General features: G+C 61.7%; 60 protein-coding genes (2 of these 60 running past the window's edge). 25 read left to right on the plus strand and 35 right to left on the minus strand.

Annotation, left to right across the window (positions count from 1 at the left end):
• Nucleotides 1-884 carry the 5' portion of an amidase gene (locus NH195_RS06120; protein ID WP_066704607.1) on the minus strand. It extends 445 nt beyond the left edge of the window, so the window shows 884 of its 1329 coding nt (coding positions 1-884); it begins with the start codon at nucleotides 882-884; the stop codon falls past the left edge of the window.
• A 94-nt stretch (nucleotides 885-978) separates the two neighbouring features.
• Between NH195_RS06120 and NH195_RS06125 the strand changes: the two genes are divergently transcribed.
• A complete protein-coding gene (locus NH195_RS06125) occupies nucleotides 979-2214 on the plus strand; it encodes an FAD-dependent monooxygenase (protein ID WP_066704609.1) in 1236 nt (411 codons plus the stop codon).
• Nucleotides 2215-2250: 36 nt separating this feature from the next.
• Here NH195_RS06125 and NH195_RS06130 read toward each other — a convergent pair whose 3' ends face one another.
• The 5 genes from NH195_RS06130 to NH195_RS06150 all read right to left on the minus strand — a co-directional run bounded on the left by NH195_RS06130 (nucleotide 2251) and on the right by NH195_RS06150 (nucleotide 5748).
• Nucleotides 2251-2436, minus strand: a complete 186-nt coding sequence (locus NH195_RS06130; RefSeq protein ID WP_066704610.1) for a Trm112 family protein — start codon at nucleotides 2434-2436, stop codon at nucleotides 2251-2253.
• Nucleotides 2436-3071: an LON peptidase substrate-binding domain-containing protein gene (locus NH195_RS06135; RefSeq protein WP_066704612.1), complete on the minus strand. Its 636-nt coding sequence runs from the start codon at nucleotides 3069-3071 to the stop codon at nucleotides 2436-2438. Before NH195_RS06135 ends, NH195_RS06130 begins: the two co-directional genes overlap by 1 nt.
• Before the next feature lie 26 nt (nucleotides 3072-3097).
• Nucleotides 3098-4000: a thioredoxin family protein gene (locus NH195_RS06140; RefSeq protein WP_066704616.1), complete on the minus strand. Its 903-nt coding sequence runs from the start codon at nucleotides 3998-4000 to the stop codon at nucleotides 3098-3100.
• A 54-nt stretch (nucleotides 4001-4054) separates the two neighbouring features.
• Entirely contained in the window at nucleotides 4055-4843 is a 789-nt protein-coding gene (locus NH195_RS06145) for an exodeoxyribonuclease III (RefSeq protein WP_066704618.1), read from the minus strand.
• 218 nt (nucleotides 4844-5061) lie between these two features.
• A complete protein-coding gene (locus NH195_RS06150) occupies nucleotides 5062-5748 on the minus strand; it encodes a response regulator transcription factor (protein WP_066704619.1) in 687 nt (228 codons plus the stop codon).
• Nucleotides 5749-5917: 169 nt separating this feature from the next.
• Here NH195_RS06150 and ribA point away from each other — a divergent pair, with 169 nt between their 5' ends.
• Both ribA and NH195_RS06160 read left to right on the plus strand, forming a co-directional pair.
• Complete coding sequence (gene ribA / locus NH195_RS06155; protein WP_066704621.1) at nucleotides 5918-7006, plus strand: GTP cyclohydrolase II; 1089 nt, start codon at nucleotides 5918-5920, stop codon at nucleotides 7004-7006.
• 11 nt (nucleotides 7007-7017) lie between these two features.
• Complete coding sequence (locus NH195_RS06160; RefSeq protein ID WP_066704774.1) at nucleotides 7018-7509, plus strand: L,D-transpeptidase family protein; 492 nt, start codon at nucleotides 7018-7020, stop codon at nucleotides 7507-7509.
• A gap of 65 nt (nucleotides 7510-7574) precedes the next feature.
• Here NH195_RS06160 and NH195_RS06165 read toward each other — a convergent pair whose 3' ends face one another.
• Nucleotides 7575-8228 (minus strand): YggS family pyridoxal phosphate-dependent enzyme, encoded by a 654-nt coding sequence (locus NH195_RS06165; RefSeq protein WP_066704623.1) that lies wholly within the window; start codon nucleotides 8226-8228, stop codon nucleotides 7575-7577.
• 184 nt (nucleotides 8229-8412) lie between these two features.
• Between NH195_RS06165 and NH195_RS06170 the strand changes: the two genes are divergently transcribed.
• The 6 genes from NH195_RS06170 to NH195_RS06195 all read left to right on the plus strand — a co-directional run bounded on the left by NH195_RS06170 (nucleotide 8413) and on the right by NH195_RS06195 (nucleotide 15673).
• Nucleotides 8413-9639: a porin gene (locus NH195_RS06170; RefSeq protein ID WP_081423801.1), complete on the plus strand. Its 1227-nt coding sequence runs from the start codon at nucleotides 8413-8415 to the stop codon at nucleotides 9637-9639.
• Nucleotides 9640-9784: 145 nt separating this feature from the next.
• Nucleotides 9785-10354 (plus strand): DUF3576 domain-containing protein, encoded by a 570-nt coding sequence (locus NH195_RS20760; RefSeq protein ID WP_238379705.1) that lies wholly within the window; start codon nucleotides 9785-9787, stop codon nucleotides 10352-10354.
• Between the two features lie 99 nt (nucleotides 10355-10453).
• Nucleotides 10454-13114 carry a leucine--tRNA ligase gene (gene leuS / locus NH195_RS06180; protein ID WP_066704626.1) on the plus strand — a complete coding sequence of 887 codons (2661 nt, stop codon included), beginning with the start codon at nucleotides 10454-10456 and terminating at the stop codon, nucleotides 13112-13114.
• Nucleotides 13101-13592: an LPS assembly lipoprotein LptE gene (gene lptE / locus NH195_RS06185; RefSeq protein ID WP_066704632.1), complete on the plus strand. Its 492-nt coding sequence runs from the start codon at nucleotides 13101-13103 to the stop codon at nucleotides 13590-13592. Before leuS ends, lptE begins: the two co-directional genes overlap by 14 nt.
• Complete coding sequence (holA, locus tag NH195_RS06190) at nucleotides 13589-14614, plus strand: DNA polymerase III subunit delta (RefSeq protein ID WP_066704634.1); 1026 nt, start codon at nucleotides 13589-13591, stop codon at nucleotides 14612-14614. The genes lptE and holA overlap by 4 nt, the downstream gene beginning before the upstream one ends.
• A gap of 60 nt (nucleotides 14615-14674) precedes the next feature.
• Complete coding sequence (locus tag NH195_RS06195; protein ID WP_202906485.1) at nucleotides 14675-15673, plus strand: LLM class flavin-dependent oxidoreductase; 999 nt, start codon at nucleotides 14675-14677, stop codon at nucleotides 15671-15673.
• On the opposite strand, the gene NH195_RS06200 is transcribed toward NH195_RS06195, so the two are convergent.
• The 3 genes from NH195_RS06200 to NH195_RS06210 are packed head-to-tail and all read right to left on the minus strand — an operon-like array spanning nucleotide 15657 to nucleotide 18198.
• The gene (locus NH195_RS06200; protein ID WP_066704636.1) at nucleotides 15657-16835 is read right to left on the minus strand and encodes a TIGR03862 family flavoprotein; all 1179 of its coding nucleotides are present in this window, start codon (nucleotides 16833-16835) and stop codon (nucleotides 15657-15659) included. The genes NH195_RS06195 and NH195_RS06200 overlap by 17 nt on opposite strands.
• Complete coding sequence (locus NH195_RS06205; RefSeq protein ID WP_066704638.1) at nucleotides 16832-17446, minus strand: enoyl-CoA hydratase/isomerase family protein; 615 nt, start codon at nucleotides 17444-17446, stop codon at nucleotides 16832-16834. The genes NH195_RS06200 and NH195_RS06205 overlap by 4 nt, the downstream gene beginning before the upstream one ends.
• The gene (locus NH195_RS06210) at nucleotides 17443-18198 is read right to left on the minus strand and encodes an SDR family oxidoreductase (protein ID WP_066704640.1); all 756 of its coding nucleotides are present in this window, start codon (nucleotides 18196-18198) and stop codon (nucleotides 17443-17445) included. Before NH195_RS06210 ends, NH195_RS06205 begins: the two co-directional genes overlap by 4 nt.
• Before the next feature lie 114 nt (nucleotides 18199-18312).
• On the opposite strand from NH195_RS06210, the gene NH195_RS06215 reads away from it, so the two are divergent.
• From NH195_RS06215 to NH195_RS06225, 3 genes are all read left to right on the plus strand, one after another.
• A complete protein-coding gene (locus tag NH195_RS06215) occupies nucleotides 18313-19857 on the plus strand; it encodes a hypothetical protein (RefSeq protein ID WP_066704642.1) in 1545 nt (514 codons plus the stop codon).
• A 95-nt stretch (nucleotides 19858-19952) separates the two neighbouring features.
• Nucleotides 19953-21296: a TldD/PmbA family protein gene (locus NH195_RS06220; RefSeq protein ID WP_066704644.1), complete on the plus strand. Its 1344-nt coding sequence runs from the start codon at nucleotides 19953-19955 to the stop codon at nucleotides 21294-21296.
• Complete coding sequence (locus NH195_RS06225) at nucleotides 21283-22074, plus strand: 3'(2'),5'-bisphosphate nucleotidase CysQ (RefSeq protein WP_066704779.1); 792 nt, start codon at nucleotides 21283-21285, stop codon at nucleotides 22072-22074. Before NH195_RS06220 ends, NH195_RS06225 begins: the two co-directional genes overlap by 14 nt.
• A gap of 114 nt (nucleotides 22075-22188) precedes the next feature.
• On the opposite strand, the gene NH195_RS06230 is transcribed toward NH195_RS06225, so the two are convergent.
• Nucleotides 22189-23409, minus strand: a complete 1221-nt coding sequence (locus NH195_RS06230) for a glycosyltransferase family protein (RefSeq protein WP_066704645.1) — start codon at nucleotides 23407-23409, stop codon at nucleotides 22189-22191.
• Nucleotides 23410-23412: 3 nt separating this feature from the next.
• Complete coding sequence (locus tag NH195_RS06235) at nucleotides 23413-24216, minus strand: HAD-IIB family hydrolase (RefSeq protein ID WP_066704647.1); 804 nt, start codon at nucleotides 24214-24216, stop codon at nucleotides 23413-23415.
• A 161-nt stretch (nucleotides 24217-24377) separates the two neighbouring features.
• Between NH195_RS06235 and NH195_RS06240 the strand changes: the two genes are divergently transcribed.
• The 3 genes from NH195_RS06240 to lpxK are packed head-to-tail and all read left to right on the plus strand — an operon-like array spanning nucleotide 24378 to nucleotide 26920.
• Nucleotides 24378-24623, plus strand: a complete 246-nt coding sequence (locus NH195_RS06240) for a DUF4170 domain-containing protein (protein ID WP_066704649.1) — start codon at nucleotides 24378-24380, stop codon at nucleotides 24621-24623.
• A 12-nt stretch (nucleotides 24624-24635) separates the two neighbouring features.
• The gene (locus NH195_RS06245) at nucleotides 24636-25931 is read left to right on the plus strand and encodes a 3-deoxy-D-manno-octulosonic acid transferase (protein WP_066704651.1); all 1296 of its coding nucleotides are present in this window, start codon (nucleotides 24636-24638) and stop codon (nucleotides 25929-25931) included.
• Complete coding sequence (gene lpxK, locus NH195_RS06250) at nucleotides 25928-26920, plus strand: tetraacyldisaccharide 4'-kinase (RefSeq protein ID WP_066704652.1); 993 nt, start codon at nucleotides 25928-25930, stop codon at nucleotides 26918-26920. The genes NH195_RS06245 and lpxK overlap by 4 nt, the downstream gene beginning before the upstream one ends.
• A 4-nt stretch (nucleotides 26921-26924) precedes the next feature.
• Here lpxK and NH195_RS06255 read toward each other — a convergent pair whose 3' ends face one another.
• Nucleotides 26925-27575: a DsbA family protein gene (locus NH195_RS06255; protein WP_066704654.1), complete on the minus strand. Its 651-nt coding sequence runs from the start codon at nucleotides 27573-27575 to the stop codon at nucleotides 26925-26927.
• Entirely contained in the window at nucleotides 27572-28108 is a 537-nt protein-coding gene (locus NH195_RS06260; RefSeq protein WP_066704656.1) for a DUF721 domain-containing protein, read from the minus strand. Before NH195_RS06260 ends, NH195_RS06255 begins: the two co-directional genes overlap by 4 nt.
• A 114-nt stretch (nucleotides 28109-28222) precedes the next feature.
• Here NH195_RS06260 and mutY point away from each other — a divergent pair, with 114 nt between their 5' ends.
• Together mutY and NH195_RS06270 are read left to right on the plus strand one after the other, a co-directional pair.
• Nucleotides 28223-29272, plus strand: coding sequence for an A/G-specific adenine glycosylase (gene mutY / locus NH195_RS06265; RefSeq protein ID WP_066704658.1), 1050 nt, complete (start codon nucleotides 28223-28225; stop codon nucleotides 29270-29272).
• A 27-nt stretch (nucleotides 29273-29299) separates the two neighbouring features.
• Entirely contained in the window at nucleotides 29300-30433 is a 1134-nt protein-coding gene (locus NH195_RS06270; protein WP_066704663.1) for an alkane 1-monooxygenase, read from the plus strand.
• A gap of 163 nt (nucleotides 30434-30596) precedes the next feature.
• Here the strand turns inward: NH195_RS06270 and NH195_RS06275 are convergent, their stop codons facing one another.
• The 3 genes from NH195_RS06275 to NH195_RS06285 all read right to left on the minus strand — a co-directional run bounded on the left by NH195_RS06275 (nucleotide 30597) and on the right by NH195_RS06285 (nucleotide 33063).
• Nucleotides 30597-31709, minus strand: a complete 1113-nt coding sequence (locus NH195_RS06275; RefSeq protein ID WP_420795661.1) for a site-specific DNA-methyltransferase — start codon at nucleotides 31707-31709, stop codon at nucleotides 30597-30599.
• A 101-nt stretch (nucleotides 31710-31810) separates the two neighbouring features.
• Nucleotides 31811-32449: a ribonuclease HII gene (locus NH195_RS06280; RefSeq protein WP_066704667.1), complete on the minus strand. Its 639-nt coding sequence runs from the start codon at nucleotides 32447-32449 to the stop codon at nucleotides 31811-31813.
• 119 nt (nucleotides 32450-32568) lie between these two features.
• Nucleotides 32569-33063, minus strand: coding sequence for a hypothetical protein (locus NH195_RS06285; protein WP_066704669.1), 495 nt, complete (start codon nucleotides 33061-33063; stop codon nucleotides 32569-32571).
• 171 nt (nucleotides 33064-33234) lie between these two features.
• On the opposite strand from NH195_RS06285, the gene NH195_RS06290 reads away from it, so the two are divergent.
• Nucleotides 33235-33522: a hypothetical protein gene (locus NH195_RS06290; RefSeq protein ID WP_066704671.1), complete on the plus strand. Its 288-nt coding sequence runs from the start codon at nucleotides 33235-33237 to the stop codon at nucleotides 33520-33522.
• On the plus strand, nucleotides 33494-34192 hold the full coding sequence (locus NH195_RS06295; protein ID WP_066704674.1) for a winged helix-turn-helix domain-containing protein: 699 nt from the start codon (nucleotides 33494-33496) through the stop codon (nucleotides 34190-34192). The genes NH195_RS06290 and NH195_RS06295 overlap by 29 nt, the downstream gene beginning before the upstream one ends.
• A gap of 15 nt (nucleotides 34193-34207) precedes the next feature.
• On the opposite strand, the gene NH195_RS06300 is transcribed toward NH195_RS06295, so the two are convergent.
• From NH195_RS06300 to NH195_RS06325, 6 genes are read right to left on the minus strand one after another with little or no spacing between them, the layout of a single operon-like run.
• Nucleotides 34208-34663: a c-type cytochrome gene (locus NH195_RS06300; protein WP_066704676.1), complete on the minus strand. Its 456-nt coding sequence runs from the start codon at nucleotides 34661-34663 to the stop codon at nucleotides 34208-34210.
• A gap of 24 nt (nucleotides 34664-34687) precedes the next feature.
• Entirely contained in the window at nucleotides 34688-35095 is a 408-nt protein-coding gene (locus tag NH195_RS06305) for a c-type cytochrome (RefSeq protein WP_066704679.1), read from the minus strand.
• 49 nt (nucleotides 35096-35144) lie between these two features.
• The gene (locus tag NH195_RS06310; protein WP_066704681.1) at nucleotides 35145-35666 is read right to left on the minus strand and encodes a methylamine dehydrogenase light chain; all 522 of its coding nucleotides are present in this window, start codon (nucleotides 35664-35666) and stop codon (nucleotides 35145-35147) included.
• A gap of 2 nt (nucleotides 35667-35668) precedes the next feature.
• A complete protein-coding gene (locus NH195_RS06315; protein WP_066704683.1) occupies nucleotides 35669-36286 on the minus strand; it encodes a redoxin family protein in 618 nt (205 codons plus the stop codon).
• Nucleotides 36287-36302: 16 nt separating this feature from the next.
• Complete coding sequence (locus NH195_RS06320) at nucleotides 36303-36830, minus strand: MauE/DoxX family redox-associated membrane protein (protein WP_066704684.1); 528 nt, start codon at nucleotides 36828-36830, stop codon at nucleotides 36303-36305.
• The gene (locus NH195_RS06325; RefSeq protein ID WP_066704685.1) at nucleotides 36830-37969 is read right to left on the minus strand and encodes an amine dehydrogenase large subunit; all 1140 of its coding nucleotides are present in this window, start codon (nucleotides 37967-37969) and stop codon (nucleotides 36830-36832) included. The genes NH195_RS06320 and NH195_RS06325 overlap by 1 nt, the downstream gene beginning before the upstream one ends.
• 192 nt (nucleotides 37970-38161) lie before the next feature.
• Here NH195_RS06325 and NH195_RS06330 point away from each other — a divergent pair, with 192 nt between their 5' ends.
• Nucleotides 38162-39085, plus strand: a complete 924-nt coding sequence (locus NH195_RS06330) for a helix-turn-helix domain-containing protein (protein ID WP_066704687.1) — start codon at nucleotides 38162-38164, stop codon at nucleotides 39083-39085.
• A gap of 24 nt (nucleotides 39086-39109) precedes the next feature.
• Here NH195_RS06330 and NH195_RS06335 read toward each other — a convergent pair whose 3' ends face one another.
• Nucleotides 39110-39856 (minus strand): IclR family transcriptional regulator, encoded by a 747-nt coding sequence (locus NH195_RS06335; RefSeq protein ID WP_066704689.1) that lies wholly within the window; start codon nucleotides 39854-39856, stop codon nucleotides 39110-39112.
• A 138-nt stretch (nucleotides 39857-39994) separates the two neighbouring features.
• Here NH195_RS06335 and NH195_RS06340 point away from each other — a divergent pair, with 138 nt between their 5' ends.
• The 3 genes from NH195_RS06340 to NH195_RS06350 all read left to right on the plus strand — a co-directional run bounded on the left by NH195_RS06340 (nucleotide 39995) and on the right by NH195_RS06350 (nucleotide 42704).
• Entirely contained in the window at nucleotides 39995-41548 is a 1554-nt protein-coding gene (locus NH195_RS06340) for a 4-hydroxyphenylacetate 3-hydroxylase N-terminal domain-containing protein (protein WP_066704691.1), read from the plus strand.
• A 63-nt stretch (nucleotides 41549-41611) separates the two neighbouring features.
• Entirely contained in the window at nucleotides 41612-42241 is a 630-nt protein-coding gene (locus NH195_RS06345; RefSeq protein WP_155846088.1) for an FAD synthetase, read from the plus strand.
• Nucleotides 42225-42704, plus strand: coding sequence for a flavin reductase family protein (locus NH195_RS06350; RefSeq protein WP_202906486.1), 480 nt, complete (start codon nucleotides 42225-42227; stop codon nucleotides 42702-42704). The genes NH195_RS06345 and NH195_RS06350 overlap by 17 nt, the downstream gene beginning before the upstream one ends.
• A gap of 115 nt (nucleotides 42705-42819) precedes the next feature.
• Here the strand turns inward: NH195_RS06350 and NH195_RS06355 are convergent, their stop codons facing one another.
• The 10 genes from NH195_RS06355 to hmgA form a co-directional block, all read right to left on the minus strand.
• A complete protein-coding gene (locus tag NH195_RS06355; RefSeq protein ID WP_066704693.1) occupies nucleotides 42820-43290 on the minus strand; it encodes a MarR family transcriptional regulator in 471 nt (156 codons plus the stop codon).
• A gap of 68 nt (nucleotides 43291-43358) precedes the next feature.
• On the minus strand, nucleotides 43359-44666 hold the full coding sequence (locus NH195_RS06360; RefSeq protein WP_066704695.1) for a TRAP transporter large permease: 1308 nt from the start codon (nucleotides 44664-44666) through the stop codon (nucleotides 43359-43361).
• Complete coding sequence (locus tag NH195_RS06365; RefSeq protein WP_066704697.1) at nucleotides 44663-45115, minus strand: TRAP transporter small permease; 453 nt, start codon at nucleotides 45113-45115, stop codon at nucleotides 44663-44665. Before NH195_RS06365 ends, NH195_RS06360 begins: the two co-directional genes overlap by 4 nt.
• On the minus strand, nucleotides 45112-46137 hold the full coding sequence (locus NH195_RS06370) for a TRAP transporter substrate-binding protein (protein ID WP_066704699.1): 1026 nt from the start codon (nucleotides 46135-46137) through the stop codon (nucleotides 45112-45114). The genes NH195_RS06365 and NH195_RS06370 overlap by 4 nt, the downstream gene beginning before the upstream one ends.
• 80 nt (nucleotides 46138-46217) lie before the next feature.
• Nucleotides 46218-46859, minus strand: coding sequence for a maleylacetoacetate isomerase (maiA, locus tag NH195_RS06375; RefSeq protein ID WP_066704702.1), 642 nt, complete (start codon nucleotides 46857-46859; stop codon nucleotides 46218-46220).
• Nucleotides 46860-46869: 10 nt separating this feature from the next.
• A complete protein-coding gene (locus NH195_RS06380; RefSeq protein WP_066704704.1) occupies nucleotides 46870-47067 on the minus strand; it encodes a DUF2783 domain-containing protein in 198 nt (65 codons plus the stop codon).
• Nucleotides 47064-48689, minus strand: coding sequence for an FAD-dependent oxidoreductase (locus NH195_RS06385; RefSeq protein WP_066704706.1), 1626 nt, complete (start codon nucleotides 48687-48689; stop codon nucleotides 47064-47066). Before NH195_RS06385 ends, NH195_RS06380 begins: the two co-directional genes overlap by 4 nt.
• Before the next feature lie 27 nt (nucleotides 48690-48716).
• Nucleotides 48717-49667, minus strand: coding sequence for an MBL fold metallo-hydrolase (locus NH195_RS06390; RefSeq protein ID WP_066704708.1), 951 nt, complete (start codon nucleotides 49665-49667; stop codon nucleotides 48717-48719).
• Between the two features lie 116 nt (nucleotides 49668-49783).
• Nucleotides 49784-51022 carry a fumarylacetoacetase gene (gene fahA, locus NH195_RS06395; RefSeq protein ID WP_066704710.1) on the minus strand — a complete coding sequence of 413 codons (1239 nt, stop codon included), beginning with the start codon at nucleotides 51020-51022 and terminating at the stop codon, nucleotides 49784-49786.
• A 57-nt stretch (nucleotides 51023-51079) separates the two neighbouring features.
• Complete coding sequence (gene hmgA / locus NH195_RS06400; RefSeq protein ID WP_066704712.1) at nucleotides 51080-52450, minus strand: homogentisate 1,2-dioxygenase; 1371 nt, start codon at nucleotides 52448-52450, stop codon at nucleotides 51080-51082.
• A gap of 100 nt (nucleotides 52451-52550) precedes the next feature.
• On the opposite strand from hmgA, the gene NH195_RS06405 reads away from it, so the two are divergent.
• A complete protein-coding gene (locus tag NH195_RS06405) occupies nucleotides 52551-52976 on the plus strand; it encodes a MarR family winged helix-turn-helix transcriptional regulator (RefSeq protein ID WP_066704714.1) in 426 nt (141 codons plus the stop codon).
• On the opposite strand, the gene NH195_RS06410 is transcribed toward NH195_RS06405, so the two are convergent.
• Nucleotides 52947-53690, minus strand: coding sequence for a response regulator transcription factor (locus NH195_RS06410; protein WP_155846089.1), 744 nt, complete (start codon nucleotides 53688-53690; stop codon nucleotides 52947-52949). The two genes, NH195_RS06405 and NH195_RS06410, sit on opposite strands and share 30 nt — an antisense overlap.
• A 167-nt stretch (nucleotides 53691-53857) precedes the next feature.
• Here NH195_RS06410 and NH195_RS06415 point away from each other — a divergent pair, with 167 nt between their 5' ends.
• On the plus strand, nucleotides 53858-54750 hold the 5' portion of the coding sequence (locus NH195_RS06415) for an FAD-dependent monooxygenase (protein WP_198403416.1). Its footprint extends 748 nt past the window's final position; only the first 893 of its 1641 coding nucleotides appear in the window; the start codon lies at nucleotides 53858-53860; the stop codon falls past the right edge of the window.

Raw genomic sequence — 54750 nt, forward strand, 5'->3', positions numbered from 1 at the left:
TCCATCGCCTCGGTGACCGCAGACACCTCCGCGCGCGTCACCTCCGCCCCGGCCTCCCGGAATTTCTGCACCGACACCTCAAACGCATCCAGAGGCGCGTCGCGAATGTCGTCGAAGACCACGTTTTCAAGCACGAGCAAACGCTTGCCCTTGAGCGTCGCGCCTTTCATATCCGGCGCAGGCGACCCGTCGAGAATGGCAAACACTTCTGCGGCATCCTCCGCCGTCTTGACCAGAGGTCCGATGGTGTCAAACGCCGCCGCCAGAGGCACAACACCGTCCAGCGGAATACGCCCCGCGGTGGTTTTCAGCCCGACAAGATCGTTCCACGCCGACGGGATGCGCACCGACCCGCCGGTGTCCGACCCGATCGCACCCGGCGCGAGGCCAAAGGCTACAGACCCCGCCGCACCCGAGGAAGACCCGCCCGAGACGGCGGCATGATCGTTGACGCAGGGCGTCGTGGCCGTCACCGGATTAAGCCCCAGCCCGGAGAACGCCAATTCCGACATATGCGTCTTGCCCAGCGCCACGAGCCCCGCGTTCGACGCACGCCGGAGCACTTCGGCGTCCCTCAATGGCACACGGTCCTTGAGCAACGCCGATCCCGCCTCCGTCGCCACGCCCGCCGTGTCGAACAGGTCCTTCCACGACACCGGAACCCCGTCCAAAAGCCCGCGCCGCACCCCGTCGCGGGCACGCCCATAGGCCGCCTCCGCCTCCGCCATGGCGCGGTCTTCCATCATCCGCGCATAAATCCGATCCGCAAAAGGATGCGCCTTGGCCATATCCAGAAACGCCGCCGTCAGATCGCGCGGATCGACATCGCCCGTGCCGATGGCCCGCCCCAGATCGCTCATGCTCATCTCTGTATACTCGACCATCGTCCGCCCTTTCCTGTTGCCGTCGCAAAGTAGCGGCGCAGGAGCGCATGGACAATCCCGTCTCGCGCGTCATATTTGCGACAAGGAGGCTCTCATGACCCAGAACACCATGCCCAAAAGCGATCTCATCATTGTCGGTGGCGGCCTGAACGGCCCGGCTCTGGCGCTGGCCTCCGCGAACGCGGGTCTGACCGTGACGCTCATCGACAGTCTGCCGAAAGCCCTGCGCATCGGCGACACGTTCGACGGGCGCGGTTATGCGCTGTCGCTCGGCTCGTACAAGCTGATGAAAGCCATCGGCATCTGGGGCAAGGTGGCGGCGCATGCCCAGCCGATCCTCGATGTGAAAGTCACCGACGGCAAACCCGGCGAGGGTCCCGCGCCTTTCATGCTCGAATTTCGCGATGGCGAGATCGACGAAAGCCCGATGGGCTACATGGTCGAGGACCGCTATATCCGTCAGGCCTTTCTCGAAGCGCTCGACGCCCAGCCGAAAATCACCCAGATCGAAGGCGAAGTCATCGCGCAAGACGTCACGCTCCATGGCGCGACAGTCACGCTGAGCGATGGCACCGACATCTCCGGCAAACTGATCGTCGGCTGCGACGGGCGCCAATCCGGCACCGCTCTGCGCGCCGGGATCAAACGCACCGGCTGGGGCTATGGCCAGACCGCGCTCGTCTGCGCGATCTCGCACGAGTTGCCGCATCATGGCGCTGCGCATCAGTATTTCCTGCCCTCCGGCCCGCTGGCGATCCTGCCACTGCCAGGCAATCAAAGCTCCATCGTCTGGACCGAAAAAGACAAGCTCGCCGCCGAGATTCAGGCGCTCTCTGACGAGGACTACCTTGCCGTTCTGCGGCCGCGTTTCGGGGATTTTCTGGGCGAGATTTCACTGGCCGGGAAACGCTTTACCTATCCTTTGAACATCACCTTGGCGAATGCCTTTACCGCCCCGCGCATCGCCCTTGTCGGCGATGCGGCGCATGGCATGCACCCGATCTCGGGTCAGGGTCTGAACGCCGGGCTCAAGGATGTCGGCGCATTGACCGAAGTCTTGGTCGAGGCGCATCGGCGCGGCGAAGACATCGGGCGCGAAGACGTTTTGGCGCGTTACGCGCAATGGCGGCGGTTCGACGTGGCGACGATGGCGCTCATGACCGACAGCTTCAACAAGCTGTTTTCCAACGACAATCCCTTCCTGCGCGTGGCGCGGGACATCGGCATGGGCGCGGTGAACGCGATGGGCGGGCTGAAACGCGCCGCAATCCGCGAGGCGGCGGGGGTCAATGGCGACATCCCCAAATTGCTGCGCGGTGTGGCACTTTGAGCGCTTGAGTATTTCGGCAGCAAAGGAAACGGGCGCTCAGTCTTCGAGTTTGCGCGCCTCTGACACCAGCATGATCGGAATGCCGTTGCGGATCGGATAGGCAAGGCCTGCGGTTTTCGAGATCAGTTCCTGTTTCTCCGCATCATAGCTCAAAACGCCATGGGTTTGCGGGCAGACCAGCGCCTCGATCATCCGGCGGTCGAAAGTCGGTTGGGCATCCATCACATCATATCCTCGTCAGAGCCGCCATGCAGCGCGAATTCCATCAGCGTTATAAGCGTTTCGCGGCGGGTGGAAAGGGAGGGCGCTTCCAAAAGCGCCTGTTTGTCCTCGGGGCTGAACGGGCAGAGCATGGAAAGCGAGTTGATCAGCAATTCGTCTTCGGCCTGCCCGAGGCTTTCCCAATCGGTGCGCAATTCCTCTTCGCAGAAATAGCGTTTCAGCAGGTCCATGAAGGGTTTGCGCATCAGCTCCGGATCGTGTTCCGGCGCGCCGAGATCGGCCCCGAAATCGGACCAGTCCACGGTGAATTTGCGATAGGGGCAGAACCCGGTGGTCTCCGCCAGAAGCCGGAACCGCGACACGCCGGTGAGCGTGATCATGTAGCGCCCGTCCTCGGTCTCGGAAAACGCCGTCAGACGCCCGGCACAGCCGATGGTGTTGAGCTTTCCGGCCCCCGCCCCGCTGCGCGGCTGGATCATGCCGATCAGACGCGCGGGCGTTTTCATGCAATCTTCGATCATCTGCAAATAGCGCGGCTCGAAAATATGCAGCGGCAGACGAGACCGGGGCAACAAAAGTGCCCCGGGCAGTGGAAAGACGGGGATCGTCTCGGGAAGATCGGCTGCGCTCAACATGGTCTAAAGTTAGAACGCAAACGCGATCAGGCAAACAGCATCGACGACAATTTCCGACGTCCGTTCAGAACGATCGGATCGCTGGGCTTGAGGCTGTCGAAAATTTTGAACAGCTGTTCCTTGATCGCGCCACCGTTCCACTCACGATCCTGTTTGAACGCCGCCAAAAGCGTTGCGACGGCCTCTTCGACCTGCCCTGCGGCATGTTGCGCCACGGCAAGGTCAAACCGCGCCTGCATGTCGGTCGGGTCGGCCTCGACCTTGGCGGCCAGTTCCGCCACGGGTCCGGCGTTTTCCGCCTCGCGCGCCAGAGCGATCTGGGCATGCACCGCCTCAAGCGCTGCGTCATGCGAGACCTCGGCAGGCGCGCCGTTCAGCACGGCTTCGGCCTGATCCAGTTCGCCTTTCGCGAGATGACATTTGGCAAGACCGGCATAGGCCCCGGCCAGTTTGTCGTCTTCCTCAAGGATCGCGGCATAGGTCTGCGCCGCGTCGTCGATCTCACCGGCTTCGAACATTTCGTCGGCAGCGGCAACCGCATCGGCGAGGCTTTCGTCCACGCTCAGCGCAGCGATCTTGGTCACGAATTCCTTGACCTGCGACGGCGGCAGCGCGCCTTGGAACCCGTCCACCGGCTGCCCTTTGTAAAAGGCATAGACGGTCGGGATCGACTGGACGCGCATCTGCCCCGCGATCATCTGGTTTTCGTCGACGTTGACCTTGGCCATCTTGACCTTGCCACCGGCGGCCCCGACCTCGGCTTCGAGAGCCGGGCCAAGCTGGCGGCAGGGGCCGCACCAGGGTGCCCAGAAATCGACGATCACAGGGGTTTCCTGAGAGGCATCAATCACCTCGGCCATGAAATCGGCCTCGGTAACATCTTTCACATATGCGCCGTGCGCGGCACCGTTGGTTTTTCCGAGATCCATCGTCGGTTCTCCCTATATCTGTTTGACGCATATATGCGCCTTTGGGCATGAGTTTTAAAGGTCGAAGGAAGCAAAGACCGGCGCGTGATCCGACGGTTGTTCCCAGCCCCGCGCCGCACGCAGAACCCGGCTGCCATGCGCCGCATTCGAGATGTCCGGCGTGGCCCAGACGTGATCGAGCCGCCGCCCCTTGTCCGCCGCACTCCAGTCTTTCGCCCGGTAAGACCACCACGAATAGAGCAGGCCTTCGGGAATATCCTGCCGCGTGACATCGACCCAACCACCCGCATCCTGCGTCTGCGCCAGATGTTCGACCTCAATCGGCGTGTGCGAGACGATTTTCAACAACTGCTTGTGATTCCAAACGTCGTCCTCGCGCGGGGCAATGTTGAGATCGCCGACAAGGATGGATTTCTCCGGTTTCCCGGCATGAAACGCATCGCGCATCTCGGTCAGGTAATCGAGCTTCTGCCCGAATTTCTCATTCACCTCGCGATCCGGGACATCGCCGCCCGCAGGCACATAGAAATTGTGGATCGTCACACCGTTCTCGAGCTTGCCCGCGATGTGACGCGCATGGCCGAGAGAGGCGTAATCCTCGGCACCGGCCTCGACCATCGGGATTTTAGAGAGGATCGCAACGCCGTTGTAGCCCTTCTGCCCCCGCGCCACCATGTGGGTGTAGCCCAGCGCCCGAAACCGCTCCATCGGGATTTTCTCCACCGGCGATTTGCACTCCTGAAGACAGAGCACATCGGGCGCCTCCTCTTCGAGCAGCTTGCAAACGATCGGTTCGCGCAGACGCACGGAGTTGATGTTCCAGGTGGCAAGGGTAAAGGGCATGGTGGGTCCTCGGATCAGATTTACGCCGAACCCTACCCGTCCGTCCGAGCCGTGACCACCCGAAAGCCGTGCAAACCCGTCTCTCAAAAAAATGCCCGGCACAAAGGCCGGGCGTAAGTCGAGGGACGAGGGACTGCACATCATTCCCCCGATGTGCGAGGGGTCTTCAGGGGATGAACACGGGGCGGGTACAAAAGGTTCCCGCCTCGCGTCAAATCTCAGGATGCCAGACGATACCCGCCCGCTTCGGTCACAAGAATGCGCGCATTCGAGGGGTCGGGCTCGATCTTCTGCCGCAGCCGATAGATATGGGTCTCAAGCGTGTGGGTCGTCACACCGGCGTTGTAGCCCCAGACCTCATGCAAAAGCACATCGCGCGGCACCACGCCTTCGGTCGAGCGATAGAGGAACTTGAGGATATTGGTCTCTTTCTCAGTCAGACGGATTTTCTTGTCGTCCTCCGTAACCAACATTTTCTGCGCCGGTTTGAACGTATACGGTCCAAGCTGGAAAACAGCCGCCTCCGATTGCTCATGGGTGCGGAGTTGCGCGCGAATGCGGGCCAGAAGCACCGGGAATTTGAACGGTTTGGTCACGTAATCGTTCGCGCCGCTGTCGAGACCCAGAATGGTGTCCGCATCCGTATCATGCCCCGTGAGCATCAAAATCGGACATTTCACACCGGATTTCCGCAGTCTTTTGCAAAGTTCGCGCCCATCCGTGTCGGGCAGGCCGACGTCGAGGATGATCAGATCGTAATGTCCTTCCTTCGACTTCTCCATGCCCGCAGCGCCGCAATCGGCTTCGAACACGTCGAAATCTTCGGTCATCACCAATTGCTCGCTCAATGCCTCACGCAGATCGTCATCGTCGTCGACGAGCAGGATTTTCTTGAGAGTGGCCATCACCGTGACCTCCTTTTGTTGTGCCTTGTCCGTGATCTGAGCGTGACGGCGGTAAAGAACAAGATTTGCAACAAAGCTCTCACGCAAGCGTGTCAAATCACCGCGAAATGTTTCACTTTATGACAAAGATCGCTACATCAGAGCCCTGACACGACAACGGACCGCCGCCATGAGCCTTGCCCCGACCCTCTCCGAGATCATCGCCCGCGCCCGCGCGGACATGCGCATGGGGGTGCCGGTGGTGCTCCGCTCCGAGGCAGGTCATGCGCTCGCCGTCGCCGCCGAAGACCTTTCGACCGAGCGTCTGGGCGATCTGCGCGGCCTTGGCGAGGCCTATCTCGCCATCACCGCCCGGCGCGCCGAAACGCTCTCCGCCCGCGCCTATGATTCCGATCTCGCCCGCCTGATCCTGCCCGCCGACGCCGATGTCGACTGGATCAACGCGGTGGCCGATCCCGCCGACGATCTCACCCATCCGATGAAAGGCCCGTTCCGCTCTCTGCGCGGCGGCAATGCGATCTGCGCCCGCGCCGCGATTGCGCTGGCGAAATCCGCCCGCCTTCTGCCCTCCGCCGTCATGGTCGATGTGAAAAACGGGTTTGAAATTGCCGCCACCAACGGGCTGACCGTCCTGCCGGTCGAGGCCGCTCTGCCGCTGATGGCCGATCTCGCGCCGCTGCACGATATGATTCACGCCCGCGTGCCTTTGATCGCCTCCGAGAAATCCCGCGTCCATGTGTTCCGCCCCGAGGACGGCGGCGAAGAGCATTACGTCGTCGAGGTCGGTCGCCCGGATCGCAGCAAACCTGTGTTGGCCCGTCTGCATTCCGCCTGTTTCACCGGCGACATCTTCGGCTCGCTGAAATGCGATTGCGGCCCGCAGCTTCACGCCGCGCTCAACCAGATGGGCGAAGAGGGCGAAGGCATTCTGCTCTATCTCAACCAGGAAGGCCGCGGCATCGGCCATGCCAACAAGATGCGCGCCTATTCCTTGCAGGATCAGGGATTCGACACGGTCGAGGCCAATCACCGCCTCGGCTTCGAGGACGACGAGCGCGATTTCCGCATCGGGGCGGCGATTCTCAAAGAGATGGGGTTCTCTGCCGTGCGGCTCCTGACCAACAACCCGAAAAAAATCGCCCGGATGGAAGATCAGGGCATCACCGTCACCGAACGCGTGCCGCTCAAGGTCGGTGAGAATCGCTTCAACGAAGCGTACCTCGCCACCAAGGCGCACAAATCGGGGCATTTGCTGTGAGCAACGGCCCGATGTTCAAAGCCACCGACATCGTCGTCACGCGCTGGGGCGCCCGCTTCATGGGTCGCCGCTTTCCCTGCTCCATCGGCAAGGGCGGCATCTCGGACACCAAACGCGAAGGCGACGGCGCAAGCCCGCGTGGCAGTCACGCCCTTCCCGCACTCTATTATAGAGCCGACCGCATTCCCGCGCTGAACGGCGACAAGATTCGCGTCGGCGATCTCTGGTGCGATGCAGGCGATCATCCCGCCTACAACCATCTCGTGCGCGCGCCGTTCAAACCCAGCCACGAAAAAATGCGCCGCGCGGATCGTCTCTATGATCTGGTCATCATCACCGATTGGAACTGGCCGAATGCCACGCCGGGAAAAGGCTCCGCCATCTTTGTCCACCGCTGGCGCAAACCGCGCCACCCGACAGAGGGCTGCGTGGCCTTCCGCGCAGATCATCTGCGCTGGATCGCCGAACGCATCACGCCCGCGACAAGATTGGTCATTCGCTAATCTAAGCGTTCAGGGTCCGACGGAAGTCCGACAAAAGTCCGACGTTTTGCCGACACTGAAAATCGTCAGGAATAATCCCGCTCGCCAAAGATCGCGGACCCGACCCGAACGTGAGTCGCGCCCTGTGCAATCGCGGTTTCGAAATCGCCGGACATGCCCATGGACAGGTCTGCAATCTGATTCCGGTCCGCGATTTTTTTCAAAAGCGCAAAATGCAGCGACGGCTCTTCTTCGGCGGGCGGAATACACATCAGCCCCTCGATCGACAGCCCTAGATCGCGACACTCTTGTATAAAGGCGTCCGCCTCGGCGGGTAAAACCCCCGCCTTTTGCGGCTCCTCACCGGTGTTCACCTGAATGAAAAGACGCGGGCAATGGCCCAGTTCTTCGGCGAGGCGGGCAATGGTTTTCGCGAGTTTCAGACGATCCACCGTGTGAATCACATCGAACAATTCCATCGCCTGCCGCGCCTTGTTGGTCTGCAACGGTCCGATGAGATGCAGCTCGACGCCCTCGAAGCGGTCCTTGAATGCGGGCCACTTTCCGGCGGCCTCCTGCACCTTGTTTTCCCCGAAAACCCGCTGGCCTTCTTCAAGCACCGCCTCGACGCGTTCATTGGGCTGAACCTTGGAAACGGCAATCAAAGTGACGCTTTCCGGCGCACGCCCGACACGTTTTGCCTCGGTTTCGACCCGATACTTGATCTCGGCAAGCCCCATATCTGCCTCCTTGGACGATACAACCCACATTCCTTGGATTTCTTATGCCGCGGAGCGTAGCTCATGCAACAGGTGTGTGGCTAAGTTGCATCATTTTTCAGAGAGCTATGCCCACCGCCTCTCGTTTTCTTGACCCAAAGCACGGTTCAGCGCATTTCTCTGGCCATGTGTCGGGTAAGCCGGCATGCCTGATATTCAAAATTCCACGAGGGAAAAAATGAAAAATATCCTTCTTTCTTCCGCAGCGATCGCCCTGCTTGCTGGCGCCGCTTCCGCTGAAGTGACCTGGTCCGGTGACGCAGAAATCGGCTACAACGACGACTACGAAGACGGCTTCTACTGGGATGCCGGCCTCTACATCAACATGTCGCAAGAGCTCAACAACGGCTGGACTGCGTCCGCCTCGCTCGACATCGACCTCGAAGACAGCTCGCAAGGCTCCACCTTCAAGCTTGGCGATGTGGACTCCTCTGACTGGGTCGTGTCCATCTCCAACGACATGTTCGGCCTGTCCTTCGGCGACGTCGACACCGCTTACGCGTCCTTCAAAGGCGTGTCCGCTCTGTACGACAACGATTTCTTCGCTCCGATGGACGAAGCCGCTGATCTTCAAGACTTCATCGACGAACAAGTCGACAACGGCACGCTCCCTGCCCTGGGCGTTCCCAGCGTTGATGGCGGCCTCCTGCTGACTGCGGAATATGGCAACTACTCCGCTGCTGCATCCGTTGTGTCTGTGGACGGCGACACTGATGAAACCGGCCAAATCGCCTTGGCTGCCGATTTCGGCATGTTCACTGCTGGCCTGTTCTACGCTGAAAACGTGATTTTCTATGGCCTCCCTTACGATGACACCATCGTTGATGGCATCGACGACATGACCGTTCTGAGCCTCGGCGCTTCCTTCGGTGGCGCGGACTTCACCGCCTCCGTGATGGATTTCGCAGGTGAAACCGGCTATGGCCTTGAAGTTGCTTACCCGGTTGGCCCGGTGACCCTCGGCGCTTACTACGCCTCCTATGACATGCCGTTCTACGGCTCTGAAGAAGCTTACGGTGTTTCCGTCGATTACTCCGACGGCCCGCTCACCGTGGCTGCTTACTTCGAAGAGGACTTCGTTGGCGCTCAAGAATACGCCATTGAAGGTCAATACGACTTCGGCATGGGCCTGGTTGTGACCGCCGGTTACATCGACGGTGACGACGATGGCACCCTTGGCGCCCTCGACGGCGACGACGATTATGCAACCTACATCGTTGCTGAATACGACCTCGGCGGCGGCGCATCCTTCCTCGCTTCCTACGCAGATGCGAACTCGGTTGCTGCTGAATCCACCGACGACATCGACACCGGCATCGGCGGCTACGAGCTGTACTCCGGCGCCACCGTGTCCCTGTCCTTCTCCTTCTAATTCCTGGAAGTTCAGAAGAACAAAAGATTGGGCCGTCCTTCGGGGCGGCCCTTTTCTTTTCCCTCCCACTTCCCTGCACTTGGGGCCTTGTCCCTTGGCGCGGCGGGCGATACGGTTGCCGCGATGTCTTGAGAGGGAGCGCCTGATGTTTCGCCCAACCCATGTACTGGCCGCCTCAGTGGCCGCGATGCTGACGCTTTCGGGCTGTGGCGCATTCGATTCCGTCGGTTCTGTCGGCGACAGTTTCGGCTCCCTGCCGTTTTCCGGCGGCAAGAAAGAGACCGTGGTCACCACGGACGGCGCCACGCAGACCGTCGACACGAAATCCACCGGTCAGGTCGTCGAGATCCCGAACGGCGAGACCATCGTGATCGAGAGCCCGAAACGGCGCACGATTTTCGGCGGCGGACGCGGGTCGGTCTCCGATAGTGTTCAGGTCAACAAATACATCTGGAACGCAGCGCTCGACGTGCTCTCCTTCCTGCCTGTGCAGGAGGCCGATCCTTTTACCGGCGTGATCATCACCGGCTACGGCACGCCGCCGGGTGGCGGACGCGCCTATCGCGCGGTGATCCACGTGACGGACCCGGCGCTGGATGCCCGGACGTTGAACGTGTCGCTCTATACCAAGGGCGGGGCTGTCAGCCAGGACACCATTCAGGCCGTCGAGGACGCAATCCTCACCCGCGCACGCCAGTTGCGCACCGGCAAGTGACGCCGGGATAAACAAGCCCTCTGGACCCCGGAGAGCCAAGGATTTATGACCACGCCGGGCCTATCTGCCCGGCGTTTGTCTGAGACGAAGGATGTGAACATGAGCCGCTACGCGCCCAGCGAGATCGAACCGAAATGGCAGTCTGCCTGGAATGAGGCGGATGTGTTCCTCGCCAAGCGCGACGAAAGCAAGCCGAAGTATTACGTGCTTGAGATGTTCCCCTATCCGTCGGGCCGCATCCATATCGGTCACGTGCGCAACTACACGATGGGCGATGTGGTGGCGCGCTACAAATCCTCAACCGGCTTCAACGTGTTGCACCCGATGGGATTTGACGCCTTTGGCATGCCGGCGGAAAACGCCGCGATGGCCTCTGGCGGGCACCCAAAGACCTGGACCTACAACAACATCGACACGATGGTCGATCAGATGAAGCCGCTGGGCCTCTCGATCGACTGGACCCGGATGTTTGCCACCTGCGACCCGGAATATTACGGACAACAGCAGTCGATGTTCCTCGACATGCTGGAAAAAGGTCTGGTCTATCGCAAGAACGCCACCGTGAACTGGGACCCGGTCGATATGACGGTTCTGGCCAACGAACAGGTGATCGACGGCTGCGGCTGGCGCTCCGGCGCGCCGGTCGAGCGCAAGGAACTCACCCAGTGGTTCTTTAAAATCTCCGACTATTCCGAAGATCTTCTGCAAGCCATCGACCATCTGGACAACTGGCCGGACAAGGTCAAAACGATGCAGAAGAACTGGATCGGCAAATCGCGCGGCCTTCAGTTTGCTTTCTCCATCGTAGACGCCCCCGCGCATCACGACCGGATCGAGGTCTACACCACCCGCCCCGACACGCTGATGGGCGCGTCTTTCGTGGGCATCTCCGCCGATCATCCGCTGGCCAAGGAACTGGCCGCCGAGAACCCGGAAATCGCTGCCTTCTGTGAGGAATGCCGCAAAGGTGGCACCACGGAAGAAGCGATTGAGAAGGCCGAAAAACTGGGCCTCAACACCGGTCTGACCGTGCGCCATCCGTTCGACACGTCGTGGGAGCTGCCGGTCTATATTGCCAACTTCATCCTGATGGATTATGGCACCGGCGCGATTTTCGGCTGCCCGGCGCATGACCAGCGCGACTTTGATTTCGCGACGAAATATGGCCTTCCGATCAACTATGTGTTTGCACCGGTTGAGGGCGAGTTGAACGAGGCCGAAGCCTTTGTTCCGACGAAATCCGAAAGCGTGAAATACATTCGCGGCTTTGCCGGTGAAGAGGTTCAGACTGGCGACGAGGGTGTGAACAGTGCCGTCGATTTCTGCGAAGCGAACGGTGTCGGCCATGGCGTGACCAAATTCCGCCTGCGCGATTGGGGTCTGTCCCGTCAGCGCTATTGGGGCTGTCCGATCCCGGTGGTGCACTGCGAAAGCTGCGGCGTGGTGCCGGAAAAGAAAGAGAACCTGCCGATCGAGCTGCCCTTCGATGAGGATGGCAAAGCGATTGATTTCTCGATCCCCGGCAACCCGCTCGACCGTCACCCGTCCTGGCGCAACACGACCTGTCCGAAATGCGGCGGCGCGGCGCTCCGCGAGACCGACACGATGGACACCTTTGTCGACAGCTCTTGGTACTACGCGCGTTTCACCGCACCGCATGCCACGACCCCGACCGTGAAAGAAGACGCCGAGTATTGGATGAACGTCGACCAATATATCGGCGGCATCGAACACGCGATTCTGCACCTTCTCTATTCCCGTTTCTTCGCCCGTGCGATGAATGAAACCGGCCACCTGCCGGACAGCGCGCGCGAACCGTTCGATGCGCTCTTCACGCAGGGCATGGTGACTCACGCGATCTACAGAACCATTAGCGAAGAGGGGCGCCCCGTTTATCACTATCCAGAAGAGGTCGAAACTTACTCCTTGGAAGGGAAGCAATTTGCGCTCCTAAAATCCGAAGTCTCCGCTTTGGAAAATAATCCCCTCGTTGATACAAATGACGCTGCGCAGATGCACATGAGACATGTCGGGCTCCCGCTTGATAAACGGGTTGAAATAATTCCCTCCGCCAAGATGTCAAAATCCAAAAACAATGTGGTGGACCCGGTCGAGATCATCAAACAATTCGGCGCCGACACCGCGCGCTGGTTCGTGCTCTCCGATTCTCCGCCGGAGCGCGACGTGGAATGGACCGCCTCGGGCGCCGAAGCCGCCAGCAAACACCTAGGACGCGTCTGGCGCCTGGCCGCCGAACTCGATGCCACGCCGGAGCAAGGCACGGGCGACGAGGAGCTTTTGCGCGCCACGCACAAGGCGATGTTCGAGGTCACTCAGGGCATCGAAAGCTTTGGTTTCAACGCCTCGATCGCCAAGCTCTATGGCTTCACCAACACAATCTCCAAGTCTCAGGCCGGTCGCGAGGCGAAACGCTTTGCGCTCAAGACCATGGCTCAGCTCATGTCCCCCATGACGCCGCACCTTGCGGAAGACATGTGGTCCATGCTCGGCGGAGAGGGCCTGATTGCAAAGGCCGCTTGGCCAGTGCCGGACGAGGCGATGCTGGTCGAGGATACGGTGACGCTGCCGATCCAGATCAACGGCAAACGCCGCGACGAAATCTCGGTTCCCAAGGATATGCCGAAGGAAGAGGTTGAAAAGCTGGTGCTGGAAAACGATGCTGTGAAAAAGGCGCTCGATGGCGGGTCGCCGAAGAAACTCATCGTCGTACCGGGCCGCATCGTCAATGTCGTCATTTGATCGCAGAACCTTCCTGATCTCGCTCGCAGCCCTCACGGGCTGCGGCTTTTCCCCGGCTTACGGGCCGGGAGGCGCCGGGGCTCTGCTCCGTGGCAAGGTCGATATCGACGCGCCGTGGGATCGCGAAAGCTACAACCTGAACAAACGACTGACCGAGCAATTCGGCCCCTCTGAGACGCCGCTTTACCGGCTCACCTATAAGATCTCGACCTCCGAGTCGCAGGTTGGCATCACCCGTGATCAGGAAATTCTGCGGTATCATGTTGAGGGGCAGGTCAACTATACGCTTCTCAACATCGCAACCGGCCAGCCCCTCATTGCGCGCTACGTGTCCAGCTTCACCAGCTATTCCGCCACCGGCTCGTCGGTCGACACGCTGACCGCGTCGCGCGACGCCTATGCCCGGCTCATGGTGCTCCTCGCCGATCAGATGGTCAGTCAGATCATCACCCTTGCAACGCCCACTCCCGCCGAATGAAACTCGCCGCCCGAGACGCCCTGTCCTATTTCGCCAAACCCGATCCGGGCAAGGCCGGGGTCCTGCTTTACGGTCCCGACGCCATGCGCATCGCGCTCCGGCGTCAGGAGGTGATCGAGGGGCTGATCGGCAAACAGGGCGAAGAAGAAATGCGACTGACCCGGATCGCGGGCGGAGAGCTGCGCAAGGACAAGACTCTTCTGCTCGATGCCATCAAGGAACAGGGGTTCTTTCCCGGTCCCCGCGTTGCCTTTGTCGAAGACGCCACCGATCAGGTGAGCGACACGGTGAAGGACGCACTGTTCGACTGGCGCGAAGGCGATGCACAGATCGTCGTCACCGCCGGTCAGCTCAAGGCCACCTCGAAACTGCGCAAGCTGTTCGAAGGCCACCCAAGCGCCTACGCCATCGCGATCTATGCCGATCCGCCTTCGCGTGCGGAGATCGAGACGACGCTCGGCAAGGCCGGGGTTGGCAATATTACGCGTGAGGCGATGACCGACATCGAAGCCCTCGCCCGCACGCTCGATCCCGGCGATTTTCGCCAGACACTCGACAAGCTCGCGCTCTACAAGATCGGCGACCAAAGCCCGGTCAGCAGCGAGGACGTCCAGAACTGCGCCCCCGCCACCACCGAGGCCGAGGTGGACGATGTGCTGAACGTGGTGGCCGAAGGGCGGGCGAACGAGCTTGGCCCGCTGATGGTCAAGATCGCGGGCCAGGGGATCGACCCGGTGGCGCTGTCGATCTTTACTATGCGGCATTTCCGCAGTCTCCATGCCGCCGCCTCGCATCCGAATGGGGCCTCCGCCGGTATCGCCGCAGCCCGTCCGCCGATCTTCGGGCCGCGGCGCGACCGGATGACCCGGCAGGCATCGAACTGGGGCATGTACAAACTCGAAACCGCACTCGGCATTCTGACCGACACGGACCTGACCCTGCGTTCGGCCTCGCGCGCTCCAACCATGGCGGTGATGGAGCGGGCGCTCATTCGGCTTGCCATGTTGGCGCAACGGCGCTGAGCGCAAACGCAGTTTGAACGGCGGCAAAAACATCCCAGATTGGAACAAAAGGAGCCGCACATGATCCCGTATTCCCTTCTCGATCTTTCCCCCGTCCCCGAAGGCGTTTCCACCGCACAGGCGCTGAAGAACTCCGTCGATCTGGCGCAACATGCCGAGGACTGGGGGTATAACCGCTACTGGCTGGCCGAGCATCACAACATGCCGGGGATCGCTTCGGCAGCGACCGCCGTGGTGATCGGGCATATCGGGGCGCATACGACACGGATGCGGATCGGTGCGGGCGGGATCATGTTGCCGAACCACGCGCCTTTGCAGGTGGCCGAAGCCTTCGGCACCCTGCGCGAGCTTTACGGAGATCGGATCGACCTCGGCGTCGGGCGCGCACCAGGGACAGATATGCCGACAGCCCGCGCGCTCAGGCGCAATCTCACGCCCGGCCACGCCAATGGCGAAACCTTCCCGCAGGACGTGCAGGAACTCATGGCCTATTTCGGCGACATGCCCGAGGACGCCCCCGTGCGCGCCTTTCCCGGCACGGGCACCCATGTGCCGGTCTGGATGCTGGGCTCCTCGACCTATGGTGCGGAACTGGCGGCACTTCTGGGCCTGCCCTATGCGTTTGCCTCGCATTTCGCACCTGCCGCACTGGATCAGGCGGTCAAGATCTATCGCGATCTCTTCCGCCCCTCCGAATATCTCGACAAGCCCTATTTTATGCTCGCCACCAATGTGTTTGCCGCAGAAACCGTCGAGGAAGCGGTCTATCTGCGCTCGTCCATGATGCAGACCTTCGCCAATCTGCGCATGGGCAGACCCGGCAAACTGCCGCGCCCGGTAGAGGATATTGCCTCCGTCGTGCCCGCCCGGTTCCTGCCCTCGCTCGATGCGATTTTTGCGGTTTCCGCCACCGGCACGAAGGAAATGGTCAAAGACAAGATCGGCGCGCTGATCGACCGCTATCGGCCGGAGGAAGTGATCTTCGCCGCCAATATCCATGACCACGACAAACGGCTCCGATCCTTCGAGATCGCTTCCGAGGTCATGACAGGCGTGTAAGCGCACCCTCTCCGGCGAGGCGCCCGGTCGCGAGACAGGCGGTCAGAAGATAACCGCCTGTTGGCGCATCCCAGTCGAGCATCTCTCCGGCGAGGAATAAACCCGGCTTTCTCCGGGCTTCGAGCCTGTTCGTCAGACTTTCGAACCGCGCGCCACCGGCGGTCGAAATGGCCTCGTCCATCGGGCGCAGCCCTGCGCCTTTGATCTCGAGAGCCTTCAAGGACCGCAAAAGATCATCGGGGCGCGGCCCCGCGAATTCCATCACCAGAGCGGTCTTTTCCGGCGCCAGACGGAGCGCACGTTTCAGGAATTTTGTCAGAGTTTCTTTCGATTTCCGCTGGATTAGAGCCTGTTTCAACTTCTCCGGCTCCCAATCGGGCAGGAGATCGAGGTGCAGTATCGCCCCCTCCCGCAGCCCGCGGGTCACTGCGTAAATCCCGCCGCCCTCAAGACCCCGTGCCGAAATCACGAATTCGCCACGGCTCTCATAGGTTCCCGCGGTGAGCTTCACGCCTTTCACAGGCCTGCCGAAATGCGCCGCCATATGGGGCGTCCAATCCATCAGGAGACCGACATTGGAGGGGGCGAAGGGGGCGCTCTCCACATAGGGGGCAAGCATCTCGACCCAGTCGCCATTCGACCCCAATCTGGCCCAACTGGCACCACCGAGGGCCAGAATGACGGTTTTTGCCTGCATATTGACCGGCCCGCCCGGCGTCTCGAATGCAACGCTCTCGCCCAGCCCCACCATGCGCCAGTTCCGCCGCAGAGTGACGCCCTGCGTCTCCAGTCGTGCGAGCCAAGCGCGCAGCAACGGAGAAGCTTTCATGACTTTCGGGAACACCCGCCCCGAAGACCCCGTGAACATCTCCTGACCCAGCCCTTCGGCCCAAGCCATCGCCTCTTGTGGACCGAAGGCCTGCAAAGCCGCGCTCACTGTCGGATGCAGTGGCTCATAGGCCTTGAGAAAACGTTCCATCGGTTCGTTCTTGGTCAGATTCAGACCCGATTTGCCCGCCATCAGGAATTTGCGCGCGGGCGAGGGTTTGGCCTCCGCCACCATGACGGAATGCCCGGCGGCAGAGATCACCTCCGCCGCCATCAGCCCCGCAGGTCCAGCGCCAACGACCAGAGCGTCGATCGGTTCGGCGGTCCTGCTCACGGGTGGATCAGCGCCTTGATCCCGGCGATATGATCGGAGGAGGCGGCCAGCGGGGCTTCGGCCAGTTCTGCGATGGCGACCCCCTGCTCGGCGGCGGGCACCAGACGGTCCACCAGCCCCCAAGACAGGGCCTCATCGGCGGCAATCTTCTGCCCCGCCATCAGGATCATCTTGGCCCGCGCCGGTCCGATCAGCGTTGCCATACGTTTCGGGTCCGACGGCTGCGGCAGGAAGCCGAGCTTCATCACCGGGTAAAAGAACTTCGCCCCCGGATCGGACAGCCGCAGATCGCAGGCCAGAGCCATCCCGAAGGCCCCGCCCGCCAGCGTGCCGTTCAACGCCGCGATGGTGAGACAGGGCAACTCGGCAATCGCCCCGGACAGGTCCTCCCACAAGGGAGACGTGGCAAGCCCTGCGCGCGCCTCGTCGAGATCGGCGCCTGCGGAAAACACCTTACCCGCCCCCGTGAGGACGAACACCTTCGCCGCGCTTCGCGCCTCCTGTGCAATCGCGATCAGATCGGACAACATGGCAGAGGTCAGGGAATTGGCCTTTTCGGGCCGGTTCAGGGTCACGGTCCAAAACGCGCCGTCACGGGTCAGGTCTATCATGCGATCAATCCAAGTTGGCGGCGGAAACTTTCGTCCCGCAGTTGCAATTCCTCGCCCAGATGGGCATCGGCACCCTCTCCGCACAGCCACAGAAGCGCACGGGCAGGCCAGTCCGGCGGGACGTGATCGGACCAGTCGAGCTGGCTCACGGCGTTGATGCCCGAAGCCTTGATCTCCCGCTGCATCTGGGTCGCGACCGTGCCAGGCGAAAGACCCATGGCGCGAATGCCATGGCTGCGCTCTTCGAGATCGAGCATGGCAGTCAGCATTGCCGCCCCGGCTTTCGAACTGCAATAGGCGCTCCACCCCTCGACCGGGCGATGCGCTGCGCCGGAAGAGACAGTCAGAACGGTGCCGCCACCGCGTGCGACCATCTCCGGCACGATCCGGCGCATGGCATAGAACACACCTTTGATATTGATGTCGATGAGGCGCGACCAATCGTCCGGATCCACGGTGGACAGTGCGCCGATCGGGTCGATCACACCGGCGTTGTTGACCAGAATGTCAATCGGGCCGAGATGATCCTCGACCTTTGTCACCGCCTGATCAAGCTCGGCATAGGAGGAAATATCGCAAGGCACGGCCAGAGCTTGCGGACCGATTTCGCCCGCGATCCGCGCAATTTCCGTGGCGCTGCGTGCGATCAGGGCCACCTTGGCACCCTCTGCCGCGAAAAGCCGTGCGGTCGCCTCGCCGATCCCCCGGCTTGCCCCGGTAATCAAAGCGGTTTTCCCCATCAGTTGCGACATAATCCGACCTCCCTCGTTTCAGGGGGAGCTTATGCTGTGAACTCACCGGGTTCCAGTCTTGACCCTCCGGCCAAAGCACGAAAATGTGTGCGCGACTGTTTCAGGAGATTTATCATGCGTTCCATGTTCTGGGCCACCGCGCTCACCACCACCTGCCTCACCGCCGGTCCCGTTTTCGCAGATGTCACGCCGGAGGAGGTCTGGGCCTCTTATCAGGACATGATGACCAACATGGGCATGACCCCCACGGCCGAAGTGAGCCGTGACGGCGACACTCTTGTCGTGCGCAACATGGTCTATAGCATGAACCTCGACATGGGCGAGGCCTCGGTCTCGGACACCACCACCGTACCCGAGATCCGGTTCCAGGAACGTCGCCGCGGCACGGTCGCCATGTGGTTCCCCGAACCGCTGACTTCGGTCATGAGCGCACCGACCGAGCCCGGCACGGAGGAAGGCGACACCGTCGAGACCCGCTCCACCGTGACCTATATCGGCGAGGCCATCGTGTCCGGCTCCCCCGACGATATGCTCTACACCATCGAGGATGCCGCGATGACGATGTCCTCCGAACCGGTGGTGGTCGATGGCATGACGGTCCAGCCCGGGGTGACCGGCAAATTCGCTGGTATTTCCGGCACCTCTACCGTGGTCCGCAAGGGCGACAGCCTGTTTTCCAACATGGACATGACGGCCGCGACGCTGACCTATGAGGTGGATGAGATCGAGGATGGCGAAGGCAGCACCGTGGAGGCGGGCTTCATCGGCAACACGCTTGCGATCAAGGGCTCCATCCTCCTGCCGCAGAGCGACAGCGAAAACATGCTCGCAAATCTGCTGGGCCGGAGCACGATGGATGTCACCATGACCATGGCGGACAGCTCCTCTTTCATGACGATCAGCGGTGAAGACGCGTCCTCGAACATGGACATCCGCGCCGCGACCGGTGCGTCCAAGCTGGACGTGGCCTTCCAGGAGGGCACCATCGGCTATGATGTCACGGCGGGGGATCTCAATGTCACCGTCGCCGGTGCGCAAATCCCCGGCGGCCAGGTTGCCGTGTCCATGGCGGAATATTCCGCGGCCTTCCTGTTCCCGCTGGCGGCCTCCGAAGAGGATCAGCCGTTCAGCGCCAAGATCGGGCTCAAGGACCTCATCCTGCCGGAGATTGCCTGGATGATCGCCGATCCGACCGGCCAGCTGCCGCACGATCCGGCAAACCTGCGCCTGGCCTTCGAGGGCACCCTGAACAGCGACGTCGACCTGTTCGATTTCGAGACGCTGATGGCGCTCGAGGAAGAGAGTGCCGAAGAGATGCCCTTCGAGGTGAAAACCCTTGCCCTGCCCGAGATCTATCTTGCGCTGGCCGGTGCGACCGTGGCCGGGAATGGCGCGGGGCATTTCCTCGATCAGGAGTCCCAGGTGCCCGGCGGTATGCCGCCCTTTGCCGGCAAGCTGAACCTGACGCTGAACGGTGTGACCGATCTGATCACCAAACTGTCCTCCACCGGCATCCTGCCGCCGGAGACCGCGATGTCGGCACAGATGATGCTCGGTCTGTTTGCCCGTCCGGGTGATGCGGAGGGCGAACTGGTCTCCGAGATCGAGATGACCGAAGACGGTGCGATCATCGCCAACGGCCAGCCGCTGCCATTCTAAGGCACCCGAAAGACAGCGGGCCGCTTGCGCGACGCGCGCAGGCGGCCTAATTGCATCTGCATGAGATGCAACAATGCGAGATATGGAGGCACACCATGGCAGGAGATCTTTCAGAACTGACCGGGGCGCTTCTTGAAGCCGCGAAAAGGGCCGGGGCCGAGGCCGCAGATGCCTTGGCGATCGACGGCACCTCGCTGTCCATCGGCGTGCGTCAGGGCGCGCTCGAACAGGCGGAACGCTCCGAAGGCATCGACATCGGGCTGCGCGTGCTGATCGGGCGTCGTCAGGCCTGTGTTTCCGCCTCCGACACCCGCCCCGAAACGCTCGCGACCATGGCGGAGCGCGCGGTGACCATGGCGCGACTGGCCCCCGAGGACCCGACCGCCGGGCTGGCCGATCCGTCGCAGATCGCCGCCAACACCGACATTTCCGCGCTCGAGATGTTCGACCCTTCCGACGAACCCTCGCCCGAAGCTCTGAAAGACGACGCTTTGCGCGCCGAGGCCGCGGCACTGGCGCAGAGCGGGATCACCAAGGTGGAAAGCTCCGCCGCCTATGGCAAGCGCCGTATTCATCTCGCCGCGACCAACGGGTTCTCGGGCGGCTACACCCGCACCGACCGGATGATCTCGACCGTCGCCATTACGGGCGAAGGCACCGGGATGGAACGCGATTACTATGGCGACAGCCGGATTTTCGGCGCGGATCTGCTCTCGCCCGAAGAGATCGGCGGTCTCGCTGCCGAACGCACTCTGGCGCGGATCGGCGCCAGGAAACCGAAGACCGGTTCCTATCCCGTGCTGTTCGACGAACGGATTTCCTCCTCGCTCGTGGGCCATCTTCTGGCCGCGATCAACGGCACGGCGATTGCCCGCGGCGCAAGCTGGCTGCGCGACGCCATGGGGGCGGATGTATTGCCCAAGGGGCTGTCGCTGATCGAGGACCCGCATCGCCCGCGCACCTCCGGGTCAAAGCTTTTCGATACTGAGGGTCTTGCGACCTCGAAACGCGCTCTGGTGCAAGATGGCGTCTTGCAAAGCTGGGTGCTCGATCTTGCCACTGCACGCAAACTTGGGCTTGAAAGCACGGCGAATGCGTCGCGCGGGGTGTCTTCTCCGCCCTCGCCCTCCTCCGGCAACGTGGCTCTGACGCAAGGCGAGAAGAACCGCGAAGAGTTGATTCGCGAGATGGGCACCGGGCTTTTGGTCACCGGTATGATCGGCGCCTCGATCAACCCGACCACCGGCGATTATTCGCGCGGCGCGAGCGGGTTCTGGGTCGAAAATGGTGAAATCGTCTATCCGGTCAACGAATGCACCATCGCGGGCAATCTGCGCGCGATGCTGATGACGCTGATCCCCGCCAACGATGCACGTCTGCATCTGAGCCGCGTCGTGCCCTCACTTCTGGTCGAAGGAATGACGCTTGCCGGTGACTGACGACCTGACAGAGGATCTGGAGCTTCTGATCGAGGCCGCGCGCAACGCGGGCGAGATCGCCAGCCCCTATTGGCAGGCGAATCCGCAGGTCTGGGACAAGGGCGGTGGACAAGGCCCCGTGACCGAGGCCGATCTGGCCGTGGACCGGATGCTGCACGAATACCTTTTGTCGGAGCGGCCCGACTATGGCTGGCTTTCGGAAGAGACCGTCGACACCACCTCGGAGCGCCTCGGGCGCAAGCGCGTGTTCATCGTCGATCCGATCGACGGCACGCGCAGTTTCATCCATGGCGATCGTAATTGGGCGCATTCCCTGGCCATCGCGGAAGAGGGGCAGGTGATCGCCGCCGTGGTGTTCCTGCCACTTCGCGAGCGTCTCTTCGCGGCGATCAAGGGCGGCGGGGCCTGCCTGAACGGCAATCCTTTGCGAGCAGGCAAAAGATGCGATCTCGACGGTGCGACGGTGCTTGCCCCGCGTCAGCATCTGAGCGACGAACACTGGCGCGGTGGCTCACCGAAATTCATTCACAAGTTCCGCCCCTCCTTGGCCTACCGGCTCGCTTTGGTGGCGCAGGGGCGCTACGATGCGATGTTCACCTTTCGCAAGACCTGGGAATGGGACGTGGCGGCTGGCACCCTGATCCTGTCGGAAGCCGGGGGCCAGGTGACGGACCTGCTCGGTCAGCGCCCGGTGTTCAACCAACCCGTGCCACAGCTCGACGGCATGGTGGCGGGGTGCCCGCAACTGGCACAGGCCATCCTCGCACGCCTCAAATAAAGCATCACGCCTTTAACCTGAGGCATCAGATAAAGGCGACGCGCGTGCAACGCTTATATCTTGTACTGCGCTCCGCCCAAAGCTGTGTCTCAGTTTTTTGGCGAAAGGCTTTAGTTATTTATAGTCCTCCATATCCTCGGCCACGGCGCGCGCCATAGCGGCGATGATGTCCGGATCGGCGGCATGGACCCGCGACCAGTTCGGGATGAACGGCGTCTCCATCGGGTTTTCCAGAAACACGTTGCCCGCCTGAATGATGTTGTTAGCAAACAGTTCGACCGCCTGTTCTTCGACATGGCGGTCGACATGCAGCCCGTTCATTCGCGCATCGTTGAAATAGGTTTCGATGAGATCGAGTGCGCCGCGATAATAGGTAGCCTTGATCGAACGGAAGATCTCTTCGGAAAACACCGTGCCATCGGCGGCGAGCTTGCGATAGAGCGCCTTGCAAATGTCGACCGACATGCGCGACAGTCCGGTTGAGGCATCCTCCTGCGACAGGTCCTGATGCTTGTGATCGTAACGGTCGGAAATCTCGACCTGACAGACCGCGCGCGGGCTGAGGTTGCGCCAAGCCTCCGACAAAAGTCCGATTTCAAGTCCCCAGTCGGAGGGGATACGCATATCGGGCAGGATTGAGGTCCGCATGGCGAATTCACCGGCGAGCGGGTAGCGGAAATCGGCGAGGAAATCGAGAAAATCCTGCGGCCCCAAAACCTTCGAGAGCGCATGGATCATCGGCGTCACCAGAAGCCGCGTCACCCGGCCGTTCAGCTTGCCATCGGCGACACGGGGATAGAACCCCTTGGACATCTGATAGGGAAAGGTCGGGTTCGCCACCGGATAGACCAGCCGCGCCAGCATCCCTGCCGAATAGGTCACGACATCGCAGTCATGCACCGCGACCACGGCACTGTCGGCGCGCGAGATCGTATAGCCGAGACAGAACCAGACATTGCGCCCCTTGCCGGGCTCGGAGGGCGACAGTTCAAGCTCCTTGAGACGCGCATCCACCGCCCGAAGCCGCGGCCCGTCGTTCCAGAGCACAACATGATCGGCCTTGAGGCGGGAAAAGAATTTCCGTGCGTAGCGATATTGTTCCTCGGTGGCGCGATCGAGACCGATCACGATGCGATGGACGAAATCCACCTTGTTCAGCTCGTCGATGATATTCGGCAGCGCCTCCCCTTCGAGTTCGGAAAACAGCGAGGGCAGGATCAGCGTGATCTTGCGCGAGGAAGCAAAGGCATTGAGATCCCGGCTCAGATCCTCTTCGGAATTGATGCGCAGGTTGTGCAGCGTCGCCACATGCCCGCCCTGATGAAAATCCGCCATTTGTCAGCCTTTCTCTTTGTAGTCTTGTGCAATGCGTTCAAGCACCGCAATGTTCCAACCTTCAGGCCCCGGCGCATGCGTGCGCGTGATCCGGCCCGTGGCCTCTCCCGCAAGGGTCGGGATACCCGGCCCGTGTGAATTCATGACGACAGTGCCGAAATCGGCGGTCTCGATCATCTCGACATCGTTGGGCGCATCGCCCAGAGCCATGGTGACCGGACGGGGATCATAGCGCGCGACGATGTCGGCCATGCGGTCCGCTTTGGTCGCGCCGAAGGACAGGGTTAGATAGCGCCCGCCCTGCCGCGCGGTGATGCCTTTTGCCGCCAGAGCCGCCTCAAAGGCCTTTTGATCCTCCGGTGTACCGGACCAAAGCCCCGGTTCGGAAAACTGTCGCTGCGCCGCAAGCCTTGCCTGGGCCAGAGGCAAGCCGGTGTTCTCGGCAACCTGCTCCACGCTCCAGTCGGAAAATCCGCTGAAACAGGCGCGCAGGTCGGCGGGCAGTTCCGTAAGCGCGAACAAGAGCGCGGCATGCGCGCTGCGATCCGCCTGCATCGCCTCCCCCGGGGGCAGAATCCCGGCTCCGTTCTCGACAATGGCCGGGCAATCGGAAAACCCCATCTCACGCCGAAGATCCGCGATCTCGAAAGCGGTCTTGGAGCTTGCCAGAACCAGCGGGACACCCAATTCACGCATCCGGCGCAATGCCGGTTTCGCAGGGGCCCAGGAATAGCTGCCATGATCGAGCAGCGTGCCGTCCAGATCGGAAAACACGATCAGGCGGGGAGCATTGTGATCCGTCCTCATGGCTCCATGATGGCCTTTGAGGCAGGAGAGGGAAACCGCCAATGCGGAAAATCTCCCGATCCCGCAAGAAAGCGCCCAGAAATTAGGCATACCCCGATGGCCGCTTGACCCCCATTCTGATTGGACTAGGGTGCGCCACATATAATCCCAGGAGACGTTCCATGGCACAAAGACTGCACCTCGTGTTCGGCGGCGAACTCATCGACCCGTCCAAAACCGTATTTCGCAATGTGGATGATATTCACATCGTTGGGATTTTTCCGAATTACGAAACCGCGCATTCCGCCTGGAAAGCCGAGGCCCAACGCACCGTGGACAACGCCCATATGCGCTATTTCATCGCTCATCTGCATCGCCTGCGGGATGAGGAGCAACTGGCCTCGCCGACCGAAGAGCTCGGAGCATAACGGCAGGCCCAGATGGCCCGACCCCTCGCCTTCCTGCTTTACTCCGGCCTGAACGGACGGTCCGAAAGACGTCACACCGAACGTCTGGACCGTCTGTTGTCCGAAGGCACACTGACGCAACAGGCGCGTGACGCCCGGCTGGCCCTCGATTTGCCGCCCCGCCCGCGCGGAGAGGTTCTCTGGTTGCATGCCGCGACCCAGTTCGCGCTCAGACCGGCGGTCGAGCTGTTTGCCCGGATCGCCGAGGACCGACCCGATCTGGTCGGGGTGATCACCATGAGCCCCGGCGTGCATCCCCCGAACGGTCAGAGGCCGGACGGGGCGATCTTTACCGAAGCGCCCGAGGATGAAAACACCATCGTGCGGCGGTTCCTGTCCCATTGGCGCCCCGATGGGCTGATCTGGATCGGTGGCCGGTTTCGACCGACATTGTTGCGCGCCGCGCATGACGACGGCGTCCCCTGCCTCTCGATCGAGGCACCGCACAGCCCAAGCACGCTTGACCTGCCCACGCCGGTTCCAGGCCTGCGCAACGCGGTGCTGAACTGTTTCGATCATGCAATCACCGCCAGCTCCGACAGTCACGGGCTGTGGCGGAGAGCCGGGCTCGATCCGGCTCAGATCGAACGTCTCGGCTATCTCGAAGAGGGCGGCATCGCCCCGATCATCGACGATGACGAACTGTCTCACCGGTCCGGAGACATCGGCACGCGCCCCTGCTGGTTCGCCGCGCAAGTCGAGCTGTCCGAGTTGAGCAACGTGCTTCGGGCACACAAAAGCGCATTGCGACGTGCCCACCGGTTGCTCCTTGTGATGTCTCTCTCCGATCCTGCGACGTTGGATGGCGTTCTTGCGCAATGTGAGGATGCCGGGCTGACTGCCATGGCCCTTGGCCCTGCGGAGAACATTTCCGAAGCCCAGCAAATCGCCGTTTTGACCGGAGATTCCCCGGATCGGGACGGGCTATGGCACCGGCTTGCCCCGGTGAGCTTTCTCGGGCGCTCCCTCGGCCCCTTCGGCGGCGTCGATCCCTATCCGGCCGCAGCCATGGGGTCGGCCATCCTGCATGGCCCACATGTCGACAATCACGCCACCGCCTATGCCCGCCTCGCCGCAGGCAACGCCACGCGTCAGGTCCGCGACGGGCATGAACTTGGCGAGGAACTTGGCCGGTTGATGTCCCCGGATCAGGCGGCGCTGATGGCGTCAGCCGCCTGGGAAATCGCCTCGACCGGCGCGGAGGTCACAGACCGGGTCTCTGCCCTTGTGCAGGACATTCTCGATCTTCACGAAAGGCGGCCGCGATGAAAGCACCGCTGTTCTGGTCGAATTCGCAAGACACTCCGGGCTGGCAAGCCCATCTGCTTGCACCGCTGTCGGCCCTTTATGCCCGCGCGACCGCCAGACGCGTCGCCCGCTCGGGCTACAAGGCCGGCGTTCCGGTGATCTGTATCGGCAACATCAACGCGGGCGGCACCGGCAAGACGCCGACCACCATCGCCCTTGTGCAACGCCTGATCGAACGCGGGCACACCCCCCACGTCGTCTCGCGCGGTTACGGCGGGCGGCTCGAAGGCCCCGTGCGTGTCGATGAACGCCAGCATAGTGCCGATGACGTCGGGGACGAACCGCTCCTGATCGCGGCCTTCACCCCGGTCTGGGTCGCCAAGAATCGCGCCGCCGGAGTGCGTCAGGCCGAAGCTGCGGGCGCGGATGTCATCCTGCTCGATGACGGCATGCAGAACCCTTCGGTCGCAAAGGACCTGACCGTCATCGTGGTCGATGCCTGGCGCGGCTTTGGCAACGGGCGGGTGATCCCTGGCGGCCCGCTTCGCGAACCCGTGGCTGCGGGTATGGCCCGCGGCGATATTTTGATCTCGATCGGAGATCGCCGCGGTCAGGATCGTTTTGAGTCGAATTGGGCCGGATTGGTCTCTGTTCCGCGCGTGGAGGCGACGTTGAAACCTCTGCCGACAGGGCTCGAATGGCGGGGCCAGAAGGTCATGGCCTTTGCCGGGATCGGCCATCCGGAGAAGTTCTTCCAGACCCTCTCCGGGCTCGGCGCCGATCTGCTGCGCACCGAAGCCTTGAAGGATCATCAGCCGCTTTCCATCCCGCTGATGAAACGGCTGGAGGTCGAGGCTCTCGCCCTCGGCGCCCAGATGGTCACCACGGAAAAAGACGCGGTGCGTTTGCCCCGCGCCTTTCGCATGAAGGTGGTGACCCTGCCCGTGCGCCTCGAGATCACCGACTGGTCGCCTATTGACGACCGGCTCGGCCGATTGGGGCTGGATTAAGGTCTTATTCGGCGAGTTTCGCGTCGAGGATCTTCTTCAGATCGGCGTAGCTCATATTGGAATGTTTCTCACCGTCGATCACCAGAGAAGGCGTCGCGTCGATGTCATATTCCTCCATTTCAGCCGTGAACTTCGCATAGAGCTTCTCGGCCATGTCGCCGTCGTTCAGACAGACATCGAGGTTTTCCTCGGTAAGCCCGGCCCGCTTGCCGATCTTGCGCAGGTTCTCGACGATCTGCATCGTGTCGCGACCACCGGCGATCCAGTCGCTCTGTTCGTCATAGAGCATCTTCTGGACACCGAAATAGCGCATCTCACCGCCACAACGTGCGACCATGGAGGCCCAGAGACCAAACTTGTCGAAATACACTTCGCGATAGACGAACCGCACCTTGCCGGTGTCGATGTACTCCTTCTTGAGCGGCTCGAACACGGTCTTGTGGAAGGTCGCGCAATGCGGACAGGTGTAGGAGGCGTATTCGATCATCTCGACCGGTGCGTCCTTGTCGCCAAGCGTCAACTCGAAGATGTCGGAGGTATCCGGCATGTCCTCGGCCTGCGCCGGTGTCACCAGAAAGGAGGTAACGGCAGAGGGCATGAGCCCCGCGCCCAGGGTCGCGAGTGCGGTCGTGATCATGAATGTGCGGCGGTTCATTTCTCTTCCTTCGGTTTGCAGTGTTGCCGGGTCAGGAATGTTCCGGCGAATTTTTCGAGCGCCTGACGTAAGGCCTGATCATGTACACCCTCCGAGAGGGCGCGGGCTTCGGCCCTGGTTTCCGGCGTGATGTCGGGGGCGGGTTCGGGCCTCGGAGCATGAAACGCCACGCGCCCTTCCGAGAACCCAGAGGGCGCGGTTTGCGTCACATGAATGCGGCTGATCGCATTGTACCCGTAAACTGCATTCACCCGGTCGCGGATTTTCGGCACTTCGGCCTGCACCATCGGAGCAAAGGCCCCGGTGGTCAGAAGCGTGAGCGTCGCCCCGAAACCGCCCTTGGCATAGGAGACTTTCACCGGGCGCGACATGGCTGCGGTGGCCTCTCCGACAATCTCTTCCCAATGGGTCAGCAGACGGGATTCGGAAAACCCGCGCGCCTCGGAGGCTTCGCGAATGCGCGTCTGCAAAAGACCGGAGGTGCGTTCGAACCCCCGTTTGCGTCTTTTGGCCTCTGTCTGCGCGCTCGTCATGCTTGTCCTGTGATTTGCCGGGCTGGTGTCTGCCTGTCTTCCGTCTATTTTAGAGGTGCGCGCGCAGGGCGCCAGAAGAAAGCGGATGACAGGACCTAAAGATTGCGTGACGGGATGAAACACGGAGACGTCGCAACGGCGCTTCTCGATTGGTATGATGGTCACGCCCGGGAGTTGCCATGGCGCGTGTCCCCAGCGGATCGTGCGGCTGGCATTGAGCCGGATCCCTATCGGGTCTGGATGTCTGAGATCATGCTGCAACAGACCACGGTTGCGGCGGTGAAAGCCTATTTCCTGCGCTTCACCACGCTCTGGCCGACGGTGGTGGATCTCGCCGATGCCGAGGACGAACGTGTGATGGGTGAATGGGCCGGGCTCGGATATTACGCTCGCGCCCGTAATCTGTTGAAATGCGCACGGGTGATCCGGGACGAGTTCAATGGCATTTTCCCCCGGACGAGGGCTCAATTACAGGCGCTGCCCGGTGTTGGGCCTTATACTTCCGCCGCGATTGCCTCCATCGCCTTTGACCGACCGGAGACGGTGGTGGACGGCAATGTCGAACGGGTCGTGTCGCGCCTGTTTCGGGTCGAAACGCCGTTGCCCACCGCCAAAGGCGCGCTGACAGAGCTGGCGGAGACGCTCACGCCGCAAAGCCGTCCCGGCGATTACGCCCAGGCGATGATGGATCTGGGCGCGACGATCTGCACACCGAAATCACCGGCCTGTGGCACTTGCCCTCTGACGGTCGATTGTGCGGCCCGTCGCGCCGGGGATCAGTCTCGATTCCCGCTGAAAATGCCTAAGAAACCGAAACCAACGCGCCATGGGCACGCCTATGTCGGGCGCACCGCAGCAGGCGAATGGGTGTTGGAAAAGCGGCCCGAAAAGGGGCTTCTGGGCGGCATGATGGGCTGGCCCGGCACGGAATGGCAAGAGGCGCATCCGCCCGAACCTCCCTTTCCCGGCAACTGGCAAGACCTCGGCGAGGTACGGCACACCTTCACGCATTTTCATCTGATCCTGACGGTGCATGCCTCCTCCCATGTGACAAATCCGCCCAAAACCAGCGTTTTAAAGGGGAATAACGCCTTTCAGCCCTCCGATCTGCCGACCGTGATGCGAAAGGCGTTTGACCTGGCGCGCAGCAGTCTAGAAACTTAACCGCATCCCCTGCGGAGGTGCCCCACCATGGCTCAGATCAGTTTTCGCAACGCCCTGCCGTTCTGGCTGTCGCTGACCCTGTTGCCGTTCCTTTGGCTCGGAGCATTCGTCGGCGGCTGGGCCGTGATCATCGTGCCGCTTTATGCGTGGTACATGTTCGGATTCCTCGACGGGATTCTAGGGCTGAACACTGAGAATGCAGACCCGAACACGGCGGAAAGCGAGCTTTTCTGGTATCGCGCCATTACGATCATCTGGTTCCCGGTGCAATTCGTGAACATTTTTGCGCTGATCTGGTTCGTGACCCATACGGATCATCTCTCGACGCTCGAAACCATCGTGCTGTTCTTTGGGCTTGGCGTGTCTTCCGGCACGACCGGCATGGTTTATGCCCATGAGCTTTGCCACCAACGCAACAATATGGAGCGATGGCTTGGGGATTTGCTTTTGGCTTCAGTTCTTTACTCGCATTTCCGGACCGAACATCTGCTCGTCCACCACAAGCACGTTGGCACCCGGCGCGATGCGGTCACGGCGCTCTATAACGAAGGGTTCCATCGCTATTTCCTCCGCGTGCTTCGAGAGTGCCCACGCTCGGCCTGGGAGGCGGAAAAGGCCCTGCTGGCGCGTAAGGGATTGTCCGAATGGAACCCGAAAAACCCGCATTTCCGCTACTGGACCTTGCAGATCCTGATGCTGATCCTTGCCACTCTGATCGGTGGCACAACTGGATTTTTTCTCTTTATCTGTCAGGCTTTAGTGGCGATATGGCAGCTCGAGCTGACCAATTACGTCGAACATTACGGCCTCACCCGGCGGCATCTGGGGGATGGTAAGTATGAGCATGTCAAGCCGCATCATAGTTGGAATGCGGCGCATATGGCCACCAACTGGTTGCTGATCAATTTGCAACGCCATTCGGATCACCACTACAAACCCGACCGCCGGTTTCCGCTTTTGCAGACTTACGACGAGACCGAGGCCCCGCAATTGCCCTATGGCTACACTGTCATGGGGGTGGTCGCGATGGTGCCGCCGCTGTGGCGACGGATGATGAATCCCAAGGTGAAACAATGGCGTAGCCAGTATTACCCGGACCTCGAAACCTTCGAGGACTGGGAGCCTTACAAGAACGGCACCAACCCTCTGCCCCGGCTCTAAGCGCAAAAAAAGCCCCGCTGCGCAGACACAGCGGGGCCAAGGTGGTGCCGCGAAGTCAGGCCGCAGGCACCAGGCGGTAACTCTGAATTTCGGGAATTTCCCCTGTCGGATTTGCGTCGGATAAGTGTCGGACTTTTGTCGGACACTTATCCCGCTCTGTCGCTTATTGCATCTCCGCGCGGATCTGTTGGCGCAACACGTCGATCGGAACGGTCTTGCCATCGCGTTTGAAGGTCCAGTAGGTCCAGCCATTGCACGAGGGCGCACCTTCGAGATGGGCACCGACCTGATGGATCGAACCTTTCACGTCATTGGCAATCAGCGTGCCATCGGCGCGCACCTTGGCTTTCTGACGGCCGTTCATCGAATAAAGCTCTTCGCCCGGACGCAGCATGCCGCGCTCTACAAGCTGACCAAAGGGCACACGCGGCTCGGCACGTTTCGAGGTCGAGACGCGCAGCGCGTCCTTGTCGAACTTGCGCACCGAGGCGATGCGTTTCTCCGCAACCTCACGATATTTCTCTTCGCGCTCGATGCCGATGAACTCGCGCCCAAGCATCTTGGCAACCGCGCCGGTGGTGCCGGTGCCGAAGAACGGATCGAGGATGACGTCGCCGGGATTGGTCGTGCCAACGATCACGCGATGCAACAGGCTCTCGGGCTTTTGCGTCGGGTGGGCCTTGTCGCCATTGTCGTCCTTGAGACGCTCGCCGCCGTTGCAGATCGGCAGAACCCAGTCGGAGCGCATCTGGATGCCCTCGTTCAGGGATTTCAGCGCTTCGTAGTTGAAGGTATATTTCGCCGCTTCGTTTTTCGACGCCCAGATCAGCGTCTCATGGGCGTTGGTCAAACGCTTGCCACGGAAGTTCGGCATCGGGTTGGATTTGCGCCACACCACGTCGTTCAAAATCCAGTAGCCCTGATTCTGAAGCTCGGCACCGAGGCGGAAGACGTTGTGATAAGAGCCGATCACCCAGATCGCGCCATTCGGTTTAAGAATGCGACGCGCGGCCTTGAGCCACTCACGGGTGAAATCGTCATAGACCTTGAAACTGTCGAACTGATCCCAGGCGTCGTCGACGGCGTCCACCTTGGAGTTGTCCGGACGATGAAGATCACCCCGCAATTGCAGGTTATAGGGCGGATCGGCGAAAATCAGGTCGACGCTCTCCTCGGGGAGGGCGTTCATCACCTCGATGCAATCACCGGACAATATCTCATTGAGAGGGAGCGCGTTGGCCCCCTTGCGGATGGAGTTCTTCATGTTCTGCCTCATGTCGCGCCCCTTAAGGGACGTCGTTTAACGCGCCATTTTTGGCGTCATTTATGGGTCCCAAAATGAGTCATCCGGGATTCCAGGTCAATTTCTTTTTCGAATCAGTCACTTATGTTTTTATCTTGATACAAGATGTTGTGGACCGGTTTGAACGAACGTCTATGGTGTGGTGTCACACCAAGATTTCGGAGCCCTTCCATGTGGGTTTTGGTGCCGTAACCGGCGTTCTTTTCCCAGCCATAGCCGGGGTAGTGTTGCGCCAAATCCACCATCAGCCGATCGCGCCAGATTTTCGCAACGATCGAGGCCGCCGAAATCGACAGAGACCGGGCATCGCCTTTGACAATGGCCTCCGCATCGAGACCGAAAGCGGAGGGCAATTTGTTGCCGTCGACCAGAATGTAATCCGCCTTGCGCGACAGCCCCGCCACGGCGCGCTCCATGGCGCGCAACGAGGCCTGAAGAATATTGATCTCGTCGATCTCCTCAACCGTACAGGAGGCGATAGACACATCGGCCACGGCGAGGATTTCGTCATAAAGGACTTCGCGACGTTTGGCGGTCAGCGCCTTGGAGTCATTGAGGCCCAAGGGGATGCGGGCCGGATCGAGCCAGACGGCGGCGGCGACCACGGGACCGGCCAGCGGACCACGGCCGACCTCGTCGACCCCGACAATGCGGGTGTAACCGCGACGGGTGGCGGCCTCTTCGAAACTGTAATCGGGCGTTGTCTTTGTCATACCCCCTGTGAAGCCGAAGCCCGACAACGGCGCAAGAAAAAAGCGGGTGAGAGATCTCACCCGCCAAGTGGCGCGGCCATGGGAACATGAGAACCGCGCGATTCTGCTCGTTATGGAACTCAGTTGCGGCGGGTATCGCGATCCGTGGTGCGGCGCGCATCGCGGTTGCGTTCGACGCGATAGCCGAAATTGGTGAGGCAGCCGACATCGTAGGCGTCAACCTTGCCCTGACGGGTCTTGACCCGCGTTTCGCAGGCGCGCGGCAAGTGGACCTGAGCACGGCGGTCCCGCTCGATACAGTTCTCGAAGGCGACGAGGCGCTGTTTGGCGCCCTGCCCCGCGCTGGCGACACATTGGTTCGGAATGCCGAAATCCCGGCCACGATTTCGGTCCTGCCAGGGCTCATTGCGATGACCATCGCGATAGCGCGAAGTGCTCACGGCGACCTTGTCCTTGTTCTTGTCGTCGAGCGCCTTGCCGAGCACGAAGAGCGTCGCAAGCCCGCCCAGAACCAGAGCGGCGTCATTGTCACCGGCGCGCGCAGGGGCGGCGGCGAAACCGGCGGTGGCGATGGAAAGCGCGACCAGCCCTGCGGTGAATTTCGTGAGTTTCATCGGGTGTCCTTTCAGATCCTGTGCCCTGTGGAGCGGGCTTGCGAAGGTGATGGGACGGTGATGGCCGGTTTTTCGAAAATCGCTCAATAACAGCGGGATGTCATTGGATAACAGGGCCGGAAAACGGCTTTGCTATTGAATAACATCGCGCTTACTCACAGGATCGCGAGCATGAAAAAGCACCTTTTCCCCCTTCTCGTCGCGCTTGTGGTCCTTCCGGGACTGGCGAACGCGTCCTGTTACGCCAGCTACAAGGCCAAGCGTGACAACCCGCTCAAGCTGCATTTCGGCGTGGCCGAGGTGGGCGATTCTCAATGCACGAAACAGGCGGCGGCCAAGGCTCTGGCACCGCGTCTGGAAAAAGAGGGCTGGCACCTTTTGTCCATCGTCGCGATGATCCCGGAAGAGAAACTGGGCGAGGTGAAGGCCGATGCTGGCGACTATTTCCTCCGATACTGACAGCCGCAAGGTATCGCGCGTGGCGATTTATGGCGTCGTGGCGATTGTCGCGATTCTGTTGATTGCGGCGGTGTTGCTCTTCGTGAACCTGCCGGATGCGAATGCGTTCAACGCGCGGGTGGAGCGGATCTTTGTCGAAAACGACCTGACCACACAGGCGGAAATCAAACTGCTGGAGATTCTGGCGCAATCGGGCACGGCGTTTTCCGGTGTGCTGAATTCCTACCGCATGGTGATTTTCGTGCTCTTGGTGTTCGCGACGGCTCTGCTGATCGCGGCACTGGTGTTTCTCGTGATGATCGTCGCGCTGAGCCGGCGGATGAGCGAGATCGAGAAGCGGGGAATCGAGGTGTCGTCCTTGTTGATCTCGCGGGCGGAGAACACGGTGTATCTGAACAATATGGAGTTCAAACTGACCCCTGCGGCGATCGAGACGCTGTCGGTACTGGCGGAAGCGCGGCTGGACGACGATGTTCTCTCGGGCGCAGAGATCGAAGCGGTGATTTCAGGCCGGAATGCGGTGGATTGCGAAGAGGCGGCGGGGGCGACGCGGATCAAGCGGCTGCGCGATACGCTCGGCAATCAGATGGTGAGCGAGTTGTTGGTCAAAAACATCGCGCGGAAGGGCTATATGCTGGCCTGTCCGCGCGATGTGATCAAGATGGTGTAGCCGTCAGGGCCCCGTTTAAGGCCAGGGATAGTCCGCGACGGTGATGCCCATCGCGGTCAACTCATCGACGGCAAGACGACGATAGGCGACCACGTCGGGGACGGGTTCGGCGCGACGCCGGGTGACTTCTTCCTCGGTGAAATGCACCGGAGCCTCGCCGCTGTCGGTTTCACCCCAGACGTCGAGGATATAGTTCATCACCTCGGCGATCTCGCGATTGTTGAGCGAGGCGCTCACCACGCCCGGCACATGCATCATATAGGTGCGGCCCAGCTCGGTGCCCGCGATATAACCGACACTGTCCGGAAAGGCCGGAATGCCGCCCTCGGGCGTGCCGCCGCCTTCGAACCCGTGACAGCCAGCGCAGCGCAAAATGTAATTCGTATGCGCGGTGCGCGAGGGCTGGTCCGCCGCCATCAGGGAAGCCGGGACAAGCGCAAGCGCGAAGCTCAGGGGTTTCAACAGAGACATGTCTCTTCCTTTCTGTCTACCGGCTCAGTCGACCGCGGGGCGCATCGCCCGCAGATCGGCATGGGTCGGACGGGTCTCGCGCGCGGCCTCGAGAAGCTCCTGGATCATCACAGCTTCGGTCTCGCCAAGGGTCTGGAGCACCCATGTGCCGATCTCGACCAGTTCCTCGTCCGTGGTGCTGGCCACCGGCGGCATGATCAGGCCGATGTACATCTGGCCCTGAATGTCGAGTTTTCCAGCCATGCCCGAGATCACCACTCCGGCGAGATATTCGGGCGCGGTGTCACCCAGCGCCTGCCAGAACACGGGACGGTTGAGCGGCGGGGCAAGACCCGGATTGCCGATCCCGCCGGTGTTGTGACAAGCGGCGCAATGAATCTCGAAAAGCTCCTCCGGGGTCTCGGCAGAGACCGGGAGGGGGAGGAGGGCCATGGCGCATGCCACAGCCCCCGTGAGTGTCGTCAAAAGGCGCAATTCGGGATCACTCCGCCAGGCCCACAACCACGGACACCGTGCAGTGGTAACCTTTGTCGGTGTTCGCCATGCACCAGTTGATGTCGTTGTAGAGACCCATGCGGTAGCCCGGACGCTCACCCTCGGAGGTGTAGCAGAAAGTCGCGGAGGCGACCGACGGTTTGCCGCAGCAGTCGTTATAAGACACGAGGTAATCCTTGCCGTCGTCCGGGTTGGTGCAGGTGCCGACCCAGGACACGGAGGAGGCGGACGAGCCCGGAGGACATTGCGTCAGCGACCCGCCGGAGGTGGAGCAGAGGTTGCCGTCGAGGGCGCAGTGACGCCAGTAGGAGCATTCGTCCTCCGGCAGTTCGGAAGCGTTGGCGCGACGGTCGAAAGGCAGGATCGGGGTCGCCACGGCGGCGCCCAGAACCGAGGCCCCGGCCTTCGCCATGAAGCTGCGGCGGCCAAGGTTACGTGCGGCGGTGCGGGCACCGGTTTCGACGCTTTTGTCGAGGGTCTTGAGAAGTTTGTCGATCAGTCTGGTCATAATCAGATCCTTTCGGAGGAAAATTGAGTGGCGCCCATCTGTTGGGCGACCGCAGCCTGGTAGGAGGGAATGCCGGTCTCGGAGGCGTTGAACAGGCTTTCGAGCTGTTCGCGGGAATTCACGAGACCCTTGGCGCGCACCTTGCCGTCCGGCCCGATGAGCACGGCAAAGGGCAGTTTCGCGACCTTGAAGGTCATGCCGAGATCGGAGGACAGCGCATAGGGGAAGGCCCCGAGGTCTTCCGCCTCGATGAGCCGCCGGTGCGCCGCTTCGCGCCCGTCGGAGGCCAGCGCGACATCGAGCCAGCCTTTTTCATCGTCCCGGATCGACTTGATCGCGGGCAGGAGCGCCTTGCAGATCGGACAGGTGGTGGAGAGGAAGAACACGAGCTGCGCCCGCCCTTCCGGTCCGCCCAGTGCAAATTCCGGCCCGTTGAGATTGGGCAGGGTCATTTGCGGCACGGTTTCGCCAATGTCCGGCCCGCTGTCCGAAATCATCGCGCCCACCGGGGACACCCGTTCGAAGAGGATGCCGATCTGGCGGGCGAGCGCGAAGATGATCGCGATCTGGACCAGCACGACAACCCAGAGGGCGATGTTGGAAAAGATGAGTATGGTCATATCGTTCTGTCCTCTCTCATCCGGCCTGCCGGATGTGGGGGAGATGGGAGGCGAGTTTTTCCGCCACGCCGTAGATCGCGAAAAGCGTGATCCCGGCAGTGATCGCCATGATCGCCCCCATCGCGCCAAGCGGCCCGACAGAGATCATCGCGACGGCCAGCGCCATGACGGTCAACACGGCATTGCGCCCGAGGGTCAGGCCGGAGACGATCTGCGGCGTGCCACCGCAGCCACAATCGATCTCCGTCTGTCCCCGAAGCAAAGCCGCCGCCATCAGCACGCCGTAGCCCGCGAACAGCCCCGCCGCCATCAGCCCGCCGAAGGGACGGGTGACGGGAAGGAGGAGTGCGAGGACCGTGAGGGCCTCGGCCCCCGTCAGTCCGCGCACGATCGCGGGCACCATGTGACGGGGCACAAGCCCATAGCCCTGCGCAAACCCCACCGTCTCATAGAAGGCCTGCCACTTGTGCCAGGCCGCGCGCGCCAACACGAGCACGAGAAAGCTCGTCAGGGTTGCCGAGGTGAGCTGCGACAGGTCTCCCATCAGCGATCCAGCTCCATGATGGTCGGCCAGCCACCGATATTGAACTCTTCGGTCATCTCGAGGAAGACCTCATCGCCCATCTCGACGGAGTAGAGGTAGACATCGCCTTCCTCATTGGCACCATAGAGCATCGGCTCTTCGGTCTGCGTCACGATGAGCCCGTTTTCATGATGCGCGGTGGAGCGACCGACGACGGTCTTGCTGTCCATGTCCACGGCCCAGATCTGCTCCGCACCGTTTTTGTGCGAACCGTTGTAGGCCCCGGAGTGCATCAGCACGAAAGCGGTGTTGGTCGGGGCGTTATAAGCGATCAGCTCGGAGCCGGACGGCGCCCATTTGCCCAGAACGCCTTCGGTCAGCGCGATGGTCTCGGACAGGACCGGCACCTCACCGCTGTCGTCCACGACATAGAGATTGCCGTTATAGGACACATAGACGAGGGTGTCGCCGACCCGCACGCCATTGGTGAAGAGCGCGTCGTCATCGACGTCGAAGATTTTCTCAGACTTGCCCGGATCGCCGAAGGTGCCATCGGCGGCGTAAGAATAGGTCTGGAAGGTGCCGTCACCGCAGATCGTGGTGAATTTCATACCGGAGGTGGAGGGAAAGATGCCCCAGCAACCCGGCGTCGGAATTTCGGCGATGGCGGCGCCAGCGGCGATGTCGATCACCGAGACGGAGGTCGCGGGCGTGGCGTTCTGGGCCAGCGCATAGGCCTCGTCGGAGGAGAGCGTCAGCAGCGCCGGCTGGCTTTCGACATGGGCCATTTTCACGCCGAATTCGAATTCGCTTTTGATCTTGAGCGTGTCGACGTCCCAGGTGTGGAACACGTTGGTGATCGGGCCGTAGGTGTAGCGCTCGAAATAGACCGAGGTGGTGTACATGGTCTTGCCGTCGGCGGAGAGCACCATCTGCGCGGTGGTGCCCGGGCCCATGTTGCCCTTCATCGCGAAATCTTCGGCGCCCAGCACGTTGATCGAGGACGGGCCTTTCCAGGCCTGATCGAGTACGAAGAGGTTCGGGCCTTCGTCGATGGTTTCCTTGACGGAGAGGGTTTCGGGTTCGATGGCGTCTTGTGCGAAAGCCGGTCCGGTCAGCGCGGCAAGCACCACGAAAGCGGCGGTTGTGGATTTCATCATCTGTCTCCTGGTGATGGTCTCGTGATCAGCATAGGGGCTGGTTTTCAGCCCGCGCTATCCGCCCCGGAGGGATAATTTCGCACATAAAATATGCAGCGCGTGAATCTTACCGTTTTGCGCACTGCAATTCTTGACACCTGCTGCCAAGCGGCATCTCACAATGGGAAAACTAAAATATTCCGGTTACTTATCATGCACACAGAGATCAAACCCCGAACCCGGGTACGCGAGGTCCGGTTCGACAGTTTCGTCGATCAGGAACGGGGGCTGGACGGCTGGAACCAGCTTTACCGGCAATTGTCGCCGGGGGCGTTCGAGGGGCATATCGCGGCGCTGGAGTGGGAGGACATCACGCTCTATCGAGAGACCGTGAACCAGAAGATGGAGAACATCTACCGGGTGCCCGATGGCTATGTCTGTGTCGGATTTTCGCTTGGCCGACGCCTGACAATGGCCGGAGTGTCCAATGCGATCGGAACAGGCACCGGCATGATCCATGTCGCCGGAGAGGATTATCACATCTTCACCGACAGCGACGCGGATTACATCATGCTGACCCTGCCGCAGGACTGTCTGCCGGAGGACATCATCCGTGGCGCCCGCGCGGTGACGCCGCAGGAAAGCCATGGCATCGCGGAGTGGATGCTCACCCTGATGGAAAGTGCGCGCCAGGGCATCGCGCAACAGGCGGTGCTGGATCTGGCGCCGGATCTTCTGCTCGACCGGATCTCGCTTTGGGCGCGACAGGCCAGCCGGGTCCGGTCGCGGAAACTGCCGCGTGGCCTGATGGCGGATATTCTCGCAGCCTGCGACAGCCTTCCGTTCGACAAGATGAGCGTCAGCCATCTGGCGAAACATCTCGACCGGGATCGCGCGATGCTGCGCGCGGCCTGCCTTGAGCGCACCGGCATGACGCTCGACGACATGCTCAAGGGGCGTCGGCTGAGCGAGGTACACCGCCGGTTGCGGTTCTCGGATCCGCGCAGCACGAAAGTGTCGGATGTCAGCATGGAATTCGGCTATTACCACTGGGGCCGGTTCTCACAAGGCTATCGCGCCATGTTCGGCGAACGCCCCTCCGACACCCTGCGCCGGGCCACGCCGCAGCCCCACTGATCCCGTCCGGACCGGTCATCGTCCTCAGGTCTCTTCGATCATATAGCCCATCGCCTCGGAAATACGCTGCGCGGCGTCCATCGTGATGGTGCGAAAGGCGCGCGGCTGAATTTCATGTCGGGTGCGCGGCACGGAGATCGACAGAACCGCGACGGGAATATCGGCATGATTTCGGATTTGCGCGGCACAACAGGTGATGTCCCGGTCGTTCAGAAGCGGCCCGCTGGCATATCCGGCCTGTAACACGTCCGAAAGCTGCTGCGTCCAACGGTCTTTCGGCAAGAGCGGGAAACGCGAATCGGCATGGGTCGCCACATAGGCCGCCAAGCGCTCCGGCCCTGCGGTGGAGAGATGCAGCATCCCCGCCGGGCTGAAATGCGGCGCCAGTTCCGGCCCAAGAACGGCGCGGGACACCCGCAGGGTCTGGGTGCCGACCAACGCATCCGCGACCACGATCCGCAACTGATCAAGCACCGTAAGATGAACGGTTTCACCGTAATCCTCGACGAGCTTGACCATGACGGGACGCGCGGCCTCGATCAGGGCCGAACTGTCCACGAGGATGTGATAGAGCGAGGCGACCGTCGGCCCGAGACGGTATCGCCCCCGGTCGACCTTTTGCAGCAGGCCGATTTTCGCAAGCCCATCGACAAGGTCATGCGCGCCGCTGGTGGACACGCCCAAACTGCGCGAAATCTCCGACACGCCATGCTCCGGCGCGGCGGCGGAATAGAGACTCAGGATTTGGCCGATTTTTCGAATTGATTTCATTCACTTGGCCTCCAGCCGATCAAGTTTCCGGTATTATCGGAAAATATGCGAGTATTATTCGATACCTTCCAATATTTTTTACGCAAGCCATGGTGATCGCGGGACGCAGGAGGAGCTGTGTCAGCCAGGGAGGAATATATGAAAGACCAAGTCACACAGGGAACTGTGCCCTATACCGGTGCCGAATTTCTGGAGAGCATTCAGGACGGGCGCGAAATCTACGTCCATGGCGAGCGTGTCAAGGACGTCACGAAACACCCCGCGTTCCGCAACTCGTCCCGCATGGTCGCGCGCTGGTATGATCGGCTTCATGAGAAAAAAGACATCCTCGGGCGCGCCACGGACACCGGTTCGGGCGGCTGGACCCACCCGTATTTCCAGGGCCCGAAGACCTCGGAACATCTCGTGGCCGGACGCGATGCGATTGCCGAGCTGCAACGGGTGTCGAACGGGTTCATGGGGCGCTCGCCGGATTACAAGGCGGCGTTCCTCGGCACGCTGGGCGCCAATGCGGGCTTCTACGGCGAATATGCCGAGAATGCGAAGACCTGGTATGCCCGCACGCAGGAGCGCGTCGACTACTGGAACCACGCCATCGTCAACCCTCCCATCGACCGGCACCTGCCGGTGGAGGAGACCGGCGACGTCTATATGCAGGTCGAGAAGGAGACCGATGCGGGTGTCGTGGTGTCGGGCGCGAAAGTGGTCGCCACCGGATCGGCGCTGACGCATTACAACTTCATCGCGCATTACGGCATTCCGATCAAAGAGAAGAAATTCGCCCTGATCTTTACCGCTCCGATGGGCAGCCCGGGCGTCAAACTGATTTCGCGGGCGAGCTACGAGCTGAACGCCACGGTCATGGGGACGCCCTTCGATTATCCGATGTCCTCGCGGCTGGACGAGAACGACGCGATTCTGGTGTTCGACAAGGTGCTCGTGCCCTGGGAGAACATTTTCGTCTATGGCGATGTCGAAAAGATCAACACCTTCTTCCCGGCCTCGGGCTTTGTGCCGCGTTTCACCCTGCATGGTGCGACGCGCCTGGCGGTCAAGTTGGACTTCATCGCAGGTCTGTTCTCCAAGGCGCTGGAGGCGACCGGATCGCGTGTGTTCCGTGGGCCGCAGACGGCGGTGGGCGAGGTTCTGGCCTGGCGCAACCTGTTCTGGGGCATTTCGGACGCCATGGTGAAATCGCCGGTGCCGTGGGAGGGGACAGACGGTTATGTTCTGCCCAACATCAACTACGGGCTCGCAAGCCGGGTGTTCGCGCCAATGGCCTACACCCGGATCAAGGAACTGATCGAGCGCAACGTCGCCTCCGGTCTGATCTACCTGCCATCCTCGACGCTGGATTTCGCCTCCGACGATGTGCGGCCCTATCTCGACCGTTTCGTGCGCGGTTCGAACGGGATGGTGGCAATCGACCGGGTGAAGCTTCTGAAACTGCTCTGGGATGCGATCGGCTCCGAATTCGGCGGACGGCATGAGCTTTACGAGGCCAATTATGCCGGGAATTACGAGAACATCCGGATCGAGACCATGCTGACGGCGCAGGCCACCGGCGAGATGGACATGCTGCACCAACTGGTGGACGATTACATGTCTGAATACGACCTCGACGGCTGGCGGGCACCGGACATGATCAACCCTTGGGACATCAACCGTCTGAAAGCCGGGTTCAACGGCTGATCCTGATGGGCTGTCCCCGACCGGTATCGGGGGCAGCCTGCAAGCCTGAAAGAGGAAATGCTCATGTTCAGCTACGATGGCGCACAGACAGTCATTCTGACCGACCGGCAGGTCAGCCTGCCGCGCAGCCTCGTGACCATCGGGGCCTTCGACGGGGTGCATCGGGGACACCAGACCCTCGTGCGCGGCGCGATCCGAGACGCGCAAGAGCTGGGGGTGCCCAGTGTCGTCTGGACCTTCGACCCACCGCCCAAGGTGTTCTTTGGCCGCGCCCGTCCGCTCTGCACACTGGAGGAAAAACTGGTGCGGCTCGCCCGGATGGGGCCGGACGTCATCGTGGTCAGCCGGTTTTCCGAGACCTATTGCCGTCGTTCCGCCGAAGCGTTCCTTGGCGATCTGGGACGTGTGAACCCGATGCGCATCCATGTCGGGGCCGATTTCCGGTTCGGCAGCAAACAGGCGGGAACGGTGGCACTTCTGGCGCAGCATTTCGACGTCGCGATCGCACCGGAGGTGCGCTGCGATGGTGGCGAGGTGATTTCCTCGACCCGGATCCGGGCGCTGCGCGCCGATGGGGACAGTGCAACTGCAAAACATCTGCTTGGAGCCGACAGTGACGCGTTGCGCCTGTCGGGTGCCATGGCCAAGCATGATTTACGACTGGGAGAAGAATACCATGTCTCATCCGATTGACCCGCGCAGCCTGCGCGATTGCTGCGGCAGCTTTGCCACCGGCGTCACCGTCATCACCACCCGGACAGAAGACGGTGATCATGGTATGACCGCGAATGCTTTCATGTCCGTCTCTCTGGACCCGCCGCTCATTTCAATCTCGCTCGATCGCGGCACGAAAATGCTGGACAAGATCCGCGCCTCGGGAGCTTACGCGGTGAGTATCCTGGCACAGGACATGCATCCCCATGCGATGCATTTCGCGGGACGGCCGGACGCCAGCCTCGAAGACTTGCTCGAAGAGCGCGGCGGCATGCCCGTGCTGCGCGGCGCAGCGGCCCATATCGTGGCCGAGGTTGCCCAGGAGGTCGAGGCCGGGGATCACATCCTGTTCATCGGGCGGGTGGTCGATCTGGACCGGAACGCGCAGGCACAGCCCCTGCTGTTTCATTCCGGCAAATTCGGTCGGCTGGCCGAGGCTTAGGCACGCCCCCAACCGGGTTCAACCCGCTGAAACCACTCGAACAGCCCGGGAAGGACGGAGCCGGAACGTCCCCCCTCCGTTCTTCCCGGAGGCAAATCTATGCGACGCCCCCGCATCAAGAAGTCGGTGTCTCCTCTTCCGGGGGAAGGCTGTTGAACTCCTCCAGCAGATCGAGCAAGAGCCGATACTTCTCTGCCCCGAACCGCTGTTCGAAGCGGTCCGTGATTCCCCGGCTCATCGCACTGTACTCCGACAGCAGTCTGAGCCCCTCCGGGCAGATCGACACAACCTGCCGACGCCGATTGAGCGGGTTCTGAACCCGGGCGATAAGCTTTCTTTCCAGCATGGACTGGAGAATTCGCGATACGGAGGCCGGTTGCAGACAGGCGGCGCGGGCCAGTCCCTGCCCGGACATCGGTCCGGCCTCCGCAAGAACCCTCAGGATGCGCCATTGCGGTTCGCTGACCCCGGCCTCCGCCAGCATGCGACGAAGCGGCACGAGAAGTGCCTCCCGCGCCCGGATCAGGGCAAAAGGCAAGGCCCGTGTCGTGCGGGCCAATTCCACCTGCGGGAGACCGTCATCCATAATGCATCGTCCTTCTCTCACCCGTTCCAGCCCTTGCATACGGCCATATTTCGCATGGCCTGCATAGCTCATAGCAGCATAAGCGACAGTGCCGGCACGCTGACCAGCAGCAAAAGCCGCAGGATGTCCGCAATCCAGAATGGCACGATGCCGCGAAAGATCACGCCCAGAGGAATATCCGGCAAAGTGGCTCGCAGGATGAACACATTCATGCCCACCGGCGGGGTGATCAGGCTGATTTCCGTCACAACGACCACGACCACGGCAAACCAGATCAGGACGTTCTCCGGATCGGACAGCAGCCCCGTTCCGAAATCGAGTTGATAGATGATCGGATAGAACACCGGCACGGTCAAAAGGATCATCGACAGGCTTTCAAAGACACAGCCCATCATCAGATAGATCAGCACCATCATCGCGATCACCGCCCAGGGGCTGATGTCCATCTCGTAGATCAGGTCCACCAGAGCGTCCGGCAGTCCGGCAAAATTCACGAAGGCAGAAAAGATTTCGGCCCCGATGACAATCGCAAAGATCATGGCGGAGGAAATGACCGTTTCCCGGCAGGCCATCCAGAACCCCGCACGGCTGAGGCTGCGCATCATCAGCGCCAGCAGCAATGCAAAGATCGCCCCCATGCCCGCCGCTTCGATAGGGGTGAAGAACCCGCCGTAAATCCCGATCATAATGAAGGCGAAAAGCGCCAGCGTGCCGAACACCCCCATCTTGTCCGTCCGCGACATCGGTTCGGGATCGGTCACGGGCGGCGCCAGATCGGGTTTGATCCGCACCGCGATCATCACTGCGAGCAGATAGAACACCACCCCAAGGGCGCCGGGGATCAGCCCTGCGATGAACAGCTTGCCGATGTCGCTTTCGGTCAGGAGCCCGTAGATGATCATGATCACCGAGGGCGGAATGAGAATGCCAAGCGTGCCACCCGCCGCAATCGAGCCCGCCGCGAGACTGTCGGAATAGCCGAAGCGCCGCATCGGCGGCATCGCCACCCGGCTCATCGTCGCCGCCGTCGCCAGAGACGAGCCCGACACCGCGGAAAACCCGCCACAGGACAGCACCGCAGCGAGCGCAAGCCCGCCCCGCATGCGTCCGAACAGTCGGTCCGCCCCGGCAAAGAGCCCGTGCGCGATGCCCGAATGCGCGAGGATATTGCCCATGAAAATGAACAGGGGCACGACGGACAGCGAATAGGAAAAGCCGGTTTCGAACACGGCGCTGCCAACCATGGCACCCGCGGCATCGAGCCCGCGCATCCAGGCAAAGCCCACCGCGCCGACCACAGCCATGGCAAAGGCGATCGGCACGCGGGAAAAGACCAGAAACAGCAGAACGACCAGGGCAATCAGCGATTCGATCATGGGCGCATCTCCCGCATCAGACCAAAGAGCGCCGCGACGAGACAGGTCAGCGCGCCCAGAAAAGCAAACGGTGCCAGAGGAACGCCCATCGATACGGAACGGGCCCCGTCCGTGACCTGAGTGATCCCGAGCACCGCGAGACGCCAGGCGAAAAAGGCCAGCACAACCGCCGAGACGATCGCTGCCATACGCCCCATCACACGGGAAACGGCACGCGGCACAACGCTCACCAGCAGATCGACCTCAACATGCGCGCCCGCGCGGCTCACCAGAGGCAGGGCGACGAACACCAGCGCCCCGAGCAGAAGCTCCGTCAGCTCGAACGCCCCGGACAGCGGTGCGTTGAACAGGTATCGACCGATGACATCAATCCCCGTCACGGCCATGAGGGCCAGCAGCAAGAAAGCTGCCAGCCCCATCAGACCGTTTTCGATCCGTTTCGCGGTCATTGCGGCACCGTGACCCCGGTCATCGCGCGCAACCGGGTCAGGGCCGCCAGACCGTCTTCGTCCTCGGGCAAGGATTCAGCCCAGGTTTCCTCCTGCCGCTGTGCGGAGGCTTGCAGAGCCGTGAGAACCGGCTCGGGCGCCGGGTAGAATTCGATGTCGCTGTCCGCAAGCTCCTCGCGCGCGACCGCATCCGCATCGTTCCAAGCCTGTCCGACGCGTTCGGCGAAGGCGAGACCGGAGATGGCGTCGATGGCGGCCCGGTCCTCGGGCGAGATACTGTTCCACTGGTCCTCGTTGACCACGAGGAACCATGTGGTGTTATACACGCCGCCGGGCACGGTCATCGAATATTTCACATCGTCCGCCAGGTTGAACGCGGTCAGCGCCTCATAGGTGAACGCCACCCCGTCGATCACCCCGCGCGACAGCTTTTCATACACTTCCGTCGAAGACATGAAGAGAGAGGTTCCTCCCAAATCGTCCACCAGAGTGCCGACGTAACTGCTGGGCACCCGGATCTTGAGCCCCTCGACATCTGCGGGGGTTTCCAGCCGATGCTTGTTGTTGTGCAACAGTCCCGGACCATGGGTGAACAAGCCCAGAAGATGCGTGCCCTCATGTTCTTCGCGGGCATTCAGGTCTTCGGTGTAGACTGTCCAGAAGGCTTTGGAACTGGTGACGGCATCGTCGCCGATAAAGGAGAACTGACCCAGCAAACTGCCCTTGAACCGATCGTCCTGCGTGAAGCTGTGCAGGCCATAGGTGATGTCCGCGACCCCGTCCCTCGCCATGTCGAAATGCGCGGGCGGCGAGCCAAGGGGTTTGCCGAGCACCCGGATCGACACGCGACCCTCGGTGACCTGTTCGACGTCCTTGGCCCAGGGCTTGATCGCGTTGACCACGATCGGATGGCGCGGCGGCAGCCAGCTCGACAGCGCGAGTGTCACATCGGCGGCCTGAGCCGCCAGAGGCGTGAGCAGGGTTGTGATGGCCAACAGGCCAGCTTGTGTCAGACGTTTCATATGTTGTTTCCTCCCAGTTGAAGTCGGCCCCGCAGGCGGTCTCCTTCCCCCCGCGCGCCAGTGTTGAAGTACGGTTTTCGTCAGGCTCCCCGATCCGGGTGAACCCGGTCCGGATGGGCCGCCGCAAAGGCCGGCAGTCCGGCACAGGTTTCGGCGACCCGGGTGAGACGCGGCAGATCTTCTGTCGGCACCCCCCAACGCTCTGCATTGTACAATTGCGGGATCAGCACCAGATCGGCCTGGCTGAGACGCTCTCCCATCGCATAGGGCCCCACGGCATCGAGCATCGCCTCGACAGCGACCAACCCGGGCCGGATGAAATGGCGCATCCATTCCGCACGATCCGTCCCACGACCGGTCAACTCCACCACATGCGCCGCGACGCGCTGATTGCAGACCGGGTGCAGGTCGCAGGCAATCGCCTGCACCACGCCCCGCATCTTCACCGCGACCGCCGGATCGGCGGGGCGCAGGTTGAGCCGCCCGGTGTCCTCAAGATAATCGAGGATCGCCATGGATTGCGTGAGCCGCAGCCCGTCGATGTCGAGCACCGGCACCAGGCCCTGCGGATTGCGCGTCAGATGCGGCGCGGTGCGTTGTTCCCCCGCCACGAGATCCACCGGCACCGCCCGGTAGGCGACCCCCGCCAGATTGAGAGCGATACGCAAACGGTAACTTGCCGTCGAACGCCAGTAATCGAAGAGCACGGTCTCTGCGGACATTCTGTGTCCTTCAGCTTTCAACCGTGCCCCGGGCTGCGCGCAGCGCCTCGGACAGGGTTTCGGCATTGCCGATCTGGTTCATCAGGATCAGGATCAGCCGGGCATTGAGCGCTTCGCTCGCCTCCCGGTCCAGCCCCTCGTGCGCGGCAATCAGCCCGGCATAGATATCATCCGGCGCCTCGACATTCGGTGTCAAAATCAGGCTCATGCTCGGCCCCTCCCCGTGGCCTTTCGCAGCGCGGCGCGCAGCTCGGTTTCCTCCCAGGCGGACCACCGCCCGGCGATATGCTGATCCGGGCGGATCAGGTAGACGGCATGAGAGCAGGTCCCGAGATAACGCGCGCGCAGCTCCGGGCCGATCTCCTCCGCTGACAGGCTCAGAACCTGTGCCGTGATGCCGTCTTCGGTCACCGGTTCCGGTGCCTCTGTTCCGAGCGCGAGAATCGTGAACCCTCCGCCCAACTGCTCCAGAAGAAAGCCGTTGTTCAGCGGCGCATCGGAACAGGGTGCTCCCGGACGGCTCCGCGCCGGGGCTTCGAGCAGGCCATCGACGCTGTTGAGCGTCGAACCGTCATAGACGCAGGGCACCGACAAACGCCCGGAATTCACGAAGGGCCGGGCAAATTCATACCGCCCGGACAGGTCCAGAACCGCGTCCCGGAACATCCGGCTCACACCGGATTTCGGCGTGATGAAATCCGTCGAGCGGGTCGAATTGAGAATGTTCTCGTCGGCGCCGTGAATACGTTCCTGATCGTAACTGTCGAGCAGGCTCTCCGGTGCCTCGCCCCGCACCACCAGCCCAAGCTTCCAGCCGAGGTTGTCCACATCCTGAAGCCCGGAATTGGCGCCGCGCGCGCCGAAAGGCGACACCTGATGCGCCGCATCGCCCGCAAAGATCACCCGGCCATGGCGAAACCGCTCCATCCGTTTGCATTGAAACGTGTAGATCGACGACCAGACGATTTCATACTCCACATCCGCCCCCAGCATCGCGTCGAGGCGACGGCGGATGTTTTCCTCTTTCATCTCTTCCTTGCGGTCCACGTCCCAGCCGATCTGGAAATCCACCCGCCAGGTGTCGTCCGGCTGTTTGTGCAGCAAGGTCGAGGCACCGCCCACATGGGTCGGCTCGAACCAGAACCAGCGTTCGGTCGGGAAATCCGCCGTCATGCGAATGTCGGCGATCAGGAAACTGTCCTTGAACACCTTGCCCGAGAATTCATGGCCCAGCATAGCGCGCAGGGGCGAATTGGCCCCGTCCGCCCCGATCAGCCAATCGGCGGCGATGCGATACGGCCCGTCCGGTGTCGTGATGTCGAGCAGCACATGATCGTCCCGCACCTCGACCGCATCGACCCGGTTCTTGCCCCGGATCTCGATCGGTGCGCCCGCCGCCTGCGCCTCGCGTACCCGCTCCACCAGAAAGCGTTCGAAATAGGGTTGCTGAAGATTGATGAAGGCCGGGTATTTATGGCCTTCTTCCGGCAGGAGATTGAACTCGAACACCTGACTGTCGCGGTGGAACACCTTGCCGACATTCCACACCACGCCCTTGTCCAACATCGGCTGACCGCACCCGTAGCGGTCCGCGATCTCGAGACTGCGTTTGGAAAAACAGATCGCACGCGAGCCCATGCCGATGCCCTCGTGATCGTCGAGCACCACCACCGGTATCCCCTGCAACCCGAGATCGAGCGCGGTGGCGATCCCGATGGGTCCGCCCCCCATCACCACGACCGGGTGGCGCACGATCTCCTCACTGTCCTGGTCGGCACAGCGCGCATAAGGATAAAGCCGGAAAGCCAGCGAATAGCGGTCCTGAAACATGTTGTCCTCCTCCCTGAACCCCAGGCGTCAGCCCTGAAGGGCCTCCCACATTTCTCGGTCGCGTTCTGCGGTCCAGACGCGCGGCGTGTCGATGCCGCGGGCTTCGTCATAGGCACGCGCCACGTTGAACGGCAGGCAGTGTTCGTAGATCGCGTAGTCGCCGAATTTGGCGTCACAAGATGCCCGCACCGCGTCCCAGGCCTCTTTCAGAGAGCCGCCACGGGCCACGATCCGCGCCACCGGCGCATAGGTGCTGTCGACAAAATCGCGGGTTGCGGCGATGGCTTTGCCGACCATCTCTTCACCCACAAGCGCGTCGCCCCGGCCCGGTGCGATGGACTTCGGCTTATAACCCGCGATGGCGTCGAGCGTGCCGCCCCAGTCGCCGAAATGCCCGTCGCCGCAGTAGCAGGCGGAGTGGTATTCGACGATGTCGCCGGTGAACATCACCTCCTGATCCGGCACCCAGATCACCGCATCACCTGCGGTATGCGCGCGGCCGAGCGTCATGATGTCGACCCGGCGCTTGCCGAGGTAGACGGTCATCTTGTCACGGAAGGTCGTGGTCGGACGGGTCAGGCCGGGGATTTCCTCATGGCCCTGGAACAGGCGCGGGAAGCGACCGAATTCGCTGTCCCAGTCCTCCTGACCGCGCTCTTCGACCATCGCGGCGGCTTTCTCCGACATGATGATCTCACGCGCTCCGTAAGCACTCGCGCCCAGCACGCGGACGGCGTGATAATGGGTCAGCACGACGTGGGAAATCGGCTTGTCGGTGACGGTGCGCACGCAGTCGATCACCTTGCGCGCCAGCCGCGGCGTCGCCTGCGCCTCAACGATCATCACGCTCTCGTCGCCGATGATGACGCCGGTGTTCGGATCGCCCTCGGCGGTGAAGGCATACAGCCCCTCGCCCACTTCGGTGAAGCTCACCGTCTTCTCTTCCAGGTCCCCCTGGCTCGCGAATGCTTTCGCCATGTGCGTTGTCCTTTTTCTTCCGCCTGACGGAGCGCGCAGCATGGCGCCCCTGCGGGTTATCTGTTTTCAGAACCATGGCCTCCGGACCATCCGGAGCGCCATGAGGAAATCGGTCGTCAGGCCGTCGGCAATTCGACCGCTGCGGCCGGACGCACCGTGCCGGAACAGGCCCCGAAGCCGATGCGATAGCCGTCGCCTTTTGCCGCGCCATAGAGCGTCAGCCTGTCGCCATCTTCCAGAAAGCTCCGGGGTTCGCCCGTGTCGAGCGTCAGAGGCTCCTTGCCGCCCCAGCTCAACTCCAGAAGCGAGCCGCGGCTATCCGGCGTGGTTCCCGAAATCGTGCCCGACCCCAAGAGATCACCCACCCGCATCGGACAGCCCGAGGTGGTGTGATGACAAAGCTGTTGCGCCGCCGAATAATACATATGGGTGTAATTGGTCCGGGCGATCACAGTCTCGGCCTTGCCCTCGGGGGCGAGCCCCACAGAGAGGTCGATGTCGTAAAGCATCGGCCCCGGTTCGGCGAGATAGGGCAACAACGGGCGTTCGCGTTCCGGCGTCGGGCGGCGGAACGGCTCCAGCGCGGCTTTCGTGACGATCCAGGGGCTGATCGTGGTCGCGGTGGCCTTGGCCTGGAACGGCCCCAGAGGTTGGTATTCCCAGGCCTGAATGTCGCGCGCCGACCAGTCGTTCAAAAGGACATAGCCAAAAATCATGTCGTCGGCCTCGGCGACGGAGACCATGCCGGAAGACGGTTGACCGACGATGGCCCCCATTTCCAGTTCCAGATCGAAACGTTGGCAGGGCGCGAAGACCGGCAGGTCCTGATCCGGTGCCTTGAGCTGGCCCAGCGGGCGCTGCACCGGCGTGCCCGAAACCACGACCGAAGACGCCCGCCCATTGTAGCCGATCGGGATCGACAGCCAGTTCGGCGGCAGGGCGTTTTCCGCGCCGCGGAACATGGTGCCGACATTCACCGCATGGTTTTTCGAGGCGTAGAAATCGGTGTACTCGGTCACGGCAAAGGGCATACGCATTTGCACCGTCTCCAACGGCACGAGATGCGGCTCCACGGCGGTGCGATGGGCTTCACCGGCCAGAAGCTCCGTCAAACGGGCCCTGAGTGCAGCCCAGACCTCGGGACCGGCGGCCATGACCGCGTTCCAGGACGGTGCCGCAAACAAGGACGGGTCGAGCCCGTGATCCACCTGCACCACATCGAGCACGAAGGCCCCGATGGCCACGCCCATACGCGGGCCCTGCCCGGCATCGAACACGCCATAGGGCAGATTGTTCAGCGGAAAATCGCATTCCGGGTCGTTTGCGCTCTCGACCCAGCTTCTGATGAGACTCATGTCTCCTCCCTTCCTTCTTGTGGTCAGGACGCCGGCAAACCGCCGCCGCCCTCCGCTTCATTTCTCCCAGTTGCCTTCCGGCGTCCCGTCAAAGCGTTTCTTCAGGCTGTCCCAGCAGTCGATGTAATCGTCCTGAAGCGGGGCCTCTGTCGCGGCGAACCGTGTCAGGTGCTGCGGGAAACGGGTCTCGAACATGAAGGACATGGTGTTGTCGAGCTTCTCGGGTTCGAGATCGGCGAATGTCGCCTTCTCGAAGGCATCGTTGTCCGGCCCATGCGGCAGCATCATGTTGTGGAGGCTCAGCCCGCCCGGCACGAAACCCTGCGGCTTGGCATCATATTCGCCGTAGATGTTGCCCATCAGTTCGGACATCACGTTCTTGTGGTACCACGGCGGACGGAAGGTGTTTTCCATCGTCATCCAGCGCTCGCGGAACAGCACGAAGTCGATGTTCGCGGTCCCCGGCACGCCAGACGGCGCGGTCAGCACGGTGAAAATCGACGGGTCGGGGTGATCGAACAGGATCGAGCCGACCGGGCAATAGGTCCGCAGATCGTATTTCACCGGCGCATAATTGCCGTGCCAGGCCACCACATCGAGCGGCGAATGCCCGATCCTGGTCTCATGGAACTGGCCCTGCCATTTGATCGTCACGGTCGAGGGCGTCTCGCGGTCCTCGAAGGCGGCCACCGGCGTCTTGAAATCGCGGCGGTTGGCCATGCAATTGGCCCCGATCGGCCCGCGCCCCGGCAGTTCGAATTTCTGGCCGTAATTCTCACAGACAAAGCCCCGCGCCGGACCGTCGAGAAGCTCGACACGATAGACAAGACCGCGCGGCAGAATCGCGATTTCCTTGGGTTCGAGGTCGATGACCCCCAGCTCGGTGCAGAACCGCAGACGCCCTTCCTGCGGCACCACCAGAAGCTCGCTGTCGGCGGAGTAGAAATAGGCATCCACCATGGATTCGGTCACCAGGTAGATATGCGTCGCCATGCCGACCTGAGTGTAGATATCCCCCGCCGTGGTCATCGTGCGCATGCCTGTCAACCAGGTCAGCGGCGCGTCCGAATGCGGCACCGGGTCCCAGCGGTACTGACCCAGGCTGATCACATCGGGATCGACACAGGGTGCGGACGCCCAAAGCGGCAGGTCGATCTTTTCATAGCGGTGCGAGTGTTTGACCGAAGGCCGGATGCGATAACACCACGTCCGTTCGTTCTGATGACTCGGCGCCGTAAAGGCCGTACCGGACAATTGTTCGCCGTAAAGGCCGTAGGCACATTTCTGCGGGCTGTTCATCCCCTGAGGCAGAGCCCCGGGAAGCGCCTCGGTTTCGAAATCATTGCCAAAGCCAGGCATGTAGCCTTCGTGCGCTGTGGAAATCCCAACGGCGCGGGTCAGCCCCGAGATCGTGCTCATATCGTTCATTCAGAAAGCCCTCCCAGTCTGATCTGTCCTGTCTGATTATTGACATGTTGATAGTTGCTTTTGTAACTAACAAGGGTGTTTTTTGTATCGGGAGAGAAAAGTGAACCGCGAGGATTTCGAGCTTTCAGTCTTTACGCCCTATCTGCTCAACCAAGCAGCAGAACAGCAAAGTCGTGTTTTTTCAAATACCTACAAAAACCTCTACGGCATGCTGCAAACCGAATGGCGGGTGCTGTTTCATCTCGGGCGCTACGGCGCAATGACAGCGAAAGAAATTTCCATACGCGCCAGCATTCACAAAACCAAGGTTTCTCGCGCCGTGCGCGCGCTTGAACAAAAGCGTTTTCTCGGACGTGAGGTCAGCCATGAAGACCGGCGCATGGAACGGCTGACCCTGCGCCCGGCAGGTCAGGACGCGTTCAACGTCCTGACCGCTGCCGCCGCAGATTACGAAACCGCATTGGCCACCCGGCTCGGCCCGGAGGACATGAAGCACTTAAAGCGTCTGCTCATGGCGCTCGCATGAGCCGCGCACCGCAGCCCCCTGCCGACAGAGTGCGAACAGGGCACCTTTCGACGAAATCCCCAGCTTGGCATAGGCGCGCTTGCGATAGGTCGCGATCGTCTCCGGCGACACGGACAGTTCGAGCGCGATCAGCTCCGCCTTTTTGCCGTCGAGCATCCCGAGACAGACCTGACGCTCGCGGGCGCTGAGCACATCGAGGGCCGGTGGCGGACCGGTGCGTGACAGCCCTTCGAAATGCATCAGCGCGATTTTTGCGGCCAAAGATGCCAGAGCCGCCTCCGGCCCGCCGCCCTCCCCCTGCGCAGCAAGGTAGAAATTGACGATGATCCGACGCTCCTCACCGACGGCGAGAACCGCCAGCTTGCCGGACAGGCCCGGTGTGCTGAAAAACCTCTGACGATAGCTTTCGGACATATCGCTGTCCCGCACCCGAACATGCACCAGTTTGCGCTGGCCCGGCGACAGTGCGGTCAGCACTGGCAACAAGGGATCCTCCCGGAACCCGCCCTCCAGATAAGCCTCGGCCAGCACCTCGCCCAAGCGTTCGCGGGAAAAATTGCGGGACAACAGGCAACAGGCCTGCGACCCGCTCAGATCGAAAATCATAACCTGTCGAGCACCGCTTTGCTCCGCCAGTTCTGAAAACACCTGTCCGAAACGGTCCGAGCCACAGGCGTCGAGACAGGCCTCGACCATGGTCAACACATTGCTCACCTGTGCGCCCTCCGTGTCCTCGTGCGATCCCTGCCCCAAGGGATGCCCCGGATCTGCCCTTATGTCCAGAATGTCCCGGGAACACCCGCATTGTGCCTGGTGTCCCTTGTTGCGGGGGACAGACCCGTCCCCCCGCTCCCCCTATCCTGCCCGTTCCACTTCGAACCATGGGAGGAGCCGTAGTGAGACCTCAGGGACGGGCCGAGACCGACTCGCTTTATTTCAGCTATCCACATTTTGACGCCCCGCAAGCGCGTCAGACGTTGAGTGACCCCGCCCGGGTGGCCATCGTCGGTGCGGGCCCGGTTGGCATGACGGCCGCGCTGGCGCTGGCGCATGAAGGCGTGGCATCCGTGCTGTTCGACAACAAGGCGACGTTCAACGACGGCAGCCGCGCCATCTGCATCGCCCGACCGAGCTTTGCCATTCTCGACCGTCTGGGCGTGGTGGCGCCGTTTTTGGAAAAATCGCTGGGCTGGACCACCGGACGGTCTTTCTACCAAGGGCGGCAAATCCTCGAATTCGAGATGCCGGACAGCGCGGAAGAGAAGTTCCGCCCGATGTACAACCTGCAACAGCAATATATCGAGGCCTATCTCTGGCAGGCGGTCGCAGCCAGCCCTCTGATCGACATCCGCTGGCAGAGCGAAGTGACCGGCCTGCGCGACACCGCCACCGGATTGCGTCTTGCAATCACCGACCCCAACGGCAGTTACGAGATCGACACCGACTGGTGTCTGGCCTGTGATGGTGCCCGCAGCCCGGTGCGCAAACTGCGTGGCAAACGGCTTCAGGGGCAGAATTTCGAAGGCCGCTATGTAATCGCGGATGTGCAGATGGAGCACGATTATCCGACGATCCGGCGCGCCCTGTTCGACCCGGAGAGCCGCCCCGGCGGCACGGTACTCATTCACCGCCAGCCGGATAATATCTGGCGCATTGATTACCAGTTGCGCGATGACGAAGACGAAAGCGAGGCGATCCGGGAGGACAATGTCCGCATCAGTGTCCAGGCCGTGCTCGACGACATCGGCCACAAGGGGCCTTGGGAGCTTGAATG

This window comes from Celeribacter ethanolicus (assembly GCF_001550095.1).
Taxonomy (GTDB): Bacteria; Pseudomonadota; Alphaproteobacteria; order Rhodobacterales; family Rhodobacteraceae; genus Celeribacter; species Celeribacter ethanolicus.

Bases quoted from the DNA above. Each gene is read 5' to 3' on its own strand.
- NH195_RS06170 (WP_081423801.1), top strand. From the start codon at position 8,413: ATGCCTGATATTCAAAATTCCACGAGGGAAAAAATGAAAAATATCCTT.
- NH195_RS06325 (WP_066704685.1), bottom strand. From the start codon at position 37,969: ATGATGAAATCCACAACCGCCGCTTTCGTGGTGCTTGCCGCGCTGACC.
- lptE (WP_066704632.1), top strand. From the start codon at position 13,101: ATGTCGTCATTTGATCGCAGAACCTTCCTGATCTCGCTCGCAGCCCTC.
- NH195_RS06255 (WP_066704654.1), bottom strand. From the start codon at position 27,575: ATGAACCGCCGCACATTCATGATCACGACCGCACTCGCGACCCTGGGC.
- NH195_RS06385 (WP_066704706.1), bottom strand. From the start codon at position 48,689: ATGTTTCAGGACCGCTATTCGCTGGCTTTCCGGCTTTATCCTTATGCG.
- NH195_RS06370 (WP_066704699.1), bottom strand. From the start codon at position 46,137: ATGAAACGTCTGACACAAGCTGGCCTGTTGGCCATCACAACCCTGCTC.
- NH195_RS20760 (WP_238379705.1), top strand. From the start codon at position 9,785: ATGTTTCGCCCAACCCATGTACTGGCCGCCTCAGTGGCCGCGATGCTG.
- NH195_RS06145 (WP_066704618.1), bottom strand. From the start codon at position 4,843: ATGCCCTTTACCCTTGCCACCTGGAACATCAACTCCGTGCGTCTGCGC.
- hmgA (WP_066704712.1), bottom strand. From the start codon at position 52,450: ATGAACGATATGAGCACGATCTCGGGGCTGACCCGCGCCGTTGGGATT.
- fahA (WP_066704710.1), bottom strand. From the start codon at position 51,022: ATGAGTCTCATCAGAAGCTGGGTCGAGAGCGCAAACGACCCGGAATGC.
- holA (WP_066704634.1), top strand. From the start codon at position 13,589: ATGAAACTCGCCGCCCGAGACGCCCTGTCCTATTTCGCCAAACCCGAT.
- NH195_RS06270 (WP_066704663.1), top strand. From the start codon at position 29,300: ATGGCTCAGATCAGTTTTCGCAACGCCCTGCCGTTCTGGCTGTCGCTG.
- ribA (WP_066704621.1), top strand. From the start codon at position 5,918: ATGAGCCTTGCCCCGACCCTCTCCGAGATCATCGCCCGCGCCCGCGCG.
- NH195_RS06290 (WP_066704671.1), top strand. From the start codon at position 33,235: ATGAAAAAGCACCTTTTCCCCCTTCTCGTCGCGCTTGTGGTCCTTCCG.
- NH195_RS06130 (WP_066704610.1), bottom strand. From the start codon at position 2,436: ATGGATGCCCAACCGACTTTCGACCGCCGGATGATCGAGGCGCTGGTC.
- NH195_RS06210 (WP_066704640.1), bottom strand. From the start codon at position 18,198: ATGTCGCAACTGATGGGGAAAACCGCTTTGATTACCGGGGCAAGCCGG.
- NH195_RS06350 (WP_202906486.1), top strand. From the start codon at position 42,225: ATGTCTCATCCGATTGACCCGCGCAGCCTGCGCGATTGCTGCGGCAGC.
- NH195_RS06205 (WP_066704638.1), bottom strand. From the start codon at position 17,446: ATGATAGACCTGACCCGTGACGGCGCGTTTTGGACCGTGACCCTGAAC.
- NH195_RS06260 (WP_066704656.1), bottom strand. From the start codon at position 28,108: ATGACGAGCGCGCAGACAGAGGCCAAAAGACGCAAACGGGGGTTCGAA.
- NH195_RS06295 (WP_066704674.1), top strand. From the start codon at position 33,494: ATGCTGGCGACTATTTCCTCCGATACTGACAGCCGCAAGGTATCGCGC.
- NH195_RS06135 (WP_066704612.1), bottom strand. From the start codon at position 3,071: ATGTTGAGCGCAGCCGATCTTCCCGAGACGATCCCCGTCTTTCCACTG.
- NH195_RS06195 (WP_202906485.1), top strand. From the start codon at position 14,675: ATGATCCCGTATTCCCTTCTCGATCTTTCCCCCGTCCCCGAAGGCGTT.
- NH195_RS06140 (WP_066704616.1), bottom strand. From the start codon at position 4,000: ATGGATCTCGGAAAAACCAACGGTGCCGCGCACGGCGCATATGTGAAA.
- NH195_RS06315 (WP_066704683.1), bottom strand. From the start codon at position 36,286: ATGACCATACTCATCTTTTCCAACATCGCCCTCTGGGTTGTCGTGCTG.
- NH195_RS06355 (WP_066704693.1), bottom strand. From the start codon at position 43,290: ATGGATGACGGTCTCCCGCAGGTGGAATTGGCCCGCACGACACGGGCC.
- NH195_RS06165 (WP_066704623.1), bottom strand. From the start codon at position 8,228: ATGGGGCTTGCCGAGATCAAGTATCGGGTCGAAACCGAGGCAAAACGT.
- NH195_RS06150 (WP_066704619.1), bottom strand. From the start codon at position 5,748: ATGGCCACTCTCAAGAAAATCCTGCTCGTCGACGACGATGACGATCTG.
- NH195_RS06280 (WP_066704667.1), bottom strand. From the start codon at position 32,449: ATGACAAAGACAACGCCCGATTACAGTTTCGAAGAGGCCGCCACCCGT.
- NH195_RS06390 (WP_066704708.1), bottom strand. From the start codon at position 49,667: ATGGCGAAAGCATTCGCGAGCCAGGGGGACCTGGAAGAGAAGACGGTG.
- NH195_RS06365 (WP_066704697.1), bottom strand. From the start codon at position 45,115: ATGACCGCGAAACGGATCGAAAACGGTCTGATGGGGCTGGCAGCTTTC.
- NH195_RS06275 (WP_420795661.1), bottom strand. From the start codon at position 31,709: ATGAGGCAGAACATGAAGAACTCCATCCGCAAGGGGGCCAACGCGCTC.
- NH195_RS06240 (WP_066704649.1), top strand. From the start codon at position 24,378: ATGGCACAAAGACTGCACCTCGTGTTCGGCGGCGAACTCATCGACCCG.
- NH195_RS06305 (WP_066704679.1), bottom strand. From the start codon at position 35,095: ATGGCCCTCCTCCCCCTCCCGGTCTCTGCCGAGACCCCGGAGGAGCTT.
- NH195_RS06335 (WP_066704689.1), bottom strand. From the start codon at position 39,856: ATGAAATCAATTCGAAAAATCGGCCAAATCCTGAGTCTCTATTCCGCC.
- NH195_RS06340 (WP_066704691.1), top strand. From the start codon at position 39,995: ATGAAAGACCAAGTCACACAGGGAACTGTGCCCTATACCGGTGCCGAA.
- NH195_RS06345 (WP_155846088.1), top strand. From the start codon at position 41,612: ATGTTCAGCTACGATGGCGCACAGACAGTCATTCTGACCGACCGGCAG.
- NH195_RS06245 (WP_066704651.1), top strand. From the start codon at position 24,636: ATGGCCCGACCCCTCGCCTTCCTGCTTTACTCCGGCCTGAACGGACGG.
- NH195_RS06160 (WP_066704774.1), top strand. From the start codon at position 7,018: ATGTTCAAAGCCACCGACATCGTCGTCACGCGCTGGGGCGCCCGCTTC.
- NH195_RS06310 (WP_066704681.1), bottom strand. From the start codon at position 35,666: ATGACCAGACTGATCGACAAACTTCTCAAGACCCTCGACAAAAGCGTC.
- NH195_RS06320 (WP_066704684.1), bottom strand. From the start codon at position 36,830: ATGGGAGACCTGTCGCAGCTCACCTCGGCAACCCTGACGAGCTTTCTC.
- NH195_RS06360 (WP_066704695.1), bottom strand. From the start codon at position 44,666: ATGATCGAATCGCTGATTGCCCTGGTCGTTCTGCTGTTTCTGGTCTTT.
- NH195_RS06380 (WP_066704704.1), bottom strand. From the start codon at position 47,067: ATGAGCCTGATTTTGACACCGAATGTCGAGGCGCCGGATGATATCTAT.
- maiA (WP_066704702.1), bottom strand. From the start codon at position 46,859: ATGTCCGCAGAGACCGTGCTCTTCGATTACTGGCGTTCGACGGCAAGT.
- leuS (WP_066704626.1), top strand. From the start codon at position 10,454: ATGAGCCGCTACGCGCCCAGCGAGATCGAACCGAAATGGCAGTCTGCC.
- NH195_RS06285 (WP_066704669.1), bottom strand. From the start codon at position 33,063: ATGAAACTCACGAAATTCACCGCAGGGCTGGTCGCGCTTTCCATCGCC.
- NH195_RS06230 (WP_066704645.1), bottom strand. From the start codon at position 23,409: ATGGCGGATTTTCATCAGGGCGGGCATGTGGCGACGCTGCACAACCTG.
- NH195_RS06220 (WP_066704644.1), top strand. From the start codon at position 19,953: ATGGCAGGAGATCTTTCAGAACTGACCGGGGCGCTTCTTGAAGCCGCG.
- lpxK (WP_066704652.1), top strand. From the start codon at position 25,928: ATGAAAGCACCGCTGTTCTGGTCGAATTCGCAAGACACTCCGGGCTGG.
- NH195_RS06235 (WP_066704647.1), bottom strand. From the start codon at position 24,216: ATGAGGACGGATCACAATGCTCCCCGCCTGATCGTGTTTTCCGATCTG.
- NH195_RS06330 (WP_066704687.1), top strand. From the start codon at position 38,162: ATGCACACAGAGATCAAACCCCGAACCCGGGTACGCGAGGTCCGGTTC.
- NH195_RS06300 (WP_066704676.1), bottom strand. From the start codon at position 34,663: ATGTCTCTGTTGAAACCCCTGAGCTTCGCGCTTGCGCTTGTCCCGGCT.
- NH195_RS06125 (WP_066704609.1), top strand. From the start codon at position 979: ATGACCCAGAACACCATGCCCAAAAGCGATCTCATCATTGTCGGTGGC.
- mutY (WP_066704658.1), top strand. From the start codon at position 28,223: ATGAAACACGGAGACGTCGCAACGGCGCTTCTCGATTGGTATGATGGT.
- NH195_RS06215 (WP_066704642.1), top strand. From the start codon at position 18,313: ATGCGTTCCATGTTCTGGGCCACCGCGCTCACCACCACCTGCCTCACC.